The sequence below is a fragment of the Actinocatenispora thailandica genome, assembly GCF_016865425.1.
GTDB classification, from domain to species: domain Bacteria; phylum Actinomycetota; class Actinomycetes; order Mycobacteriales; family Micromonosporaceae; genus Actinocatenispora; species Actinocatenispora thailandica.
In genome coordinates this window covers 1,094,205-1,151,875 of the sequence record NZ_AP023355.1, presented here as the reverse complement: position 1 = coordinate 1,151,875, position 57,671 = coordinate 1,094,205, and the positions used below count along the sequence as shown (strand labels likewise).

The following is a 57,671-nucleotide window of genomic DNA, read 5'->3' as shown; positions in this document are numbered from 1 at the left end:
GCGGGTGGCCGGCTGGTCAACCCGGACCGGATGTGGCACTACACCGAGGGCATTCGCAACTGGGACCCGATCTGGCACCGGCACGGCATCCGGATCCTGCCCGGGCCGTCGTCGATGTGGTTCGACGCGACCGGCCGCCGGTTCGGCGCACCGAACTTCCCCGGCTTCGACACGCTCGCGACGCTCGCCGCGATCGGCGAGTCCGGGTACGACCACTCCTGGTTCGTGCTGACCCAGAAGATCATCGAGAAGGAGTTCGCGCTGTCGGGCTCCGAGCAGAACCCGGACCTGACCGGCAAGTCGATCCCGACGACGCTGTCCCGGGTGCTGCCCGGCGCGCCGGCCCCGGTCGAGGCGTTCAAGCGGCGCGGCGCGGACTTCGTGGTGGCCGACTCGCTGGCCAAGCTGGTCGACGGGATGAACCGGCTGACCGACGAGCCGCTGCTGTCGGTCGGCCCGCTGCACGATCAGATCGTGGCACGCGACCTGCAACTGGCGAACCCGTACTCGAAGGACGCGCAGGTGGCGGCGATCCACGTGGCCCGGCGGTACCGTGGGGACCGGCTGTCGCGGGTGGCCACGCCGCACCGGATCCTGGACCCGAAGGCGGGGCCGCTGATCGCGGTGCGGCTCAACATCCTGACCCGCAAGACGCTGGGCGGCCTGCAGACCGACCTGTCCGGCCGGGTGCTGCGCGCCGACGGCACCCCGCTGCCCGGCCTGTACGCGGCGGGTGAGGTCGCCGGTTTCGGTGGCGGCGGGATGCACGGTTACCGCTCGCTGGAGGGCACCTTCCTCGGCGGCTGCCTGTTCGGTGGCCGGGTCGCCGGCCGCGCCGCGGCCGACGCCACTGTCTGATCCCGCCGGCCGCCCGTCGGCTCCCCGGCGGCGGCACCCGACGGCGGCACCCGACGGCGCGGGAAATGCGGTGCCGCCGCCAGCGGGCGCATCGTAGAGTGCGCCGGTGCGGGGGCGACGGGCCCGCCGCCACGTCGCGAGCCGCGCTCGCTCCACTCCCACGCCTCCGAAGGGAGACGGCGCGCATGAGAGCAGCAGAGCGTCCGGCCGCGGTGGCCGCCGCGGTCGCGACGGCCACCGAGCTGGGCCTGCGGGTCGACGACCCGATCGTCCTGCAGGACTCGAACCGGCTGACCCTGCGGCTGCTGCCGTGCGACGTGCTGGCCCAGGTGGCGCCGGCGGCGCACCGGGCCGCACCGTTCGAGATCGAGCTCGCGCAGCGGCTCGCGGCGACCGGCAGCCCGGTCGCGGTTCCCGATCGCCGGGTGGAGCCGCGGGTGTACCCGCGGGACGGGTTCTCGGTCGCGCTGTGGACCTACTACGCCCCGGTGGGGCGGCCAGAGGCGGCACCGGCCGACTACGCCGCCGCGCTGCACCGGCTGCACGCCGGCATGCGGGGCCTCGACGTGGCCGCGCCGCACTTCACCGAGCGGGTCGAGCAGGCGCAACGGCTGGTGGCGAGCCCGGCGCAGGCGCCGGCACTCCCGGACGCCGACCGGGCCCTGCTGGTAGACACGCTGCGAAGCCTGCGACGGGCGGTCGGCGCGCGCGCGAGCAGCGAGCAACTGCTGCACGGCGAGCCGCACCCGGGCAACGTCCTGGTGACGCGGGACGGGATGCGGTTCGTCGACCTGGAGACGTGCTGCCGCGGACCGGTCGAGTTCGACCTCGCCCACGCGCCCGACGAGGTGGCCGAGCACTATCCCGATGTCGATCGCGACCTGCTGCGCGAGTGCCGGATCCTGACGTTGGCGATCGTCACGGCCTGGCGCTGGGACCGGGACGACCACCTCCCGGACGGGCGGCGGCTGGGCGTCGAGTGGCTGGACCGGCTCCGGACGGCGCTCGGGCGGCGCTCGGGCGGCGCGCGGACCCGCGCCCCTGACCCCGGCAGCGGGCGCCGACGCCCCGCGGCCGGCGTCCCCGCGGGCCGGGCGGCGGGTCCTCCCAGCCCGCCGCCCGGCCGGTCAGTAACGGATGCGCTGGATCTGGTCCAGATCGGGGGCGAACAGGTAGGCGGTGCGGGTGGCCGGGTCGAGCTGGATGCGCTGCTCGGTGACCGGGTCGTACGCGGTGCCGTAGCCGGTCCCGGCGATCACCCCGGTGATGGTGCGCACCGTGTTGCCGGTGGTCGTGTCGACCACGTCGATCTCGCCGGTGCCGTTGACGTCGTCGACCTTCGGGTACGGCGAGCCGTACGTCGGGGTGCCGGCCGGCTGCGGGAACACCACCAGCGCCAGGTGATGCGCCCCGTCGACGGCCATCGTGGTGCCGATCTCCCGACGCACCGCGGTCGCGGTGCCGGCCGCCAGCGAGGACTCGTCGACGCCGACGAGCGAGCTGGTGCCGGTGATGTTGAGACTGAACGAGTGGTAGCTGAGCAGGTACGCCGAGCCGCCGCGCTGGTCGGCCGCGAACGCGTACCCGCACGGGTCGCCGGTCGCGCCGGTGACCGTGCCGCGGTCCAGGTCGACCCGGGCCACGTCGTCGGCCGTGCCGAACCCGAAGCAGATGTAGCTCGCCTGGCTGTGCGCGAGCAGCACCGCACCGGTCGAGGCGTCCACGTCGATCATCGAGTACCAGCCGGAGACGCCGTCCGGGTCGGCCGGCACCGGGTCACCGAGCGCACCGGTATGCAGGTCCACCACGAGCACCGTGTCGGCCTGGTCCGCCTCGTGCCGGGCCAGCAGCGCGGCCCGGTGCCGGACCCGGTCGACCCGGCCGCCCAGCACCGAGTACCCGTCGGGTACCGGCACCGCGGCCACCCGGGTACCGGCGACCGGATCGTAGGTCTCCAGCCGGGTGTCGTGCGCGGTGACGTGCAGCGCGAGCGCGCGGTGCGCGTCGGCGTCGGCGCCGATCACCTCGTAGAAGCCGCCGCTGGTGTCGGTGGCCAGCGCGGCGCCGTACGCGCCGGTGTCCGGCCGGTACGGCAGCAGCGCCGCGCCGTGCGCCCCGGTTGTCGAGACGACGGAGTCGTCGCCGGCCATCCCGAAGCTGAGGATCTGTCCCTGGTCCGGCGCCACCCCCTCGATCGTGTCCACAGTGGACACCGGGGAGAACTGGCCGAGCACACCGGTCGAACCCCGGGCCGCCACCCGCACGGTGTACGACACGGCCGAGTCCAGGCCGAGCTTGCCGGTGTCCAGCCGGACCGTGCCGTGCGTCGCGCCGAGATCCTGGTACACCACCGAACCGGTGTCCACGCCGTTGCGGTCCCGGCGGGTCCCGTTCGGGTTGGAGAAGGTGTTCCGCAACCGGTACAGGGTCGGCCCGGGAGCGGAGATCTCCAGCACCGCGCCGGTCGCGCGCCGCACCCGACGCACGTCGTACGAGACGGACAGGGTCGGCGCCGAGGAGGGGACGCCCGCCCAGTGGCCCGGCTGCCCGCCGCTGCCGGCGAGCAGCGGCGCGGCCGGCCGCTGCGCCGCGGTCGAGCCGGCCACCCGGATCGGGGTGAACTCGCCGTAGACCGGCCGGCTGGGCACCGCGTCGTTCTGGACGATGCCGATGCCGTACAGGCCGCCACCGTCACCGAACGCGCCGGCCGGGACGGTGACCGTACCCTTCGTCGCGGTCAGCGGCAGCGACCACGCGGCGGTGAAGATCGGCGCGAGCACCGGGTTCCACCGGCCGGCGTGCGACACGACCAGCGTCGGGGTGTCCACCCGGCGCACGCCGGTCAGGTCGTAGCCGACCCGCACCGAGCGCCCGGCGGGCACCGAGGCCGGCGCGTGCGGCGCGGTCGCCTCCGCGTAGCCGCCGTCGGTCGCGCCGACGGTGAACGTGTGCGTCGTCGAGGCCAGCACGTGCCGGCCACGCAGCACGTCGTACCGGACGGACACGCTGCGGTCCGCGTCGGCGACGACCGGCAGGCCGGCGGCGCGCAGCAACTCGGCCGGGGTCAGCCGGATCGCCGGCGAACCGGACCGGAAGCGGGTGTGCCCGACGGTCAGCACGTAGTCCAGCCGACCGCGTGGCCGGCCGACGACATCGGCGCCGATGGTGATCGTGCCGGCCAGGTGCTCACCGGTGCCGTCCGGGCCGGCCAGGTCGATCCGGTCCGGGTCGGCCACCTCGGTGTACGCGCCGCCGAGGTTGCCCAGGGTGGCCCGCTGCGCCACCGACAGCCGCACGATCGACGGCCGGCGCGTGGCGGCGCCCAGTACCGACTCGACCGCGGCGGTGACGTCCAGCTGCGGCCCGACGTGCACGTCGGTGTCCAGCTGCGCCGGCGTCGGCACCGGCCGGCCGGTGCGCACCAGCAGCGACCGCACCTGGCGCGGCGTCAGGTGCCGGTGCGCCAGCCGCGCCGACTGCAGCACCACCGCCGCCGCGGCGGCGATCTCCGGCGCGGAGGCCGAGGTACCGCCGTTGTCGACGACCGAGATCGCCTGCGCGTCCCCGCCGTCGTCGTGCACGAACGAGGGGATCGCGTCACCGGGCGCGGACAGGTCGATCCGGGTGCCGAAGCCGGACGAGTAGTCGCCGGAGCCGGAGACGCGGGTCGCCGCGGTCACCCCGGTACGGGCCGAGGCCGCCCGGTCGCCCGGCCGGGCGGACAGTACGTCGTCGGTGGTGGTCGCGCCGGCGGCGATCACTCCCGAGTCGACCACCCTGGTCGGGGTGGTCGACTCGGCGTCGTCGTCGATGTCGGTCTGCGTGCGAGGATCACGCGTCAGGTCGGTCGGGGTGCTGCCACCGTCCGGGCCGACCGCGGCCGGGCTGAGCCCGACCCGGACGCCGTCGTTGGAGGACACGCACACCACCACGTGGTAGCGGTCCACGATCTCGGCCAGCGCGGCCCGCGCCACCGGATCGTCCTCCAGGTAGCGCCCGGCGAAACCGGCGCTGTCGGTGCCGAAACCGAGGCTCGCGGTGATCACGTCCGGGCGCGGCGACTGCCGGGCGGCGGCGAGCAGCGCGGTCACCACCTGGTCGATCGTCGGCGTGGTCGGGACGACCAGCCGGTACCGGGCACCCGGCGCGATGCCGAGCAGGTCGGTGACGCCGGTACCGGTGCGGCCGGGGCGCTGCGCGTCGTGCGGCAACGGTGCCATCACGCCGAAGTCCAGCAGCGCCTCGTCCAGCGTCGGATCCTCGTTCTCCACCGCACCGGCCGGGTCGGCGGTGCCGTCGGGACCGACCGCGTACGTCGGGATCAGCGGCATCGCGGGCAGGTCCAGGTACCGCTTGCCGTCGCGCAGCACGGTGGTCGCGCCGTGCTGCGCGGCGTAGCCGTCGGTCATCGACGCGTCGGTCAGGTCACCGATCGAGACGTTGGTGATCCGCGTCCCGGCGCCGGGCAGTTGACCGCGCGCGTGCAGGGCCGCGAACGCCCCGGTCGCGTCCACCCCGCCGGCGTTGAGGTAGCTCTGCAGCGACGAGGTGAGCCCGTAGTTCGCCGGCACCCCCGCGGCCGTCGTCGCGGGCGCCTTCGCCGCTTTCCCGGCCCAGCGCGGCATCGTGGCCGGCGCGGTGTGCATCGCCGACACGTACCGGTTCGGCTCGGCCAGCGCGACCCCGGGCGAGCCGGCGAGCTGCCGGGCCGCGGCGGTGGAGTCGTCGTGCGCCAGCGTGACCAGCACGGTACGGGCCAGCGTCGGGTCGGCCGCACCGGTGGCCACCGGCCGCAGGCTCGCGGCGTGCACCCGGCGCAGGGTCGCGTCCAGCGTGCCGTTCGAGGTGTCCGGCCGCAGCTCGCGACCGCGGATCCGGGCGCCCGTCGCCCGGGTACCGTCCGCGAGCACCACCAGTACCTGGTTGGGGACCACGGTGCGCGGGGTCGCCTTCGGCGCCGTCCAGGCAGCGCCGAGGGCGGGCCGGCCGGTGCGCTTCGGCGCCCGCTGGGTGAGCGCCCGGCGCGCACCCGCGGGCGGGTGGTCGGTCGGCGCCGCCGCGGCCGGCGTTCCGGCGGCGGCGAGGCCGAGCACCGCCGCGATCGCGACCGTACCGACGAGTGGGCGGCGTGCCATGGCGTGATCCTCTCTGCGGCACCGCACCGGGCCCGGCGCCGCCGCGGCGGGAGGCGGCCGGTACCGGCACGGAACCTGGATGGCGCGTGAGGGGGCGGCACGCCGGGGTCGGGCGATGGCGTACCGATGTCCCAACCTGGCAGAGGCGGCGCCGATGGCACAAGACGGCCAGCCTGACCAATAGTTGCCAGCTGGCCGATCCATGCCACATGATGCGGACCATGTTCGAGCCTGTCGGATTGTCCACACCGGACAGCCGGTTGTACGCGGCGCTCGTCGCCGCACCCGGCGCCCGCGGCGGCGAGCTGGCCGCCGAGGTCGGCCTGCCGGTGGCGGCGGTGACCCGCCGGCTGGCCCGGCTGATCGAGGCCGGGCTGGCCAGCCGGCTGCCCGGCCGCCCGGCCCGCTACCTGGCCGCCGCGCCGGACGTGGCGATCGCCGACCTGATCGGCCGGCGCGAGGACGAGCTGCGCGACGCCCGCGCCGACATGCACCGGCTGATGGACACCTACCGGCAGGCCGCCCGCTTCACCCACCCGGACCAGTCGGTGGAGGTACTCGTCGGCCGGGAGGCGATCGCGGCCCGGGTGGTCGAGCTGCACGCGACCGCCCGTGTGCAGGTCCGTGGCTTCGACAAGCCGCCGTACCTGATGCGTTCGGCCGGCGCCACCGGCGGCGAGCACCGCCGCATCCGGGAGGGCGTCCGCTACCGGGTGCTGTACGACCGCGGCGCGCTGACCTGGCCGGGCCGGCTGGCCGGCGACATCGCCGCCGGGCAGCGCGCCGGCGAGCAGGCCCGTTCCCGGCCCGCGCTGCCGCTGAAGATGATGCTGGTCGACGACCGAGTCGCGCTGGTACCGATCACCACCGCCGACCGCCCGCTCGACTCGATGTACCTGATCCACCGCTCGTCGCTGCTCGACGCGCTCGCCGCGCTGTTCGAGGCCGAGTGGGACCGCGGCACCCCGCTCGGCCCGGCGCCCGCGGCCGGCGAGCTGGACCCGCCCGACCCGGACAGCCGCCGGTTGCTGACGCTGTTGGTCAGCGGCGCCACCGATGCCGGCATCGCCCGCGCCCTGGGCATCAGCCCGCGCACCACCCAGCGCCGGCTGCGCGACCTGTTCGCCCAGCTCGGCGTCACCACCCGCTTCCAGGCCGGCGCCGCCGCCCAGTCCCGCGGCTGGCTCTAGGTGTTGTTCTGTCCTGTGAGGTTCGGGACGCGGCTGGCGGGTGGTTGGCCATGAGGACACGCCCTAGGTGTACTGACCACGGAGGTTGGTGACGGAAGCCACGGGTTGGTGTTCTTGCATGGGTGAGGGCCTTCCGGGTTCGGTGTGTAGCGACCAAGCAGACACGCCGAACGACCCAGGAAGGCCCTCGATGGTTCACGCTAACGCACCGGTGGCGCCGGCCTGAGCGGCGCACCGATGGGCGCCGGCCTGAGCGCCCCGGGCGCCGGTCCGGCCCGTGTGAGGGGGCCGGTCAGCCGGTTTCGACCAGCTGCGCCTGGTGCTCCGACGACCAGCCGGCAAGCCGGGCGAGCGGGCCGTTCGCGAAGGACCTGCCCAGCTCGGTGAGTTCGTAGCTGGCGACATCGCGCCGCGCCTCGCCGCTCCTGCGCCGAACCAGCTCGCGGGCCGTCAACCGCCGCAGCGACTCGGTCAGCGCCTTGTCGCTGACGCCGGCGATGCGCCCCAGCAACACGTTGCGACGCAGCGGCCCCGGGCGCAGGGCCAGCAGCACGACCGGGTCCCAGGTGTGGCGCAGCAACTCGACCCCGGCCCGCACGTGGCATTCCGACACGAAGGTTTCGCATCCGTTCTCGCGCATCGAACCAGTGTCCCACCGTGGGCCTACCGACTGGTAGGAACGCGGCTTCGTGCTGCGTCTCGTCGCCGCCGGCGCCAACCCACGCTTCGCGGTACCGGACGTCGACCCGTCGCCGCTCGCCCCACCGGCAGCCGCCGCGCAGCCGGTCCGCCCGCTACCGGACGGCACCGGGTCCGCGGCACCGGCGGGCGCCGCACAGCGGTGAGCCGCTCGGTGTCCGACCGGCCGGGCCACCGTCGGTGGTGACGCTCCTCGTCACCCCGTCGGTGCGGTGCGGCGGGTCAGCTGGGTGAGCGCGCGGCGGAGCTTGGTGTCTCGTCGCGACGCGGCGTGCTCCAGCAGCGCCACCTCGGCGACCAGGCCGACCCAGAGCCGCGCGGTCTGCTCCGGATCGGGCCAGCCGAGCGCGCGGAAGTCGTCCAGCACTTCCGCGGCGCTGGCGGTGTTGCGGGCCACGATCTCCTCGGCGATCTGCGGATCCGCGCGGGCCTCCAGCAGCAGCGCCCGCACCCCGCGACGTTCGAGACAGGTGTCGAGGTAGGTACCGGCGATCGCGTCGAGCCGGTCGGCGCCGGGTTCGAGACCGCGCATGGCCGCGCGCATCCGGTCGAACAGCCGGTCGTGGAACTCCCGGTGCAGCCCGATGACGTACGAGGAGCGGTCCCCGAAGTGGTGGAAGAAGGTGCCCTTCGACACGCCAGCCTCGTCGACCACGAGGTTGACGCTCAGGCCCATCAGGCCGGTCTGCTCGGCCAGCCGCAGGCCGGCGTCGACGAGGCGTTGGCGGGTCTCGGCGGCTGCCGCCTGCCGCTTGCCGGCGGGCGGCGCGCCGGCGTTCGCGTCGGGATCGGTTTCCTGGGACGGGCTGGCGCTCACCCGACCATGGTCGCAGGTCGGGTGTTCGGGAGGCCGCTCGCGTTCGCACCGCACATCTCGTAGCGTATGGTTTGACCGACCGGTCGGTCAATGAGATACGAGACATCAGGGAGCCCCTGTGCCGAGCCTTCAGACATCCGCGGGCCGGGTCGCCTACTCCGACACCGGAGCCGGCCCGCTCCTCGTGCTGCTGCACGCCACCCTGCACGACCGCCACGACTTCGACCCCGTCCTGCCCGCGCTCGCCACCCGACACCGGGTGATCGCCGTGGACTGGCCGGGTCACGGCGACTCGGATGCCGACGCGGGCGGCCGGCCGGTGACCGCACCGCTGCTGGCCGATGTCCTGGAGGAGGTCGTGCTCGCACAGGACCTGCGCGGCCTGCGGCTGATCGGCAACTCCGTCGGCGGATTCGCGGCCGCCCGGCTGGCGATCCGCCACCCCGACCGGGTCACCGGGCTGGTGCTCGTCGACAGCGGTGGGTTCGCCGGCCACGATCCGGTCAGCCGCACCCTGTTCCGGGCCATCGGTACCCCGGCGATCGCCAAGCGGCTGATGCCCCGGTTCGTCCCCGGTTACATGAAACCCCGCACCGCCAGCGACCGGGAGATCGTGGCGCGGACCGTCGCGCGGGCCCGCACCGGGGCGGGCGCGGCGCTGGCCGCCTCGATGTGGCGCAGTTTCGCGACCGCCGAGCACGACCTGCACGGCCAGGCCGACCGGCTCACCGCACCCACCATGATCGTCTGGGGCAGGAGAGACACCGCAGCCCCGCTCCGGGCGGGCCGCGCGACCCACCGGTACCTCCCGAACGCCACCATGGAGGTCCTGGACACCGGGCACGTCGTGTTCTCCTCCGACCCGCGGTCGTTCCTGCGGGTCGTCGAGCCCTTCCTGGCCGCACTGCCGGACGGTCCGGCGTCGGAGCATCCGTGATCCGCCACGCCAGCGCGTCCGCACTCCGGGACAGGATGCCCCGACACGTGGGGAGTCCGGAGGCGCGAGCACACGCCGGCCCGGGGGCCGCGACGGCGCGGCGGATCAGGAGGTCGTGGCGGCGCGATCAGCCACGCTGCGCAACACGCAGAACTCGTTGCCCTCGGGATCGGCCAGCACGGCCCAGCCCGTACCGTCGGGGTGGCGGCGGTCGGCGACCAGGCTGGCGCCGAGGTCGAGCAGCCGCGCGACCTCCTGGTCCCGGGTGGTGTCCGGGCGCAGGCACAGGTGCAGCCGGTTCTTCACCGTCTTGGCCTCCGGCACCTGGTTGAAATAGAGCGCCGGGCCGTCCGCCAGCACGACCTGGATCTCGTGGTCACCGGGCCGGTCGTCCGGACCGAGCGGGCGGCCGGTCACCTCGCTCCAGAAGGACGCCAGCCGGTAGGCGTCCGCACAGTCGATCGCCACGTTCTGCAACACCGAAACCATGACAGCAGCCTCCCCGATCCCACCCCCGAACACCAACCCCCGACCCACGGCCCACGCGGTTGATCATGGCGTTGTCTCGCTGGCAAGCGTGGCGCTCTCCAGACCGGACAACGCCATGATCGACCCGGGCGGGCGGGAACGGGGCGGCGGGATGGGGGTCAGGGGCGGACCGTGAAGGTGGCGGACAGCGGGAGGTGGGTGGCCGAGTCTCCGATGTGGACGGTGTAGGTGCCGGGTGTCAGCCGCCAGGCGTGCGCGTCCGACGACCACACCGAGGCGTCGGCCGCGGTCAGCCGCAGGCTGACCCGCTTGGTCCGGCCGGGCCGCAGCGACACCTTCGCGAACCCCTTCAGCTGCGCCGACGGTTCACCGGCCGCCTTCGGATCGGCAAGGTAGAGCTGCACCACCTGGGATCCGGACCGGTGTCCGGTGTTGGTCACCGACACGGTGGCGGTGACGTGGTCGTGCGCGTTCAGCGTGTGCCCGGACAGGTGCAGCCCCGACATCCGGAAGCTGGTGTACGACAGCCCGTAGCCGAACGGGAACGCCGGCGTCCGGTCCTGCGAGTCGTACCAGCGGTAGCCGACCCGCAACCCCTCCGAATAGGACACCTTGCCGCCGACGCCGGGCCACTGCGCCGCGGTGGCCGCCGGTACCTGGGACAGCGAGGTCGGAAACGTCACGGGCAGCTTGCCGGACGGGTCGGTGTCGCCGAACAGCAGCGCGGCGATCGCGTTGCCGGCGTCCTGCCCCGGGTACCAGGCCTCGAACACGCCCTTCACCTTGGACAGCCACGGCATGGTGACCGCGGAGCCGGTGTTGAGCACCACGATCGTGTTCGGGTTGGCGTCCGCGATCGCGTCGATCATCGCGTTCTGGGTGCCGGGCAGGTCGATGTCCTTCAGGTCGGAGCCCTCCGACTCGTAGTCGTTGGCGTACACGACCGCGACGTCGGAGTCCTTGGCCACCTGGACCGCCTGCGCCAGCGGGTCGGAGTCGGGCAGCGTCCAGCCGAGGTCGACCACCGCGTCGCCGGCCGCCTGGTAGTAGTCGACCTCGATCGAGACCGGCTTGCCGGCGGTCAGCGTCACCTGCGCGGTCTCGGTGTGCTCCGCCTGGTCGCGCCAGTTGTCGATGACCTGCTTTCCGTCGATCAGCAGCCGGCTGCCGTCGTCGGAGGTCAGCCCGAACGTGTAGCTGCCGGTCTGTGGCGGGGTCAGAGTGCCGGTCCACTTCGTGGAGAAGTCGTTCGCCGGCACCCCGGCGGGCCGGTTCGCATCGCCGAAGGTGAACGACACCTGCGGGTCGGTACGGGTTGCCACCGGGTCACCGGACATCGTCGTGTTGTCGTAGTACGCGCCGGTCAGCCCGTGCCCGCTGCCGTCGGCCGGGGTCAGGTACCGGCTGTCCACGGTGGGCAGCTTGCCGGAGCTGCCGAGGTTGCCCTGCGCGTACCGGACGTCGATGCCGGAGCCGGCCCGCGCCTTGATGCCCTGGTACGGGGTGACCGTGCCGGTACCGGCGACCCGGGCGCTGCCGCCGCCGGCGGTCATGGTGTCCGGGCCGGCGCCGTCCCCGATCACCGCGATCGAGCCGAGTTTCCTGTCGTCCAGCGGGAGCACGCCGTCGTTCTTGAGCAGGACGGTGCCGTCCTCGCTGATGCGCCGGGCGGTCGCGACGTGCTGGTCGGTGGACGCCGGTGCGGTCGGGGTGTCGGCCGACGGGTGGTCGAACAGCCCGAACCGGAACTCCTGCCGCAGGATCCGGCGCACCATGTCGTCCACCCGGGAGCGCGCCACCTGCCCGGCGGCCACCGCCTGCTCGAGCGCGGCGCCGAAGTAGCTGCCGCCCGGCATCTGCATGTCCATCCCCGCGTTCGCGGAGCCGACGGTGGAGTGCGTACCACCCCAGTCGGAGGTGATGAACCCGTCGAAGCCGAAGTCCTGCTTGAGGATCTGGTCGAGGTAGGCGTTCTCGCAGGCGAACGAGCCGTTGACCATCGAGTAGGAGCACATCGCGGAGGACGGTTTCGCCTCGTCGACGATGGTGCCGAACGCGGCGGCGTAGATCTCGTGCACCGACCGGTCGTCGATCTGCACGTCGTCGTTGGCCGAGTTGCGGTTGGTCTCCTGGTTGTACACCGCCCAGTGCTTGACCTGCGCCATCACGCCCTGCGACTGGATGCCCTCGATGTCGCCGGCGCCGATCTGGCCGGTCAGGTACGGGTCCTCGCTGTACGACTCGAACGAGCGGCCCCAGCGCGGGTCGCGGACGATGTTGACGGTGGGGCCGAGGTCGACGTCGACGCCCTTGGTCCGGTCCTCCGCACCGATCACCGACCCGTACCGCCGGGCCGCGTGCTGGTCGAAGGTGGCGGCGAGGGTGGTCGCGGACGGCAGCTGGGTGGTGTCGGCCATCCGTACCCCGGTCGGGCCGTCCTGCAGCTTCAGCGCCGGGATGCACAGCGCCGCGTTCCCCGGGACGTACCCGGTGTACGCGGAGCCACCGGTGCCGTGCACCATCGCGATCTCGTCGTCCAGCGACATCCTGGCCACGACCTGCTGCACCCGGGTGCCGATCGGCGCGGGTGAGCCGACCCAGGGGCAGTCGGGGTTCGCCGCGGCCTGCGCGTTGCCGGTCGCCGCGGCGACCGGCAGCGCCGCCGCGACCAGGCTGAACGCTGCGGCCAGGGCGAGTCTGGGACGTGTGGGTCGGTGCATCGGTCCTCCCGACGATTGCCAACTCGGCCGGGCTGCAGGGTGACCCGGGACGCGAAAGATGTCCGGCCTGGACGCCGGACATCTTTCGCGTTCGTTACATCGATGTCAACGGACCAATCCGTTGTGTCACATTATCAGGGCCTGAAGACACCGATACCGTCCGTTATCGCGCCCGACCCGATGCCGTACCCGGGTGGCGCCGGTGGCCGGGCAGTGCCCGGCCACCGGCTCACGGGTGCAGCCGGCGCAGCCGGGCGCGCATCGCGGTGGCGTCCACGAAGCGGGTGGCGATCGCCGCGATCGCGACCAGCGGTACCGCACCGGCCAGGAACAGGCCGACCTGCGGACCGAGATGCTGGTCGATCGCGCCGATCACCGGCCCGCCGAGCGCGGCCGAACCGGTGAACACCAGCAGGTACACGCCCATCGCGCGACCGCGCAGGTGCGGCTCGACCGACAGCTGGTAGGTCGAGTTCGCGGCGGTCACGAGCAGCAGCGTCGCCGCACCGAGGCCGGCCAGCACCACCCCGAACGCCCACTGCGCCGGCGTCAGGGCGGCGAGCATCGCCAGCGCGGCGACGACCGTACCGGTGGCGAGCAGGCTGCGCACCCCACCACCGGTGCGGCGGGCCGACACCAGCGCGCCGGCCACCGAACCGATCGCCACCACCGAGCTGAGCAGCCCGTACCCGCCGGCGCCGGAGACGAACACCGACTTCGCGTACACGCTGAGCGTCACCGCGAGGTTGCTGGTGAAGAACGTGAACGTGCCGACGAGCACCACGGTCCACAGCATCTGCGGCCGGCCACGAACCAGCCGCAGCACCTCGACCGTGCGGACCGGGGACGCGGTCGCCGGGCGGAGCAGGCGCACCATCTCGTGCCGGCGCATCACGAGCAGGCCGGCGATCGGCGCGGCGAACGAGCACGAATTGGCCAGGAACGACCAGCCGGGGCCGACCGCACCGATCAGTACGCCGGACACGGCCGGGCCGACCAGCGCGCCGAGCTGGAACACGGTCGAGTTGAGGCTGATCGCGTTGCGCAGCTGGCGGGCGGGCACGAGTTCGTTCACGAACGCCTGCCGGGTCGGGTTGTCCACCGCGGTGATCAGCCCGAGCACGAACGCGATCAGGTACACGTGCCACGCGGCGACGTGCCCGGTGAGCGTCAGCGCCGCGAGTACGGCGGCGGTCAGGCCCATGCCCGCCTGGGTGGCGAGCAGGATGGTGCGCTTGGCGAACCGGTCGGCGAGCGCGCCACCGGCGATGCCGAACAGGACGGTCGGCGCGGCCTGCAAGGCGGTGGTGACGCCCACCGCGGTGGCCGAACCGGTGATGCTCAACACCAACCAGTCCTGGGCGATGCGCTGCACCCAGCTGCCGGTGTTGGACACCACCTGCGCGCCGGCGAAGACGCGGAAGTTGAAGGTACGGAGGGATTCGAAGGTGCGGTGCCGTCTCGGCGCCGCGCCGGGTAAGTGGTCGTCGGTGGCCGTGCGCGCGATGCTCACAATCGTCCCGAGGCTCGAAAGCGGGTGGGTGTGCCCTCCATCCTTGCCACCCGCGTGCTCATAGCCAAATCCAATTGCTCCTATTAGTGTTATAGCGTCTCGCAATAAGGTGGTAGACGCTGTGTACAACCCGGAGCACCTCAGGAGCTTCCTCGCAGTCAGCGAATCGCTCAGCTTCACCCGCGCCGCGGCGACCCTGGGCATCCGGCAACCGACTGTCTCGCAACACATCCGCAAGCTGGAGGGCGAGGTCGGCCGGCCCCTGCTGGTGCGCGACACCCGCACCGTCGCGCTGACCGCGGACGGTGAGGCGATGGCCCGGTTCGCCCGCACGATCATCGCCGCGAACGAGGCGGCTGTGGGGCACTTCACCGGCTCCGAGCTGTCCGGCCGGCTGCGGTTCGGGGTGACCGACGACCTGGCCCTGACCCCGGTGCCCAAGATCCTCCGCGAGTTTCGCCGGCTGTACCCGCAGATCGTGCTGGAGCTCACGATCTCGCAGAGCCTGACGCTGCAACGCCGGGTCGAGTCCGGCCACCTCGACGCCGCGTTCGTCAAGTACCCGCCGGGCGAGGGCCACGGCCGCCTGGTGCGCCGGGACCCCCTGGTCTGGGTCGCCGTCGAGGACGCCCGGCTCGACCTGACCCGGCCGGTGCCGCTGATCGTCTACCACGCACCGAGCATCAGCCGGTCGCGTGGCGTGCAGGCGCTGGAACACGCCGGCATCCCGTACCGGATCTCGTGCACGGTGCGCGGGGTCAGCGGGGTGCTCGCCGCGGCGCGGGCCGGGCTCGGGGTGGCGATCTTCGCCCGCAGCCTGGTGCCGACCGACCTGGTCGAGGTGCCGGCCGACGTGGGCCTGCCGGAGCTGGGCGAGACCGACCTGGTGCTGCTGACCAACCCGCACTCGGCCAGCGACGCGGTCGAGGCCCTGACCTCGGCGATCCTGTCCCGCCGGGACCCGATCCGCAACATCGCGCACTGAGTGACGCCGCGCGCGCCGGTGCGGGTACCCGCTCGCTCCGGACGGGGCCGCAGCCGGCGCGCCGGGCACCCCGGCCGGCCCGGCCACCGTCCGATGTGGACTGATCGGGTGCCGGCCGGCCGGGTGCGGTCACGGCCAGTAGCGAGCCGCATGGGCCAGCGCGGGACCGGCCAGCAACTCGACGAGCCGCTCGAAGCACTCCACGGCGGCCGGAGCGCTCCAGTCCTCGGCGAGCAGCTCGCGGGGCAGCCCTGGGTCGCGGAACGGGAGCTGCCGCCACGCGTCGACCACCCGCAGGTAGCGCACGAAGGCGGTCCGCGGGTCGACGGCGGCTCCCGCCTCCCCCGCCGCGACCAGCGGTTCGTGCTCCCTGATGAACTCGCGGTAACTGTGGTCGATGCCGGCGAGGTCCCAGCTCTCGTAGAGCAGCGAGGTCAGGCTGCGGCTGCCGGCGTACGCCCCGACGAAGAGCGCGGCGTGCTCGTCCATCCCCAGCTCACCGATGGCCCCCTCCGCCGCGGCCCGCATCCGCGCCGGTGCCAGCCACATCGCGGTACCGACGTTGCCGAACCCCAGGTGCGCCAGGTGCGTTCGGAGCTGGTCGCGCTTGCGGCGCTCCGCCTCGGGAACGCTGAGGTGCACGATGCACCAGCCGTCGGACAGCTCCGCCGGCCGCCGGGAGTGCCAGATCACCTCGTCCCCCTCCGCGAGCACGGCGCTCGCCCGCTCGGTGAGCGCGTAGCCGCGCACCCCGTCCCGGCTCTGCGACTCCAGCCAGCCGCGCTGCTTCAGCCGAAAGACCGCGGTACGGACACCCGGCGCGTCCTGCCCGGCCTGGCGCATCAGCTCGACCACTCCCGCGATCGGCATCCAGTCGCCCATCCGCCGCACCACCGCGCCGAGGAAACTGACCAGCAGGGTGCGGGACACCCGCGTCCGGGAGGTGGTCGTCGGCGGGTCGCTGCGGCTCGTCACGACACCGATTGTGCCGTCCGTGGTCGCCATCGCAGATGCACGTCCTCGTTCCCGCCGCCCTCGCGCAGCAGCCGCAGCCGGGGCGGCACCTTGTCGGTCCGGGCGGCCGGCGGGCGGCGGCTGCCGGCCGCCCACTGCTCGGGCCACGGCGCGGCGGCGCCGGCGTACCCCTGCTCGGCGGCGGCGTGCAGGGTCCAGTTCGGGTCGTAGAGATGTGTCCGCCCCAGCGCGCACAGGTCGGCCCGGCCCGCGAGCAGGATCGAGTTGACGTCGTCGTAGCTGGAGATCGCGCCGACCGCGATGACCTTGGCGCCGGTGCCGGCCGCCGCCCGGTGCCGGATCTTGTCGGCGAAGGGCGTCTGGTACGAGCGCCCGAACGCCGGCCGTTCGTCCTTGCCGACCTGGCCGGACGAGACGTCGATCGCGGCTGCCCCGTGCTCGATGAAGGCAGCCGCGATCGCGACCGCGTCGTCGTCGGTGTTGCCGTCCGGCAGCCAGTCGGTGGCCGAGATGCGCACGGTCACCGGGATGCTGGCCGGCACCACGGCGCGGACCGCGTCGAACACCTCCAGCGGGTAGCGCAGCCGGTGCGCCAGCGGCCCGCCGTACTCGTCGGTGCGCCGGTTGGCCACCGGGGACAGGAACTCGCTGAGCAGGTAGCCGTGCGCCGCGTGCACCTCGATCAGATCGAACCCGGCGCCGACCGCGCGGCGAGCGGCGGCGGTGAACTCCGCCCTGATCCGGTCGAGGTCGGCCCGGGTGGCCTCGCGCGGCAGGTGGCAGCCCGCCCCGTACGGCACCGCGGACGGGCCGACGACCTCCCAGTTGCCGGTGTCCAGCGGCTCGTCCAGGCCTTCCCACATCAGCTTGGTCGACCCCTTGCGGCCGGAGTGCCCGAGCTGCGCACCGACCCGGGCCGTCGACCGCTGGTGCACGAAATCGGTGACGCGGCGCCAGGCGTCGCGCTGCTCGTCGGTCCACAGGCCGGTACAGCCGGGCGTGATCCGTCCCTCCGCCGAGGTGCAGATCATCTCGGTCATCACCAGCCCGGCGCCGCCGAGCGCCTTGGACCCCAGCTGGACCAGGTGGAAGTCGTTCGGCAGCCCGTCGGTCGCCGAGTACATGTCCATCGAGGAGACGACGACGCGGTTGCGCAGCCGCAGCTCGCCGATCGAGACCGGCTGGAACATCGGTGGCGTCACCTCGACGGATCCCTGCTGCCGGGCGAACTCCGCCGCCATCCGGTCGGCGAACTCGTGATCGCGGTCCCGCAGGTTCTCGAAGGTGATCCGGCGCGACCGGGTCAGCAGGTTGAAGACGAACTGCGCCGGCTCCTGTCCGGCGTACATTCCGATGTTCTCGAACCACTCCAGGGAGGCCTGCGCGGCCCGCTGCATCGACTCGACGACCGGCTTGCGTTCCTGCTGGTACGCGGCCAGCGCCTGTTCGATGCCCGGTTGCTCGTGCAGGCAGGCGGCGAGCGCGAGGGCGTCCTCCATCGCCAGCTTGGTACCGGAGCCGATCGAGAAGTGCGCCGTGTGCGCGGCGTCGCCGAGCAGCACGAGGTTGCCGTGATGCCACGAGTCGTTCCGCACCGTGGTGAAGTTCAGCCACCGGGAGTTGTTCGTCAGGATGCGGTGGCCGCGCAGCTCCTCGGCGAAGATCTCGCCGATCCGGGCGACCGCGTACTCGTCGGAGGCGCCCGGCGGGAGGTTCTCGTGCTCGGTGCGGTCGAACCCGGCGGCGCGCCACACGTCCTCGTGCATCTCGACGATGAACGTGGAACCGGCATCCGAGTACGGGTAACCATGGATCTGCATGGTGCCCCACTCGGTCTGCTTCACGAAGAACTGGAACGCCTCGAAGACCAGGTCGGTGCCGAGCCAGATGTACTTGTTCCGGCGCCGGTCCAGCCGCGGCCCGAAGACGTCCGCGTACCTGGCCCGTACGGTCGAGTTGACCCCGTCCGCAGCGACCACGAGGTCATGGTCGCGTCGCAGTTCGGCCACGTCCGGCGCAGCGGTCCGGTAGTGCACCGTGACCCCGAGCTCGGCGACCCGTCGCTGCAGGATCGCGAGCAGCTCCTTGCGCGACATGGCGGCGAAACCCTGCCCGCCGACGGTGAACTCGTGCCCGTGGAAACCGACGTCGATGTCGGTCCACCGCGCGAAGCGCCGCTCCATGGTGGCGTGCACGACCGGGTCGGCGCCCTCGATGGAGCCCAACGTCTCGTCGGAGAACACCACTCCGAAGCCGAACGTGTCGTCCGCGGCGTTGCGCTCCCACACGGTGATGTCGTGGCCGGGATCGAGACCCTTCAGCAGCGTCGCCAGGTACAGCCCGCCCGGTCCGCCGCCGACCACCGCGATCCTCATGACGTCGGCTCCGTCGCGGCGGCCTCCCGGCCGACGATCTCCCGCAGCCGGAAGTGCTGCAGCTTGCCGCTGGCGTTGCGGGGCAGCGCGTCGACGAACCGCACGTCCCGCGGGTACTTGTACGGCGCGAGGTGGCCCTTCACGAAGGCCTGCAACTCGGCGGCCTTCGCGGCGCCGGCGGTCGCCTCCGCGCGCAGCACCACGAACGCGCAGACGACGGAACCACGTTCGGCGTCCGGCTTGGCCACGACCGCGCACTCGACCACGTCCGGGTGTTCCTCCAGTACCGCCTCGACCTCCGGGCCGCCGATGTTGTAGCCGGACGACACGATCATGTTGTCGGTGCGCGCCTGGTACCAGAAGTAGCCGTCCTCGTCCCGGGTGAAGGTGTCACCGGTGACGTTCCAGCCGTTCACCACGTAGTTGCGCTGCCGGTCGTCGGCCAGATAGCGGCAGCCCACCGGGCCGATCACGCCGAGCCGGCCGGCGACGCCGGGGCCGAGCTCGTTGCCGTCCGGGTCCAGGATCGCGGCCCGGTAGCCGGGCACCGGCCGGCCGGTGGCGCCCTCCCGGATGTCGTCGCCCGCCGCGGTGATGAAGATGTGCAGCATCTCGGTCGCACCGATCCCGTCGATGATCTTCAGGCCGAGCCGCTGGTACACCTCGCGCCAGGTCTCCAGCGCGATGTGCTCGCCGGCGCTGACCGCGCTGCGCAACCCGCGCAACCGGTCCGCGTGGCCGGACTTCAGGATCTGCTTGTACGCGGTGGGAGCGGTCGCCAGCACCGTGACCCCGTGCGCGGCGACCAGCTCCGCCAGCTGCGGCGGTGTCGCCGTCTCGGTGAGGAACGCGCACGCCCCGGCCCGGAGGGTGAAGACCACGAGCATCCCGAGGCCGAACGTGAAGGCGAACGGCGCGGTGCACGAGACCAGGTCGTCCGGCTCCAGCCGGAGCGTCATCCGGCCGAACGTGTTGTCGATGGACAGGATGTCGCGATGGAAGTGCGTGGTGATCTTCGGGACGCCGGTGCTGCCGGAGGTGGGCCCGAAGAGGGCGACGTCGTCGGCGGCGGTGTCGACCGCGGTGAACTCGGCCGGCCGGCCGGCGATGCGCCGTGTGAGGTCGTCCGCGGTGTCCCCGCCGTAGACCAGCACCGTGAGGTTCGGCGCGGACGTGTCGCGCAGCTCGTGTACGGCGGCCGCGACGCGGTGATCGACCAGGGCGATGGTCGGGGCGGTCTTCTCGACGATCGGCGCGAGTTCGCGGGCACGCAACGCCGGCATGGTGGTGACGACGATGCCGCCGGCCTTGAGTACCGCCAGCCAGGCCGCCACCGTCCAGGGGTTGTTCGGCGCGTGCAGCATGACCCGATTGCCGGTGACCAGGCCGAGCTCGTCGGTGAGGTACCCGGCGAGCTGGTTGGTGCGCCGCGCCAGCTCGCCGTACGTCCAGACCACGCCGGTGGGGGTCCGCAGCGCGGGCCGGTCGGCCCCGTACCGGTCGATCGTCGCGTCGAGCAGCTCGACCGCCGCGTTCAGCCGCGGCGGGTACTGCAGGAGCTCGGTGGTGAACTCCAGGGTCGGCCACTGGTCCCGCGGCGGCAGGTGGTCGCGGGCGAAGGTGTCCGCGTACCCGGAGGGCGCGAAATCTGCCGGGTACCCGGAAGGTGCGAGGTCCGTCATGTCGTCGCTCCCGTCGGGGTGCGGATCATGCCCTCCTGGACGACCGTCGCCAGGTGGGTGCCGTCCGGGGTGAAGAAGCGCCCGAGGTTGAGGCCGCGGCCGTCGCTGGCGGAGAGCGCCTCCTGGGCGTAGAGCAGCCAGCCGTCGAGCGGCGCGGTGCGGTGGAACCACATCGAGTGGTCCAGGCTCGCCGTGACCAGGCCCTCGCGGGCCCAGGCGAGACCCAACGCGCGCAGCGTCGGCTCCAGGATCGTGTAGTCGCAGACGTAGCTGAGCGCGGCGGTGTCACGCTGTGCGTCGTCGAGCCCCGGCACCCCGCGAAGCCCGTCGAACGGCCGGACCCACACGGCCTGGTGCGGGACCCGTGCCCCGTCGACGGTGAGGTAGACCGGGCCGGGGACGTGGCGCATGTCGAAGCCGCGCCCGTGCTGCCAGTAGTCGCGCGAACGGTCGGTCATCGTGCCGCCGGCCCTGCCGGCGAGGTACTCGGCCGAGGTCGGCAGGCTGTCCGGGCCGGCGACGTTCGCCGGCGGGTCCGACTGGATCCGGCCGCCGGGGCCACCCGCGGCGAAGCTCGCGAGGCAGACGAAGATCGGCTTGCCGCCCTGGTAGCCGCGAACCTGCCGGGTGGCATAGCCGCGTCCGTCTCGCAGGATCTCGACCTCGTAGCGGACTTCCGCGCCGATCTCGGCGGGGCGCATGAAGTACGAGTGGGTCGAGTGCAGGTGCTTGCCCTCGACGGTGCGGATCGCGGCGACGACGGCCTGCGCGACCAGGTCCCCGCCGTACGCCTTGGGCCACGGGCACGGCTGGGTGACCGCGGTGTACGCCCGGTCGAAGTGCTCCGGCGCCACCTCGGTGAGGGTGACGGCCCGGGTGAAGATCGCGGAGGTGGCGTCCTCGGTCACGGGGGGCCGCGCCGGACGCGCGTCGTCGGTCACGGGCGGTCCGTCCAGTCGCGCAGTTCGTCGTCGCGCACCTGCGGCAGGTTGACCACGATGTTCTCCGGGGTGCGGGTGGTCATCCAGGTGAGCGGGTTGTTGCGGTCCAGGTTGCACTCGACGTGCGGCAGGTACGGCGGTACGAACACCCAGTCGCCCTCGGACATGTCGAGGTAGTCCTGGAACTTGTCGCCGAAGTAGATGCGGGCCCGGCCGGACAGCACGTAGCCGCCGGTCTCGGCGGCGCCGTGGTGGTGCGGGGTGGACCGGTAGCCGGCCAGGTTGTGCACCTTGCCGAACCAGATCCGGGTGGCCGGCGTGTGCTGGATGCTGACCCCGGAAACCCTGGTCGCGCCCTCGGACTGGCCGGTGAGGCCGGAGTCCGGTTCGTGCCCGGCGCGCGTGACGAACGGGACGACCAGCCCCGCGTCGTTGCGGTACCTCGAGTTGTCACCGATCTCGTGGTCGTCGGAGTTCGGGTGCATGCCTGGTCCTTCCGCCGGTGAGGTGGTTCCACGGGCGCGGTCCGCGTATTTCATTATCGGCACGTTCGTTGTGAACATGTCAATAGACAGTTAGCGTGGCTACCACGGGGCGGCGACGACAGCCCTTTGCCACCCCGGACCAGGCAAGGAGAACCGATGACGAACCCGCTGCGGCCGGTACCGGTGAACCCGGCCAGCCTGCCGGCACCCCGCGGCTACTCGCACGGGACGCTGAGCGGCAACACGCTGTACCTGGGCGGGCAGACCGCGCTGGACGCCGACATGAAGATCGTCCCGGGCGGGATCGTCGAGCAGTTCCGGCAGGCGTTCGGCAACGTGCTGACGACTCTTGCCGCGGCCGGCGGCGTGCCGGCGGACCTGGTCAGCGTCACGATCCACCTGACCGACATCCCCGACTACCAGGCGCACGGCCGGGAGATCGGCGCGGTGTGGCGGGAACTCGCCGGCCCGGTCTACCCGGCGATGGCCGGCCTCGGCACCACCGCGCTGTGGCAGCCGGAGGCGATGATCGAGATCCTCGGCGTCGCGGTGATTCCGGACGACCGGCTGGTCCGGCCGGCGGACTGACCGGAACCCGCAACGCGGCGAGCCGCCGACACACCGATGGCCGGCCCCGTAACCGGGACCGGCCATCGAACGTTCACCCGGAGGTCAGCCGACCCAGGCGTCGACGTAGCTGATCGCACCCGGCGGGTTCTCGATCTTCACGTCGTGCACCTTGCTCCCGGTGAGGCTCAGCTGCTTGAGGTAGTCCACCGGAATACTCGGCGCGTACTTCTTCATGATGTACTCGTCGAGCTTGCCCCAGTCCTTCGTGGCCTGGTTGGCCGGCTCCTGCTTGATCTTGTCGATCCGCTTGTTCACGTCGGGCGCGTTCAGGTACGAGGTGTCCTGGTTGCCCTGCGCCACGATGGTGCGGCCGTCGAACAGCGGCGGGATGACGGTCGAGCCGCTCGGCCAGTCCGCTCCCCAGTTGGTCGCGTACATGTCCCAGCCGTTGTTCTTGCGGTCGATCGCGGTGAAGAAGTTGTCCTTGTCCTCCGGCCGCAGCACGATCTTGAAGCCGGCCTTCTGCAGCGCGGTCTGCACCGTGGTGGCGAACTTCTGCCCGGCCTCGGTGTTCGCGAACGCGTAGACGAGCTTCGGCTGCTTGCCGGCCAGCAACTTCTTCGCCTTGGCGATGCCGTCCGGCGTGCCCGCGCCCGGGTAGGCGTCGTACTTGTTCCAGCCGGCGACGGTCGGCGACATCAGCGTGGTGGCCGGCGCCGCCTGCGACGTCCCGCCCGACACCTGCACCCACGCGTTGCGGTTGATCGCGTAGTTGAGCGCCTTGCGCACGTTGACGTCGGTGACCCGCTGGGTGTTGATGTCGATGCGCTCGGCGTACGGCAGGAAGTCGTTGAGCGTGCGGCCCTTCGCCGACGGATCGGCCAGCACCTTGCTGGTCAGCTCCGGGCTGACCCCGGGCTGGTCGACCACCGCGTACTGGTCGTTGCCGTGATCGGCCAGCACCCGGTTGGTCTGGTCGGTCGGGCTGACACCGATCTTCACGTCCAGCGTGTCGAAGTAGTCGTGCCGCACCGGGTCGCTCTTCGGATCCCAGTACTTGTTGCGCGCCAGCTTCAGCTCGGTGCCACGGTTGTAGCTCTCGATCTGGTACGGCCCGCAGGAGAACGGGTGCGTGTCGATCTTCTGCGGGTTCGAGTCCTGCGACTTCGGCAGCGGCGAGGTCGTACCCCAGGACGCCGCGTACGGGAACTCCGGCTGCGACGACTTGAGGTGGAAGGTGATCGTGTTGCCCTTCACCGTCACGCCCGGCGGCGTCGCCGCGCCACCGTTGTACGGCCCCTTGTACTTGCCGTTGTAGGTGCCCGGGCCGGCCAACCACTGCTGGATGTAGTGCGGCCCGTCGGCGAGGTTCGGCGAGAACGACCGGGCCACGCCGTAGGCCACGTCGGCCGCGGTGACCGGCGTGCCGTCCTGGTACTTCAGGCCCGACTTCAGGGTGTACTTCCAGGTCTTGCCGTCGTGGTCGACGTCGACACCGGTGTTGGTGGCGAGGTCGCCGACCAGGATGGACTTGCCGGTCTTCTGGTCGAACTTGAACGTCGTCAGGGTGCGGGTGACCAGCTGGTCGAGCGCCTGCGCGTCGGAGATGTAGATCCGCTGCGGGTCGAGGTGCTCGTAGTCACGCTCGTGGTAGGAGATGAGGGTGCCGCCCCGCTTGGCGCCCTTGATCGCCGCCGCCGGCCCCTTCGAGTCCGCGGGGTTCGTGCTGATCGAACCGGACGCCACCTTCGCGCTCGGCCCGCCGTTGTCGCCACCCTTGCCGGTGTTCTTGCTGCATGCCGTGGACATGCCGATCAGCGCGACGGCCACCGCGCCGACGGCCACAACCTTGCCTGTTCGCATCACACCACCTCGTCGAGGCTCCCCCTTGCAGGACAGGCACCATCCACCCGCCCCAATCGGGCTTGTCAGGAACGCTAGAAGCGGCACGTCAGCGACCGGTAACGACCGGATCACCAAAGCATCGACATCGGCTTGGAAACGATGATATTTACCCTGACTTTGCCTTTCTTGCACACGGCTAGCAGGAAACGCACGCCGGTGCGGGGCCCCGCGCGACGAACAGATGACAGAATTTGGAATCTGTCAGCATCCGGGGCAGGATGGCACTCGGCCAACACATCACCAGGAGGACATCGATGCGACTTCGTCGACTCGGTACACACGGGCCGTCGGTCTCGGCGATCGGCCTCGGCTGCATGGGCATGTCCGGCGCCTACGGGCCGGCCGACGACGCCGAGAGCGTCCGCACCGTGCACGCCGCGCTCGACGCCGGCATCACGCTGCTGGACACCGGCGACTTCTACGGCATGGGGCACAACGAACTCCTGCTGCGCGAGGCGCTGCGCGGCGGCCGCCGGGACGCCGCGACGCTCAGCGTGAAGTTCGGCGCCCAGCGCGGCCCGGACGGCGCCTGGCTGGGCTTCGACGGGCGGCCCGCCGCCGTCAAGGCCTCGCTGGCGTACTCGCTGCAGCGGCTCGGCACCGACCACATCGACATCTACCGGCCGGCGCGGCTCGACCCGGCGGTACCGATCGAGGACACCATCGGCGCGATCGCCGAGCTGGTCGACGCCGGGTACGTGCGGCACATCGGGCTCTCCGAGGTCGGGCCGGCGACACTGCGCCGCGCCGCCGCCGTGCACCCGATCGCCGACCTGCAGATCGAGTACTCGCTGCTGTTCCGCGGCATCGAGGAGCAGATCCTGCCCACCTGCCGCGAGCTGGGCATCGGCATCACCGCGTACGGTGTGCTGTCCCGCGGGCTGCTGTCCGGCCGCTGGCGTGCCGACCAGTCGCTGCCGGCGAACGACATGCGCGCGCACACCAGCCGGTTCCAGGGCGACAACCTGGCGCACAACCTGGCCCTGGTCGAGGCGCTGCGCACGATCGCGGCGCGACTCGGCCGCACCGTGCCGCAGCTGGCGACGGCCTGGGTCGCCGCACGCGGCGACGACGTCGTACCGCTGGTCGGGGCGCGGCGGGTGGACCGGATCGCCGAGGCCACCGGCGCGGCCGCACTCGACCTGGACGCCGACACGCTGGCCGAGATCGACGCCGCGGTCCCGGCGGACGCCGCCGCCGGCGAGCGGTACCCGACCGGCCGTACCCCGACACTGATCTGACCGTGGGCGGACCGCTGACCCGGGAACAGATCCTCACCGCCGCCGAGGACGTGCTCCGCCGGTATGGGCCGGACAAGGCGACGGTGGTCGACGTGGCACGGGCACTCGGGGTCAGCCACGCCAGCGTGTACCGGCACTTCCGGAGCAAGGCCGAACTGCGGGCCGCGGTGGCCCGGCGGTGGCTCACCCGGGTGCATGCCCCGGTCACCGCACTGCGCGATTCGACCCAGGCGGCACCGGACCGGTTGCGTACCTGGCTGCACACGTTGCTCGCGGTGAAGCGGCGCAAGGTGCTGGACGACCCGGAGCTGTTCGCGGCGTACCGGCGGCTGGCCGCCGAGTGGCAGGAGGCGCTGACCGCCACCCTGGACGGCCTGGTCGACGACATCGCCGCGATCGTCCGGGCCGGCGTGCGCGACGGCAGCTTCCGGCCGGTCGAGCCGACCGCCACGGCACGGGCGATCTTCACCGCGACGCTGGCGTTCCACCACCCGAGCCACGCCGCGTCCTGGTCCGATCCGGGTACCGAGGAACGACTCGACGCGGTGTGCGACCTGATCCTCGCCGGCCTGTCCGCCGACCGGCCCGGCCCCGCGGCACCGGCCGGTAGCGGCGACCGCGAGGCGGCACGGCCGGCAGTGGCGGACGCGGCGCCGGCCGCCAGCAGCGGACGGGGCGCCGGCCGCCAGCGGGGGCCTCGACCCCGGGCCGGCGGCCACCGGAGTGGTCAGGAGACGACGTCGGCCGGGTCGGGGCGCGGTTCGCGGGCGCGGCGGACCACCTCGTGCGTGAGCAGGTCCGCCGGGTCGACGACCGGCAGCGCCGGATCGGTCGCGCCGCCAGCGGCCAGCGCGAGCACGATCTCGGTACAGCCGGCGATCGCGGCCTCGGCGCCCGCGGCGCGCAGCCCGGCCAGCACCTCGACGAGGGCGGCCGCACCCGTCGCGTCCGCGGTCCCCGCCTTGACCGCGGTGATCGCCGCGGTCACCCGGGCCTGCTCGGCCGGTTCCGGCGCCAGCACGGTCAACCCGACCGCGACGCACGCGTCGTGGTAGAGCCTGCTCGCCACGGTCCCCTCGGTGGCGAGCAGCCCGACGGTCGCGCCAGCCGGCAGCGTCGCGGCCAGGTGCCGCGCGGTCACGTCGATGATGCTGACCAGTTCCAGGCCGGCCTCGGCGGCCAGCGGCGGGACGAACGCGTGCGCGGTGTTGCAGGCGACCGCGAGCAGCCGCACCCCCGCCGCCGCCAGCCCGGCCACGCCCGCGCGCAGCACCGGCGTCGGGTCCTCCCCGTCGCCGACCAGCGCCGCGGTACGGTCGGGCACCCGCGGGTCCGACCAGATCACCACCGGCAGGTGTTCCTGGTCCGTGGCGGCCGGGGTGGCCGCGACCAGCTTGCGGTAGAAGTCGACCGTGGCGGCCGGCCCCATCCCGCCGAGGATCCCGACCACCGGTGGCGACACCGTCATGCCCAACCTCCTACGACGAGGAACACCAGGTCACGTCCAGTCCGGTTCCCGGCCGGACGACAGCACGCCGACCACGATCCCGAAGGTACGCAACGCGGTGGCAGCGTCCGGCGCGTCGAACTCGACGGTGCGCTCGGCGACCACCCGGACGCCGGGGACGGACCCGGCCCGCACCGCCAGGTACGGGTAGTCGACGTCGACCTCGACGGTGTGCGGTGCCGGCGCCCCCGGGCCGGCGCCGGCGAGTGCCGCGGCCTGCTGCGCCGCGGTGGCGATGTCCGCGGCGGTCGCGGCCGGCGGCCGGCAGACCGCGCTGTGCCGGGACAGCGCCCGCTTGACCGCGACCGTACGGGCCCGTGGAGCCCAGTCGCTCGCCGCGGCGCACAGCACGTCGTCGCCGGTGACCAGCACGACCGGTACGCCTGCCTCGGCGGCGACCAGGGCGTTGAAGCCACCCTCGTCGACCTGCCGGCCGTCCACCCGGACGTCCAGGATGGTGTGCGACAGGCAGGTGTGTGCGAGCACGCCCGGCCGGCCGGCGCCCATGTGGTAGCCGATCATCGCGACCGCGTCCACGCCGCTGTCGATCAGTTCCATCATGCCCAGCGGCTTGTGCCGGCCGACGACCAGCTCGGCCCGCGGATCCAGCTCGGCCAGCGGCAGGTTCGCCATGCCGCAGTGCGAGTCGTTGACCACGATCTGGTCCGCGCCCGCCGCGGCGAACCCGGCCACCGCCGCGTTCACGTCCCCGACCAGCAACCGCAACGCCTGGTGGTACCGGGCGGTGCCGGCGATGACGTCGTCCGGCAGCACGGTGCCGGTGGCGCCCTCCATGTCGGCCGAGATCAGGATCCGCATGCGGCCGACTCTACGGTCCACCGGACGCCTGGCTGTGCACGGATCGGGTCCGCGCCGCCGCCCGGCGAGTCCGGGCGGGGTGCGGTCGACCGCCGGTCACGTCCACCAGGGTGCGGCGCCGTTGATCAGCCGGTCGTGCCCGACGAAGGTGAACAGGCTGGTACCGGGCGGCAGCGGCTGCGGATCCTTGAGGAAGCGGTGCCGGCCGACACCGTGGTCGGCGGCCGGGTCCGACAGGTACGCACGCTCGAAGCCGGACTCGTCGAACCGGTCGCAGATCCACGGCACCGGATCCGGCTGCTCCCGGTGCCGGGTCCAGACCACCGACCCGCCGGTGTTGCACAGCTGGGTGCAGTGCTCGACGAGCCGGGCGACGCCGGGCAGCGTCAGGTTGCCGAGGATCCCGCAGAGCAGCACCAGATCGGCCGGTACCGCCGGAAGGTAGTGGGTGGCGTCGGCGGCGTCGCCGGCGATCGCCTGCACGCCGGGCAGGCCGGCGCGTTCGGCGGCGGCGCGGGCCGCGAGCACGTTGCGCTCGTCCAGCTCGACCAGCACGGCCTGGACGTCGGCGGCGCGCGGATGGCCGGCCAGGGCGCCGATCAGGTCGCGGCCCTGCCCGGCGCAGAGGCTGATCGCCCGGAGCGGACCCGGCGGTGCGTCGTCGAGCGCCGCGGCGATCTGCTCGCGTACCGCCGCGAGGCGGCGGGCGAGCTTGGAGCCGGGGTGTCGTAGAGCTCGTGCCAGGTGAACCAGTCGCGGTCAAACACCTCACAAGGCTACAAAGATCGATTCAGATGGTGAACACCGCAGAAATTCAAATAGTGATCACAACACGACAACAGGTCATGTTGACATTCGGGCTCATCGCGGAAACGGGTCCGACCTCGGCGCCGGCGCGGGCCGACGCGGGCAGCGCGCGGGCCGACGCGGGCAGCGCGCGGGCCGACGCGGGCCGCCGAGCGCGGGCCGACGCGGGCCGCCGAGCGCGGGCCGACGCGGGCAGCGCGCGGGTCAGCTCGGGGAGAGCGCGAGGCCGACGGCGCCGGGGCCGAGGTGGACGGCGAGCGTCGCCGAGGACGGTGTCACGATCGGTTCCGGAATCGCCGGGTACCGCCGGGCGAGCAGCCGCGCGGTCTCGGCAGCGCGGTCCGGCGCGTCGATGTGCTCGATCGCCGCCTGCACCCGCCGGCCGCCGTTCCCGCGGCCGACCAGCTCGACCAGCTGGGACAGCGCCCGCCGGGTGCCGCGTGCCCGGGTCACCGGGACGATCTGCCCGCCGTCGACGCCGAGCAGCGGCTTGATCGACAGCGCGGTACCGAGAAACGCCGCCGCCGGGCCGATCCGGCCGCCGCGCCGCAGGTAGTCCAGGGTGTCGACGTAGACCAGCTGGTTGATGTGCGCGCGCTGCCCGGCGGCGAGCGCGAGCACGTCGCCGGGCGCGTGGCCGGCGGCGGCGGCCCGGGCGGCGGCCAGCGCCGCGAAGCCGAGACTCATGCCGGTCGTCTGCGAGTCGACCACCCGTACCGGCACGCTGGACCGGTCCGCCGCCGACTGCGCCGCCGCGCAGGTCCGGGACAGCCGGGCGGAGATGTGGATCGAGATGATCGCCTCGGCGCCGGCCTCCGCCGCCTCCTGGTAGGCCCAGAAGAACGCCGACGACGACGGCTCGGCGGTGGCCACCGGGACGTCACCGCGCAGCGCCGCGAGCAGCCCCGCCCGGTCGAGCCGGTCCTCGTTCGTGACCTGGTCGCCGATCTTGACCTGGAGCGGCACCACCCGGATACCGAACCGCGCGGCGACGTCGCCGGGCAGCGACGCGGTGGAGTCGGTGACGATCGCGAGGCGCTGACGCATGACCCGCAGATTAGCGAGTAAATGGTGCAAAACCAATCGGTTGAGCCCGCTGCGACTCACCGTAAGTAGCCGCATCCGGTCCGCCGACCGCGCCGTACCCACCCGGACACGCCTGGCGACGGAGCGGGTGTCGCAATCCCGGCCACGCTAGGGTCTGGTGCGAGTCCTCGCCGACCTGCATACCGGGCCCCCAGGTCGGCACGGCGTCCAGACACGGGGGTGTGCTCGGTGCGGTTGACGATCCTGGGCGGCGGCGGCTTCCGGGTACCGCTGGTCTACCGCGCACTGCTCGCCGACCGCACCGAGCCGCGCATCACCGAGGTCGTCCTGTACGACGTGGACGAGCCGCGGCTTTCCGCGATCGGCCAGGTGCTGCGCCAGCTCGCCGACGGCGTCCCGGACGCCCCCGGGTACGGATCAGTGCCGAGCTCACCGACGCCCTCACCGGCGCCGACGTGGTGTTCTGCGCGATGCGGGTCGGCGGCCTCGCCGGCCGCGCCGCGGACGAGCGGATCGCGCTGGACGCCGGCCTGCTCGGGCAGGAGACGACCGGACCCGGCGGCATCGCGTACGGGCTGCGCACCGTGCCGGTGGCGATCCGGGTCGCCGAACTGATCGTCGAGCTGTGCCCGCGGGCCTGGGTGGTCAACTTCACCAACCCGGCCGGCATGGTCACCGAGGCGATGCAGCGCATCCTCGGCGACCGGGTGATCGGGGTGTGCGACTCGCCGGCCGGGCTGTGCCGGCGCGCCGCCCGGGCACTGTCGGTCGCCCCGGACCGGGTCGCGTACGACTACGTCGGGTTGAACCACCTGGGCTGGCTGCGCGCCGTCCGGCAGCAGGGCCGCGACCTGCTGCCGGAACTGCTCGCCGACGACGCGGCGCTGGCCGGCTTCGAGGAGGGCCGGCTGTTCGGCGCGGACTGGATCCGGGCGATCGGTGCGCTGCCCAACGAGTACCTCTACTACTACTACTTCACCGCCGAGGCGATCACCGCGATGGCCGACGGGGACACCCGCGGCGAGTTCGTGGCCAGGCAGCAGCAGGCGTTCTACCGCGCCGCGGCGGCCGAACCCGGGCAGGCGTTGGCGCTGTGGGAACGTACCCGGGCCGAGCGCGACGCGACCTACCTCGCCGAGGCGCGGGACGCCGACCGCGATCAGTCCGATGTGGACGAGGGCGGCTACGAGGCGGTCGCGCTGGCGCTGCTCGCCGCGCTGCGCCACGGCGCACCGACGACGCTGATCCTCAACGTACGCAACGGATCGACGCTGCCGACGCTGCCCGCCGACGCGGTCGTCGAGGTGTCCTGCGCGGTGGACTCCGCGGGCGCCCGACCGCTCGCCGTCGCACCGCTGAGCACCCACCAGCTCGGTCTGGTCGCCGCGGTCAAGGCGGTCGAGCGCGCCACCGTCGACGCCGCGGTGTCCGGCAGTGCCAGCACCGCGGTCCTGGCGCTCGCGCTGCACCCGCTGGTGGACTCGGTCGGTACCGCCCGGCGGTTGCTCGCCGCCTACCGCAACGCCATCCCCGAACTGGCCGCCGTGCTGCGCTGAGCCCGGCCCGGTCGGCGCCGGACCCGTGCTCGGTGCGCGTGGCGCTGTGTTCCCGCCGGCACCGCCGGCCGAGCCGCTATCCGGTGGGGCCGGCGGGGGTCCATCCGGGCGCCTGGGAGCGCAGCCGGTAGCGGGACGGGTCGTGCGGGTCGAGGTCCTCGCCGCAGTGCGCGCAGCGGGCGACGACGTGCAGCGGATGCCCGCAGTCGTGTTCGACCACCATCGGCGGCTCCTCGACGAGCCAGTGGTCGCCCCAGATCCGCAGCGCGTTGAGCACCGGTACGAGATCGCGGCCGGCGTCGGTCAGCCGGTACTCGAAGCGGGGTGGATGTTCCTGGTACGCGCGGCGGGTCAGCACCCCGGCGGCCTCCAGCGCGCGCAACCGGGCGGTGAGCACGTCGCGCGGGGCGCCGGTGTTGCGGGCGAGCTGGCCGAACCGGCGGTTGCCCAGGTTGATCTCACGGATCGCGAGCAGCGCCCAGCGCTCCCCCACCACCTGCAGCGCGGCAGCGATCGAGCAGGGTCGGCCGGGCATCTCGGTCGCCGGGCGCCGCGCGGGCGCCGCGCTCCCGGTGCCGGGCGCGGGACGAGCGGCGTGCTGGTTGGTGTCGGTACCCATCGCGGTCAAGGTTTGCATATCAAACCGACTCCGGCTACCGTCCCAGTCAGTTGGGAATTCAAACTCACCCGGGAGTCCACATGCCCGAGGCACTGATCGTCGACGCGGTACGCAGCCCGATCGGCCGCGGCCGGCCCACCGGCGCGCTGCACGACGTCCACCCGGTCGACCTGCTCGCGCACAGCCTGCGGGCCCTCGCCGACCGCACCGAGCTCGATCCGGCCGTGCTCGACGACGTCATCGGCGGCACCGTCACCCAGGCCGGCGACCAGGCGCTCAACCTCACCCGCAGCGCGGTGCTCGCCGCCGGCTTCCCGGAATCCGTGCCCGCCACCACCGTCGACCGGCAGTGCGGCAGCAGCCTGCAGGCGCTGCACTTCGCCGCGCAGGGCGTCCAGGCCGGCGCCTACCAGGTGGCGATCGCCGCGGGGGTCGAGTCGATGGGCCGGGTGCCGATGGGTTCCGCGGTCCTGCCAGGCAGCAACCCGTTCGGGCCGACACTGGCCGAACGGTACCCGGAAGGGCTGGTGCCCCAAGGCATCTCGGCCGAGCTGATCGCCGCCCGGTGGGACATCGGCCGGACCGAGATGGACGAGTTCAGCCTCGCCTCGCACCAGAAGGCCGCCGCCGCGGCGAAGGACGGCGCGTTCGACGCGGAACTCGCACCCATCGCCGGCCTCGACCGGGACGAGGGGGTACGCCTGGACACCAGCCTCGCGGCGCTCGCGGCACTGCGCCCGGCGTACCACGACGCGGCGATGGCGGCCCGCTTCCCGCAACTGCGCTGGCAGGTCACCGCCGGCAACACCAGCCAGATCAGCGACGGCAGCGCCGCCGTGCTGGTCGCCTCGCCCGACGCCGCCCGCCGGTACGGGCTGCGCCCGCTCGCCCGGGTGCACAGCGCCGCCGTCGCCGCCGACGACCCGCTGTACATGCTGACCGCGATCGTGCCCGCCACCGAGAAGGTGCTGCACCGCGCCGGGCTGCGCCTCGACGACATCGACCTGTTCGAGGTCAACGAGGCGTTCGCGTCGGTGGTACTGGCCTGGGCCCGGCGCACCGGCGCCGATCCGAACCGGGTCAACGTCAACGGCGGCGCCATCGCGCTCGGCCACCCGCTCGGCGCGACCGGCGCCCGCATCACCAGCACCCTGGTACACGCGCTGCACCAGCGCGGCGCCCGCTACGGCCTGCAGGTCATCTGCGAGGCCGGCGGCCAGGCCAACGCCACCATCCTGGAACGCCTCACCGGCTGAACCCGGTCCCACCAGGCACCCGGGGCGCGGACCAGCTGCCCGCGACGACCGCGCGCGTCGGCGAGGCCGGTCCCGATCGGCCGGCACCCGCGAGTGCCCGCGGGCGGGCACGATTCGGTCGCCGCCGCACATCCGCTGTCCGCACCATCGATATCGGCCGAACGCATCTTTTCCGTCCGAGACCACCCGCTTACGCTGAGCCAGTGTTCCTGGCCGTCGAGGCCGGCGGATGTCCTCGGAGGTAGCGCATGTCGGACGGTGAGGTCTTCGCGGTCACGGTCCCGGAGGAGCTGGGCGAGCACCTTTTCGCCGAGGGCTTCGAGGAGGCGTTCGTCTGGCGCGGGCCCGGTCCCGACACCGTCTCGGGCACCCTGGAGTTCGTCGGCTCCGCGGTCTCGCTGGGGGCGAACGCGGTCGCGGTCCTCGTCGGGGTGGCGCAGTTGCGCGCGCTCGCCGCCTCGGCACGGGCCTGGCTGCGGCGGCGGCGCGCCGCCGGGGCCGACTCGGTGCGGCTGGAGCTCGCGGTCCGGCGCGGACCGACCGTCGCGCGGTACCTCGTCGAGGTCACCGGCGAGCCGGACGACGCCGAGGTACGGCGGTTCACGGAGGCGGTGGCCGGCATGCTGTCGCCGGCCGGGGACCGGCGACCTTGACCGAGCACGCCGCCGAGCCCGCCCCGGCGCCGACCCAGCACGGCGTCGGGCACGCCACGACCGTTGCCGGCGCGGGGGTCGCGGCCCACCCGCACGAACTGGCCGCCGTGTTGCGCAACCCCACGCCGGCGGCGCTGCACGTGCTCGACCATGCGGCGCTGCTGTCGGCGTTCAAGGCGGGGCCGGTCCACTGGGGCGTCGGGCCGCTGGCGGCGGCGCTGCTGCTGGTGCCGCCCGGGGAACACGCCTGCGTCACCGAGGCGCTGGGCATCCTCGACCTGGACAGCCGGACGGTCTTCGACGCCCTGCACGGCGAGCATCTCGACTACGACTCCGCGTCGTACGAGCGGCTCGCGGCGAGGTTCGCGCCGGACCGCGGGGCCGCGGCGGCGTCGGTCCGCGAGGTGTGCGCCGCCGCGGCGGCGATGCGCGACCGTACCGGCGACACCGCGGTCAACACCGCGCACCTGTTTCTCGGCCTGCTGCACGTCGTGGCCGACACCGACGAACACGGCCTGGACGGCTACTTCCGCGACTGCGGCATCACCGTCGACCTGATGGTCTCGGCCGCGGTGGCGGCGCGGGCCCGCACCGGCGACCCCGACCGGCGGGGCGGCAACGGGTACGGGATCGCCGGCGGCCGTCGCGGTCCGGCGCCCCGGCCCAGCGAGCGGTTCGGGGTGTCGGCGTCGTCCGCGCCGACCACTCTCCGGGCGAAGGTCCGGCGCCGCCGGCAACGGGCCACCGCGCCGACGCTGGCCGACATCGGCACCGCGTGGCGCGGGTACACGGTGCGGCGGTGGACGGTGCTCGCGGTCATCGGGCAGTTGATCGCGCTGTCGTCGCTGGCGTGGGCGATCACGGCGATCGTCGCCGGTGCGCCGTGGTGGCTGTTTCCGTTCGCGCTCGTCGCCGGGCGCGGGTACGGGTTCAGCGCCCGCGCGCAGTGCACGACGGCGATCGCCTCGGCGGTCGCGGCGACCGTGGTGTTCGTGCTGTGCGGCGCGTGGATCCTGGTTCTCACCACGGGAGCGACGGTGGCCGTCTCCGTCGGCCTGCTCGGCTACCCGCTCGACTGGCGGCGCGGCGACACCGGCGATCCGGGCTACGGCCTGGACCGGATGGTGCGCGACCAGGTGGTCTCCAGATCGTCGGTGGCGTGGCTGCTGCGGTGGGATCGCCGTGCCCGCGGGTGACCCGCGCGGCTCCGACGAGGCGGCGCTCGCCTGGCTGCGGGAGCGGTCGGCGACCGCGCTGGACGAGGACGAGGTCGTCACGCTGGCCGACCTGGCGTTCGCGCTGGTCCGCGGCGACCATCCGCGGCTGGCGGCGGCCGGGATGCTCGGCGATGCGGTCGCCGGGCAGCGGGAGGTCCGCCGGCACCGCACCACCCCGGACCGCATCGGCGACGTGCACGCCGACCGGGCGCGGATCATCGGATCGTGGGTGGTGTGGCAGCCGTTGGTCTGCCGGATCGTCACGGGACTGCTCACCGCCCTGATCGCCGCGGCGTTCGGGCTGCCGTTCGCGTCGAGCCTGCTGCTGGGCGGAGCGAGCGCAACGCTCGCGGCGTCCACCCAGCTGCCGGCGCGGCGCGCCGTGCTGTGGGGGCCCTGGCTGCTCGGCATCCCCTGCGCCGCACTGGCTCTGTGGTTCGCGCGCGGGCAGTGGTGGCTGGGGGTACTGCTGCTTCCGGCCGCGTGGACCGCGCACCACGCGGTGACCGCCTTCGCGGTGTTCTTCGCGCAGGGTCGTCGACACCTGTTCGGGTTCGTCCCCTTCGCTGTCCGGCTGCGTCTCGGGCTGCGCGGACGGTGGAAGGTCCTCGCCACGGGCCTGGACAAGGCCGTCACCGACGACGTGTACCGGGCGGACCGGTTCCTCGACGTGGTCGCTCCGACCGCACCGCCCGTACTCGTGCCGGTGATCGCCGCGGCTCGCGCGGTCGCCGCCTGCCGCCGGGGTGAGACGGACCTCGCGCTGCGTCTCGTCGGGCGGGTCCTGGGCGGGCTGAACGGGCTGCCACCGCGCTGCGCGGGATGGGTGCTGTTGCAGGCCTCCGACGTGCTGGTCACCTGTGGCCGGGTCGCCGAGGCCGAGACCGCGATCGAGCGTGCCCTCGCGGGCCTGCACCCGCGCCGCGACGACGACTGGTACGACCAGGCGCTCGGCCGGCGGGTCATGCTGCACCTCGGCGCGGACGGCGGGCAGGCATCGGTCCTGCGCGACGTGCACCGGCTGCGGCTGCGCGCGGTACGACGCGCCGACGTCGGCCTGCTCAACGTCACGGAGACGTGGCTGCTGCGGATGGCCCTGCTCGCCGGCGACACCGACGGAACGCTGCGGGTGGCGCGGGCGATGCTGCCGTGGTCCCGCGCGCACACCGAACTCGGCGTCACCAGCGAGCAGCTCGCCGCGCGTCAGGTGCTGCTGGCACAGATCCTGCTCGCCGGCGCGGACCGCGATCGGGCCGTGGACCTCGCGTTCGCCGCGCTCGACGCGCTGCGCGGTACCCATCAGCCGCTCGCCGAGGCCGCCGCGCGGGTCACCATCGCCCGCGGCCTGACCGGCACCGACCCCGCCGACGCGCTCGCCCACGTACTCGCCGCTCTCCGCACCGTCCAGGACGTCCGGTACCGGCTCCCGTCGGCGGCGTGGCGGGGCAGCTGGGCCGCACTGCACGCCGCCGCGTACGCGCTCGCCCTGGACCTGGCCTACTCGGTGGCCGACGTGCTGCTCGTGGTGGAGTTGCTGGAGGCGGTCAAGAGCCAGTCCGTACCGCTGCCCCGGGACGCGCGCAGCGCCGAACGGGTCGCGGTGCTGGACGCGCTGCTCAACACCCCGGTACTCGCCGGTGATCGGGACGCCTCCGAGGCGGGCGGGGCGGCCGACCCGCTGCACTACGTGCCCGCTGTCACGGTGGCGCGGGCGTGCTGGTCGACCAGCGGCGACGGCCACCCGGTCGACCTGTCGCCGGCCCTCGACGCCATCGCACCGCAGTCCTGGTACTGGTCGGGGATCGTCGTGGACGGGCGGTATTACTACGCCGTCCGTGACCCCGGCCGGGGCTGGTACGTCAACCGGAAGGACGGCGCCGCGGTGCTGCCCGCGCTGGACGCGCTGCTCGACGCGCTGCCGGTGCCGCGGCCCGGGGAGTCCGACTCCGCGGCGGGGCACCGGGCCGGGGCCGGGCCGCTCGGCCGCGACCGTACCGGCGCCGGCCGCGAGCTGACGGTGCTGCGGGCCGCGGCGGAAGCGCTGCTGCCGCCGGTGTTACGGGACGCGCTGGCGGGCGCCCGGCCGGACGCGCCGGTCCGGCTCCTGGTCGGTCTCGGCGGGGAGCTGGCGGCGCTGCCCGTCGCGGGCTGGCCGCTCGGCCCGGCCGCCGACGCACCCCGGCTGGTGGAGCACGCGGTGGTCAGCTACACGCCGTCGATCGCGCTTCTCGCCGCCGTCCCGCGGCAGCCGTCGGCCTGCCGGCGCTACCCCATCGAGCTGGCCCTGCTCGGCCCCGACCAGGACGACCGCACCGCGGCCGGAAACCGCCTCCGGCACGCCCTCACGCCACCCGGTTCGGCCCGCCGCCAGCACGCCGGCGCCCTCGACAAGCACCGGCTGCGCGAGCTGCTGATCGAGGCGCGGGACGCCGGCTCCGCCGGGCACACCCTGTACGTGGCCGGGCACGTGGTGCGCTCGGAGCTGCCCGCCGACCCCGGTGGCGGCGGGCTGGCGCTGGCCGGCGGGGACCGCCTCACCCTGCGCGATCTGACCGCCAGATCGGGCGACGGACCGGCGTACCCGATGCCGGCTCGGGTGCTGCTCGCCGGCTGCGGCAGCATCGGCGTCGAATCGACGGGTCCCGCGGGCCAGCGGCAGTTGTCCGAGTGGCTGGGCCTTGCCGCGGGCGTGATCGCGGCCGGCGCCGAGGACGTCGTGTGCACCCTGCACCCGATCCCGGAGCTGCCCGAAACGGCCGAGTTCGACCTGTCGGTCGCCGACCTGCTCGTGCTGCCGGACGACCCGGCGGCCGCACTGCGGACCGTGCAGCTGCGGCAGCTGGCACGGTGGCGCTCCGGTGACCGGCCCGTACCGCTCGTCTGGCAGGCGTACGCGCACGTGCACGGCGCCGGGCCGGCCGCCACCGAGGGGTGAGGGGCCGGGTCAGCCGTCCGGCTGGTCGGTGATCCGGCCGATCGCGTCGGCCAGCTGTTCGCGGTGCTCGTCGAGGACGGCGTGGGTGAGCCCGGCGCCGGCGGCCCCGGCGAGCCGGTCGGTGGCCACCCGCAGTACCGCGCTGAGCGCCGCGGCGCGCACCTGCACGCCGAGGCTGTCCACGGGTTCGCCGAGACGATCGGCCAGCACCTCGGCGAGGGTGGTCTCGGCGCGTTCTCGCAGCATCAGGTAGGTCGCGCGCAGCGCCGGCTCCTGCCCGGTCATCCGGACGACCTGCAGCACCGCGTCGAGGTCGGTGGCGGGGGCCGAACCGAGCATCGGGGTGTACGTCGCGCGCAGGTGTTCGGCGAGGGCGATCTCGGCTGGCCAGGCGCGGACGGCGGCCTGGAAGGCGTCGACCATGGTGGTCAGCAGCGGTTCGGCGCAACTGTCCTTGGTGCGGAAGTGGCGCCACAGGGTGCGTTCGGAGATCCCGGCGGCCCGGGCGATCTGTTCGCCGGTGGTGGCGGCGACGCCCTGCGCGGCGAACAGCCGTACCGCGTGCCGGGAGATGGCCAGGCGTTGCCGCTGGCGTTGCCGGTCGCTGACCGGCGGCCGGCCTCGTCGCGGCGTCCCGTCTTCGCCGGTCACGCTCGTCACCTCCGTACCGGTCCGGTCGGCATCCAGCGATGGAAGCACGTGGCGGGCTCCGATGCCGGCCGGCCGAATTGTTGTCAGGCAATGCCAATAAACAGTATGGTCGACTTGCCCGATATGACCGGAGGAGTGCCCATGAGCGTCGCCGCCGAACCCGTCCAGTTACCCATCGCCCGGCCCAACGTGCTCGACCTCGCCCCGCTGTACGAGGTGCTGCGCCGGGAAGCTCCGATCACGGCGGCCATCACGCCCGCCGGCGACCCCGCGTGGTTGGTCACCCGCTTCGCCGAGGTGCGCGACCTGCTCGGCGACAAGCGGCTCGGCCGCTCCCACCCGCAGCCGGAACGCGCCGCGCGGATCACCACCGCCGCGATCCAGAACGGCCCGTCGGGCAACCACGACACCGAGCAGGCCGACCACGCCCGGATGCGCCGGCTGCTCACACCCGCCTTCTCCGCCAAGCGGATGCGACTGCTGGGCGACCACGTCCAGCGCCTCGTCGACGGGTACCTCGACCAGCTCGTCGCCGACCACGCGGCAGCGCCCGACCGGGTCGTCGACCTGCGCGACGGGCTGGCGTTCCCGCTCCCGGTCGCCGTCATCTGCCGGCTGCTCGGGGTACCCGAAGCGGACCGGGAACGCTTCCACGGGCTGTCCGAACGGATGGCCAACTACGCCATCGGCGACGACGCCGAGCGGGCCCGGGCCGAGTTCAGCGCGTACATGACCGGCCTGGTCGAGGCCAAGCGCGCGGAGCCGGGCGAGGACGTGATCACCGACCTGGTCCGCGCCCAGAGCGCGGACGAGTCCTTCGACTACGCCGAGATGGTGCGGCTGTGCGTCGGACTGCTGTTCGCCGGGCACGAGACCACCGTCAACCGGATCGGCCTCGGCGTGCTGTTCCTGGGCACCCACCCCGACCAGTGGCGGGCGCTGACCGCCGATCCGGACGGGCGGGTCAACGTGACGGTCGAGGAGATCATGCGGCTGGGTGCGCCTGGCGAGCTCGGCCTGCTGCGGTACGCGCACACCGACCTCGACGTCGCGGGCACCACGATCCGGCGCGGCGACGCGGTGATCCTGTCGATCAACGCGGCCAACCGGGACGCCACCGTCTACGCCGACGCGGAGACCTTCGACCCCGACCGCGCGGAGCGTACCCACCTCGGGTTCGGGCACGGCGCGCACTTCTGCATCGGCGCCAGCCTGGCCCGAACCGAACTGCGCATCGTGTTCGCCACCCTGGCCCGCCGGCTGCCCGGCCTCCGGCTCGCGTGCGGTCTGGACGACCTGACGGTCTCCCCCACCCTGACCGGCAGCCTCGCCGCCCTTCCGGTGACCTGGTGACCCCGCGCCGGGGGGCCACCCCGGCGCACTGCCCTGCCGACCACCCGCAGCGAGGAGAAGACCGTGCAAGTGTCCGTCGACCAGGAAGCCTGCGTCTCGTCCGGCCAGTGCGCGCTGACCGCCGACGACGTGTTCGACCAGCGTGACTCGGACGGCGTGGTGGAACTGCTGGACGCCGACCCGCCGCAGGGCCGGTGGCGAGACGTCCGGGACGCCGCCGCGCACTGCCCGGCGATGGCGATCACCGTGCGGGAGTGACGGCTCGTACCGCCGGCACGGTGCCGGCGCGTGCCTCGGGTTGCTCCGGAAGGCGGTCGGGCTGGCGGAACGCGCCCGCGCCCGACCGCCGACCTCTAGCGTGGTGATCATCACTGACTGCGAACCGCGCGTCGGAGGTACCCGGCATGCAACCGATCCCCGCGTCCGAGCCGCTCCAGCTGACCGGCCGGCTCGACCCGCCGCCCAACCGCTGGCTGTGGCTGCTGAAGTGGCTGCTGGCGATCCCGCACTACATCGTGCTGTTCTTCCTGTGGATCGCGGTCTGGGTGGTCACGATCATCGCGTTCTTCGCCATCCTGTTCACCGCGCGCTATCCGCGGCCGCTGTTCGAGTTCACCGTCGGCGTGCTGCGCTGGAGCTGGCGGGTGGGCTACTACTCCTACTCGGTGCTGGGCACCGACCGGTACCCGCCGTTCACGCTCGCCGAGCGGGAGGACTACCCGGCCACCCTGTCGGTGGCCTACCCGGAGCGGCTGTCCCGCGGGCTGGTGCTGGTGAAGTGGTGGCTGCTGGCGATCCCGCACTACCTGCTCGGCGGCGCGATCGCCGGCAGCAGCTACGGCGGGTACCGGTGGGCCGAGGACACCGCCGGCCGCTACGGCACCGCCAGCCTGGTCGGGCTGCTCGTCCTGTACGTCGGCCTCACCCTGCTGTTCGCCGGCCGGTACCCGCGCGGCATCTACGACCTGCTGATGGGCATCCAGCGCTGGGGCTACCGGGTCGGCTGCTACGTGTCGCTGCTGACCGACCGGTACCCGCCGTTCCGGCTCGACCAGGGCGGCGACGAGCCCGCCAGGACGCCGGGCCACCCGGGAGTGGCCGCATAGCTCGGCCCGTGCCAGCCGCAGCCCGTCGGGCTGCGCACGGGCGGCGGGCAGCCGGCGTCGGAGCGTCGACGGGATCGTGAGACTGTCACCGTGGCGTCGTATTGTGCGGGGCGTCGTTGTACCGGGGGGCAGGCGGGGGCGTTCGTGGCGGGTAGGGGTGCCGAGCAGTTGCTGCACGAGTTCAGCAGCAACGCCGAGGCGGACGTGACCATGTCGCTGCTGCGGTCCGGCGACGCGCTGCTGCACCTGGCGTTGATGGCGGCGCACCTGGGCGACGGTCAGGTGGTGGACGGGGCGGCCCTGGCCACGGCCATCGACCGCGACCTGCCGCGGCTGGTCCGGTCGGCACCGCTGTCCGGCGACGGCCCCGGGTTGGCGTTCGCCGACGCCGACGCGCTGTTGACCCGCTGGACGAAGAAGGGCTGGGCGCACCGCACCGTCGACCCCGAGTCGCGCTCCGAGCGGTACCAGCTGACCGCCGGCGCGGCGCAGGCGGTGCGGCAGATGCGCAACCTGCGTCGGCACACCTCCACCGCGACCGAGTCGGCGCTGGCGATGGTGATGGCCGGGGTGCACCAGATCGCGACGGAGGCCAACCCCGACCTCGAGGCGCGTCGGGCAGAGCTCGACGAGCAGATCGGTGCGCTGCGCGCCAGGCGGGCCGAGCTGGAGCGCGGCGTCGCGCCGGCGGTGGCGCATGCCGAGCTGGTGGAGCGGATCTCGGCGTTGATGCACCTGGTGGAGCGGATCCCGGCCGACATCGCCCGGTACGGCGAACGCATGCAGGCCAACACGATGGCGCTGATCCGGCAGAGCCTGTCGGACGACGCCGCGGAGTTCGCCGAGTCGCTGCAACGGATGTTCGACGGGCACGACGTGATCGCGGAGTCGCCCGAGGGGCAGGCGTTCCGGGCGTTCGCGACGTTGATCGGGACACCCTCGCAGCGCTCCCGGTTGGAGACCGACATCGCCGACGTGCTGCTGCGCGTCGAGGGACTGCCGGCGGAGGTCACCGAGGCGTTGGACGGGTTCATCGACGCGATGTGGCAGCGGGTGCGCGAGGTCGAGCAGGCCCGCGCGATGGCGTTCCGCCGCATCAGCACCTTCGTGCGCGGCGGCGACATCGCGCACTACCGCAGCATGCGCACCCGGGTGGTGGAGGCGCAGACCGCGGCGGCCGAGGCGTTCGCGGTGACCCACGGCGGTCGCGACATCGGCTTCGCCGTACCGACGAGCGGGGTGGACGCCACGTCGGTGGGACGGCTGCGACTGCACGAGGGGCCGCCGGAACGACCCGATCCGCTGGTCGACGACGCGGGGTTCGCGATCGACCCGGCGACCCTGATCGGCGCCGAGTCGATCGACTGGTCGGCGCTGCGGCAGGCGGTGAACGCGGCGATCGAGGCGCACCACGGCATCGCGACGCTGCCGGACGTGCTGGAACTGCTGGCGGAGCCGCGTACCGGTGACATCGTCGGGCTGTGGTCGCTCGCGGCCCGGTTCGGCAAGGCCGACCTGCGGACCCGGGTCACCGTGGTGGCGCACACCGCGCAGGGGCTGCGCCCGATCACGTTGCCCTACCTGCTGTTCGGTGACGAGCTACCCGACCCGGCCGAACGCAGCGGCCCACCACGCCCGCGGCCCGGCCAGGGCAGCCTGCTCACGGAGGTGCCGGCCGGTGCCTGAGGAATCCGAGGCCTTCGACCCGGCGCTGTTCGCCGAAACACCGTCGCCGCCGTTGGACCCGACCGAGGTCTTCGCCGCCGAAGCGGCTGCCGCACCGGTCGGCGCGCACCTGGAACGCGACCACGAACCACGCTTCGACGGCGACACCAGCGCGCTGCCGCCCGAGGTCTGCTGGACGCTGCAGGAACTGGTCGCCGCGCCGCACCTGACCGACAAGGCGAAGAAGCACTGGGCGATCGTCCTGCAGTACGAGCAGGTGCTGCGCAGCCGGCTGGCGGAGCTGGGGCTGCTGCTGGAGGTCAACCGGGAACACCGGTACGCGTTCACCCGGCAGGCCGACGACCCGAGCCCGCACAGCCGCGCCATCCTGCGCACCCGCACCCTGAGCCTCGCCGCCAGCGCGCTCGCACTGCACCTCTACCAGCAGTACCTGGTGGCGCCGGACGATCCGGTGGTGTCGACCACCGACATGATCGACCACATGTTCGCGTACAAGCGGGCCACCGACACCGACGCCGCCGCGTTCGACAAGAAGATCCGCACCGCGATCAAGTCGCTGGACGACGCGTCGATCATTCAGCCGATCCGCGGCACCGACCGCTACCTCATCCTGCCGGTGATCACCGCGATCCTGACCGCGGACCGGGTCGAGGCGCTGACCGACACCTACACCGCGATCGCCCGCGGCGACATCGGCGCGGCCACCGAGGAGGACGACGATGAGTGACCGGGCTCGGACCATCCACCTCGGTCAGGTGCGGCTGACCCGGCTGCAGGTGATCAACTGGGCGACCTTCAGCGGCTACAAGGACTTCCCGATCGACGAGCGGGGCGTGCTGTTCACCGGCCCGTCCGGTTCCGGGAAGTCGTCGCTGATGGACGCGCACTCGCTGGTGCTGCTGCCGACCCACGACCAGCGGTTCAACGCCTCGGCCGACCTGAGCGCGCGCGGTGCCAAGCAGGCCACCCGCAGCGTCGCCGACTACGTGCGCGGTGCCTGGTCGGAGACCAACGACGACCACGCCCAGGCCCGCACCCGCTACCTGCGCGGCGGCAAGCCGACGTGGTCGGCCGTGGCGGCCAGCTACGACGACGGGCTCGGTACGGTCACCACCGCGGTGGTGGTCAAGTGGTTCACCGGCGCGGAGACCGACAACGCGTCGCTCAAGTCGCTGTTCCACCTGTACGAGGGGGCGTTCGAGCTCACCGCGCTGACCGGCTGGGCCGACCGCGGCTTCGACACCCGGTGGCTGCGCGCCACGTTCGCCTGCACGCACTGCGACGGGCCGGTCAGGTTCTCCCGCGAGCTGTCCCGCCGCATCGGGCTGGCCAACTCCAGCATGGCACTGTCGTTGCTGGGCAAGGCGAAGGCGATGAAGAACGTCGGCGACCTGAACCTGTTCATCCGGGAGAACATGCTCGACGAACCGGAGACGTTCACCGCCGCCACCGACATGCTCGACACCTTCACCCCGCTCAACGACGCGTACGAGACGGCCCGGCGCGCGCACGCCCAGGAGAAGGCGCTGCACGACCTTCCCGACGCCTGGCAGCGCTACCAGCAGTCCGAACAGCGCCAGACGATGGCCGACGAGCTGCTCGGCGCCTCGCTCGACCACTACGTGCGGGCCATCCAGGTGCGGGCCGCGCAGACCGCGCTGGACGAGATCGACGGCACGGTCGAACGGCTCGACGCCGAGCTGTCGGCGGCGAACACCGAGGTCGAGCAGGCGTCCGAGCGCTACCAGTCGCTGGAGGCGCAGCTGCGCCGGGACGGATCGATCCTCAGCGAGCTGCAGACCCAGCTGCGCGGTGCGCAGAGCGAAGCACAGGCCCGCCGGCGCGCGTACCAGAGCTTCACGGGCCTGGTCGACCAGGTGGAGCAGCCGGTGCCGACCAACCGGCAGGAGTTCGACGAGTTCCACACCCGGCTGGGCAGCCTGGTGTCCACCGCCGCCCGCGAACGCACCCAGCTCGCCGGCCGGCGGCACGCGGTGTTCGCCGCGGCCGCGGCCGCTCGCGACCGGCACAGGGGCAAGGAGTCCGAACTGGCGGCGCTGCGCTCGGCGCGGTCGCTGATCCCGCCTCGCCAGCGCGAGCGCCGCGAGCTGATCGCGCACGGGGCGCAGATTCCCGTCGAGGACCTGGCGTTCGCCGCGGAGCTGATCGACGTCGCCGACGGCGCGGAACGGTGGCGGCCGGCGGCGGAGAAGGTGCTGCGCGGTTTCGGACTGCGGCTGCTGGTGCCGGCCCGGCACCAGCAGGCGGTGATGCGGTTCGTCGACGAGCACGACATGCGCGGCGTCGTCGAGTACAGCGTCGTCGGCCCCGTCACCGCCGCTGCGCCGCGGCCGGCGGCCGACACGCTGGCCGGCAAGCTGACCGTCGACACCGACCATCCCAGCGGCGGATGGCTGGCGGCGCAGCTCGCCAAGCGGTTCCAGCACGTGTGCGTCGAGTCGGCCCGGGAGCTGGAACCGCACCCGGTCGCGGTCACCGTGCACGGCACGGTCAAGCAGCCCGGCAACGTCTTCCGCAAGGACGACCGACCCGAGCTGACCAGCCGCTCCTCGTACATTCTGGGCGCCAACACGGCCGCCAAGATCGCCGCGATCGAGGACGAGCTGGCGACCCTCGACGAGCGCCGCCGGGTCACGCAGGCCGAAGCCGACCAGCTGGACGGGCGGTGGGCGGCGCTGGAGCGCATCGGCCGCTGCGGAGCCCAGCTGGCCGACCACACCGACTGGGACCAGCTCGACCACGCCAGCGCCGGACACCGGGTCGACGAGCTGACCGACCGGCTGACCGAGGTGCGTGCGAACGACGCCAACCTGCAGCTGCTGGAGAAGCGCCGCGACGAGGCCAAGCAGCGGTGGGAGGACCTGGTCGACCAGCGCGCCGCCCTCAAGAGCCAGCTGTCCGGGCACAACGCCCGCCAGCAGGCGCTGATCGAGATCCTCGACGCCGAGGCCGGCCGTCCGCACGAGCTCGACGCCACCAGCCGCGGCTACCTCGACGAGGCGCTCGCCGCGACCGAGATCGTGCTCGACCCGGAGAACGTCAACCCGGCCAGGACCGCGCTGCGCCGCGAGCTGCAGAACCGGCGGGAGGCGGCCAACGCCGAGCGGATGCACGCCCGTACCCGGGTCAAGAGCGCAGTCGACCGGTTCTGCGAGCAGTGGCCCGACTCCGCCCCGGACACCAGCGGCGACGTCGACGCCTGCGGAGCGGACTTCGCCGCGCTGCACGCCGACATCAGGCAACGCAGGCTGCCCCAGGCGATGGACCGGTTCCAGCAGATGATCAGCGAAGACATGGTGCCGTCGATCAGCGTGCTGCAACGTGCCATCGAGAACGCCACCGACGACATCCGGCGCCGCGTCGACATGGTCAACAACGGGCTGCGCCGGGTCGAGTTCAACACCGGCCGGTACCTGCAGATCGCCTACAAGGCCGCTCGATCCGCCGACGTGCGCGAGTTCCGCACCATGGTCGACACGCTGCTCAGCCAGGCGCCGGGCGCCCGCGGCAACGCGACCAAGCTGCTCGCCCAGTTCCAGCGGGTGCAGAAGCTGATGGCACAGTTCACCGCCGACACCGCCGAAGCCCGTGCCTGGCGCCGCAACGTGCTGGACGTGCGCACCAGCTACAGCTTCTACGGCCAGGAGGTCGACGAGGACGGGGAGATCCATTACACGTACCGCAACACCTCGTCCAACTCCGGCGGCGAGCAGGAGAAGCTCGTCGCGTTCTGTCTGGCCGCCGCGCTCAGCTACAACCTGGCCGACCCGGACGGCGACGGGCTGCCCACGTTCGCCCCGCTGATGCTCGACGAGGCGTTCAGCAAGTCCGACGAGGAGTTCTCCCGGCAGGCGCTCGCCGCGTTCGACGACTTCGGCTTCCAGCTGGTGATCGCGGCACCGATCCGGATGGCCGGCATCCTCGAACCGTTCATCGGCCAGGCCATCCTGGTCGACAAGCGGCTGCTGCCGCACGGCGCCCAGTCGGACGCCGCCACCGCCACCTTCGGCGAGCTGATCACCCGCGCCGAACGCCCCGACGACCGCCGCGCCACCGCCTGACCTGCTCACCCCGCACGAGGTCCGGCTGCCGCCGTCCGACCGGTTCCGCTCCGTGTCCGCCGCCGCGCGGCCGTGCTCGGTCGGGCGCCGTCGGCCCAGGTTCGTTGCCGCCTACCGCCGCAGTCCACCGGCCGGCTGCCGCAGTCTGGCGCCCGGTCCACCGGGGTACCGGCGGGTGCCGGTCGCGCCGCAGCCGCCCACGCCCGGGTCAGCGGTCGTCGCCGGCGCCGCCGAGGACACCGCGGCGTTGCCGGCTGGCGAGCTTCGCCAGGTTGCCCGCGGCGATCTCGTCCAACGACAGGTCGAGGTAGTCGGCGAGCACCGCGAGGTACCAGAGCACGTCGCCGAGTTCCTTGGCGATGTCGGCCCGGTCGATGCGCGCCTCGTCGCTGGCTGCGTCGCGGACCCATTTCTTGAACTTCTCCGCGACCTCCCCGGACTCCCCGACCAGTCCGAGCACCAGGTGCAGCAGTTCGTTCTTCTTGTCGCGGGGAGCCGCGGTACGCAGCGCGCCACGCTGATACTCGTCCAGGTCCATGGCCGCCCAGTATGGCCGACCCGCCGGGCCCGACCGGCTCGGCCCGTCAGTCGAGGCGGAAGATCTCCGGGAGCAGGCCGGGACCGTCGTCGTCGACGCGGTGTTCGAGCAGCTCCGCCATCCGGTCCTGCCAGCGGGTGTTGACCTCGGTGTCGGCCATCGCCGCCAGCGCCGCCTCCGGATCGTCGGCCTCGAAGTACCCGAACGCCTGCCGGCCGCACAGGTGGATCGAGTAGTTGCGGAAGCCGGCCTTCCGCAGCGCCGCCCGCATCTCGGGCCAGACCTCCCGGTGCGCCGCCACGTACTGCTCGACCCTGCCTGGCCTGATGGTCAGCACGAACGCGCCCCGCGCCATGCGATCACCTCCGTCGGTGCCGGAACCGTACCGGGCTACCGGGCTACCGGGCTACCGGTCTGCCGGTGGGCGGCTGCGGTCGCGGTACTTCAGGAGTCCCTCGATGCCGAGCAGGAACGTCTCCCCGATCGGCTTCGGATCGGTCAGGCAGCCGGCGGCCATCGCGCCGTCGCGCAGCATCACGAAGTGCCGGGCGGCGGGCTCCGGGGTGGCCTCGCCGGTGGCGGCGAGCAGTTCGGTGACCGTGGCCAGGAACCACTGCCGGTGCCGGAGCACCGCCTGGTGGACCGGGTGCGCCGGGTCGGGGTACTCGGCGGCGGCGTTGAGGAACGCGCAGCCCCGGAAGCCCTGGCTCTGGATGTCCTCGGCGATGTGTCTGCCGACGGCCCGCACGATGTCCTCGGGTGCGGCGTGCTGGGACCGGGCGGCCGCCGTGCGCGCGCGGATCGCCTCGTCGGCCTGGGTCAGGTACGCGACGACCAGGTCGTCCTTGCTCGGAAAGTGCCGGTAGAGGGTGGCGCGGGTGACCTTCGCGACGGCGATGACGCGGTCGACGCCGACGGCGTGGATGCCTTCGGCGTAGAAGAGTTCGGTCGCCGTGTTGAGCAGTCGGGCTCGCGCCTCGGACATCTGCCGTCCCTCCCTCGTCGCGCCGCGTCGAGCCTAGCAGACAGAACGATCGGTCTTGACAAGGTCGACGGCAGCTCGCATCATCAGGGAGACCGATCGTTCTGTCTCTCTCGTCGTCACCTCCCGGAGGAACTCCGATGTCCACGTCCATCGACACCGACGCCGCGGTGAGCGCCGCCAGCGGCAGCAACGGGCTGCGCAACCTCTACTACGTCCGGTTCGGGTTCGCCATCGTCTGGGCCGGCCTGATCGTGCTCGTCGCGTCGACGCTCGACCCGGCGAGCATCGGCCTGCTGGTGATCTACCCGCTGTTCGACGCCGCCGCCGCGGTGATCGACTTCCGGACCGCGGGAGGCACCCGACCCCGCAACCCGCTGTACGTCAACATCGCGCTCAGCGTCGCCACCTTCCTCGGACTGGCCGCCGCGGCGACCTCGGGCATCCCGAACGTGCTGCGGGTGTGGGGCGCCTGGGCGATCACCGCGGGCGTCGTGCAGCTCGTCGTCGCGATCCTGCGGTACCGGCTCGGTGGCCAGTGGGCGATGATCCTCAGCGGCGCGATCTCCACCGTCGCCGGCGCCGGCTTCGTCCTGCAGGCCGGCGGGAGCAACGCGTCGCTGACCAACATCGCCGGGTACGCCACGCTCGGCGGCGTCTTCTTCCTGGTCTCGGCGATCCGCCTGCACCGCCGGGCCCACTGATGCGCGGGTGTGACCTGGGCGGCGGAGGTTTGACTTCGGTCCGCCGATGAGCTTAGGCTCGCCTAAAGTCGCTGAGTGTCCGCCGGCCCACGGAAGGTGGGTATGTCGATCGTCTTCACCCGCCCGCGGGCCCGCCGGGCCACCGCGCCCGGGACCGTCGGCGGCCGGCCCGGTGCCCGGCTCGCCGACATCCGCCCCGGAACCAGCTGCCGGATCGTCGACATCGACCACCGGGTCGAACCGGCCGCCGCGCGCCGCCTGATGGATCTCGGGTTCGTCCCCGGCGTCACGGTCACGGTGCTGCGCAAGGCACCGCTGGGCGATCCGGTCGTCCTGCAGGTGGCCGACTACGAAGTGGCGCTGCGCCGGACGCAGACCAGCGGCATCCTCGTCGCCTCGTGAGTTCGCACTGCGGCCCCACGAACCAGACCGTCACCGGCAGCGCCCGGCTGGCGCTCGTCGGCAGCCCGAACTCCGGCAAGACCACCCTGTTCAACGCGCTGACCGGGCTGCGCACCAAGACCGGTAACTACCCGGGCGTCACCGTCGCCCGGTTCGAGGGGAAGGTCCGCCTCGACGGCCACGACCTCGTCGTCGAGGACCTGCCCGGCACCTACAGCCTGGACCCGATCAGCCCGGACGAGCAGGTCGTGGCCGACGTGCTGGACCCCGAACACGACGGCATCAGCACCCCGGACGGGATCCTCGTCACCCTCGACGCCACCGCGCTGCGGCGGTCGCTGGGGCTGCTCACCCAGGTACTGCGGACCCGGCTGCCGGTCTGCGTGGTCCTCACGTTCTCCGACGAGCTGGCCCGCCGCGGCGGCAGCCTGGACGTGGACGCGTTGCAGCGCGCGCTCGGCGTCCCGGTGGTCGCCGTCACCAGCGGTTCGCGTACCGATCTCGGCCGGTTGCGGCGGCTGCTGCCCGACGCGGCCAGCTGGCAGCGGCCGGTACTGCCACCGCCGACCGACCGGGCGCAGGCCCAGGCCTGGGTGGAGTCGCTGCTGGACAGCGCGCACTACCGGGTGCCGCACGCCGACCGGCGCACCCGGCGGATCGACGCCGTACTGCTGCATCCGCTCTGGGGCACGCTGATCTTCTTCGCGACGATGTTCGCGTTCTTCCAGATCATCTTCACCGTCGCCACCCCGCTGCAGGACGGCGTGCAGGCGTTCTTCACCTGGCTGGGCAACCTGGTCACCGGGCACGTGCACAACCCGCTGCTGTCCGGTTTCCTGGGCAACGCGCTGATCGGCGGCGTCGGCAGCGTCCTGGTGTTCCTGCCGCAGATCGCGCTGCTGTTCGTGATGATCTCGCTGCTGGAGGGCAGCGGGTACCTGTCCAGGGCGGCGTTCCTGATGGACCGGCTGATGGCCAAGGCCGGCCTGGAGGGTCGCGCGTTCGTCGCGCTGCTGTCCTCGCTGGCGTGCGCCATCCCGGGCATCATGGCCACCCGCGCGCTGCCGTCCGCCCGGGACCGGTTCGCCACCATGATGGGCGCGCCGCTGATGACCTGCTCGGCGCGGCTGACCGTCTACGTACTGCTGATCGGCCTGCTGGTCAGCCCGGGCACCAGGCTGGGTCCGTTCGGCGCGCAGGGTCTGGTGATGTTCGCGCTCTACCTGTTCGGCGCGCTGTCCGCGATGGGTACCGCCTGGGTGTTCAAGCGGTTCAGCAGCCGCGGCGCCGCGCTGCTGCCGTTCTACATGGAGATGCCCTCCTACCGGCTGCCCAAGCTGCGTACCGTTGCCGTCTCGGTCTGGGACTCCTGCAAGGGATTCCTGCGCAAGGTCGGCCGGATCATCCTGCTGGTGACGGTCGTGCTGTGGCTGCTGCTGAACCTCCCGCTGCGCAGCGACGCGCAGTTGACCGCCGCCGGGGTCGACCCGGGCAACCATGCCGCCGCCTCGGCGTACGTGATCGACCACAGCTACGCGGCGACGGTGGGCCACGCCGTGGAACCGGTCTTCGCCCCGCTCGGTTTCGACTGGCGGGTCGACATCGGGGTGCTGGCGTCGCTGTCGGCGCGGGAGGTGTTCGTCGCCACCCTCGGCCAGGTCGCCGCAGCGGAGAACCCGGACGAGCCGACGAAGGCGCTGCGGGACATGACCTACACCGATGGCCCGCACCAGGGGCAGCGGCTGTTCACCCCGGCCACCACCGCGGCGCTGCTGGTCTTCTTCCTGTACGCGTTGCAGTGCATGTCCACCATCGGCGTGATGCGCCGGGAGACCGGTACCTGGAAGTGGCCGGCGGTGGCCTTCGGCTACATGTTCGCGCTCGCCTGGATCATGGCCTTCCTGACCCACACCGTCGTCGCGGCGCTGACATGACGGTTCTCGTACCGATGCATCCGGAGGCCACCGGCGACCCGCAGACGGTCCGGTGGGTGATCCCGGCCGGGACGCTGCCGGTCGCCGGGCCGATGGCGGCGCTGCCGGACGAGCTCGACGGGTTGGCGGCCGCGGGAGTGGTCGACTGCGTCGAGGTCGAGAGCCGGGCCGTGCTGGTACGGCTGGCCGACGGGCACCGGTGGGACGCCGACGGCCCGGCGGTACGGGCGGGGCTCAGCGCCGCGCTGCAACAGCCGGAACGGTGGCGGCCGGTACACCGGGGCAGCGACGAGGAGTTGCTCCGCGGCGCCCTGCAGGACGTGCTGGACGGCCCGGCCGGCGACTACGTCCGGTCGCACGGCGGGCAGATCACGATCACCTCGACCCGGGACTGCCGGGCCGAGGTGTCGATGACCGGTACCTGCGCGCACTGCCCGGCGGTCGATCTGACCCTGCACTCGCGGCTGGAATCGGAGCTGCGGCAGCGGTTCCCCCGGCTGGTCGAGCTGCGCGCCGTGGACGGCTCGGGTTCGACACGGCACGGCGGCCGGCCGACCTGGCTCACCCTGCGCCGCCGGCGCGGCTGAACCCGCCCTGGCACCCGCCCGCCGGTGAACCCGGCCGCCGCGCCGGGACTCGACCACCGGCTGCCCGCGACGCCGGCCCGCGGCGGCGGCCCGGCGCTGCGGGCCGCCGCCGGGCACCGTCCTCAGGCGGGCCGGACGGTGAGCCGGCGCAACCGCGGGTCACCGTGCCGCCAGCCGGGCACCGCGACGGCGACATAGCGCGCGGTGCGGTCCAGCCCGGCGCGGCGCTGGCCGGCACGCAGCCGGGCCGCCTCCCGGTACGACAGGCCGTCGGTGCTGGTCGACACGGTGACGGCGGGCGAGTGCCGGGACGTCCAGTCCAGTTCGATCGCGTCGAGCGGCTGGTCGCTGCCCAGGTCGACGACCATCCGCCCGGCGCGGCCCGGCGTCCACGCCGTCGACTCGTGGCCGTCCACGGCAGCGGCCGGGTCGGTCATCCCGTCGGGCAGCGGGCTGGTCGGGAACGTCACCCGACCCAGCGCCAGGTCGTCGATCGGGTACGGCGGGACCGAGTGGAAGACGACGTCCCGGCGGTGGCCGCCCGCTACGACGACCCGGTCGCCACCGGTGCGGCTGCGTACCCGGACCGGGCCGGACGGCCCGTGCAGCCGCAGCCGGTGCGCGTCGACCACCTCGACGACCAGGCCGGCCGGTAGCCGGCGCCGGCCGACCGGTTCGATGGTGAACCACGGCGCGAGCACCGCGGCGCTGCCGGCGGCGAGGTCCGCCTGGTAGGCGGTGCCGTCCGCGGTGGTGGTCTGGGTCCCGGCGAACACCGGCACGGTCTCGCCCTGCGGGGGAATCGTGACGGTGCCGGCCAGCGGTGCGGCGGTCAGGTTGAACAGGCTGAGGTGCCCTTCGGCGAGGCTCGCCAGCAACCCGTCGGCGTCGGTGGACGGCGCGGGCTTGGCCGCCGCCGCCCGGGTAGCCGCGGCGTCGAGCCCCGGGTGCCCCTCGACCAGCAGTGGCGCGGCGGCACCGTCGGCGAGCGTGATCACGTTGCCCTGCACGGTGATCGGGTGCTTGGAGCCGCGGACCACCAGCCCGGCACGGCCGTCCACGTTGAGCCAGCCGCCGGTGCTGGACAGGTCGGGATTCGGATAGCTCGCCACATCGGTCCAGCTCGCGCCGTCCGCGGACACCTGCACCCGGTAGGCGCGGCCGGCCGCCGCCTCCCAGTAGACCTTCACCCGGTCGAACGTCGTCGTCGCGCCGAGGTCGACCGCCAGCCAGCTGTCGGACCGCGGCCGGTCGGCCCGGGACACCGCCCAGCGGGTGCCGTCGTCGCCGTCGGTGGCGTACCTGGCGTCGTGGCCGCGGTCGGCCGACGACGCGCTGGTCGCCTGGCCCAGCGCCAGGTTCGCGCCGTCGCCGTCCCGCACCTGGAACTCGATGACCGAGTAGCCGTAGGTCGGATCCGGTGTCACGCCGAGCATCCGCACCCAGCGGGCGCTGGTGGCGGCGAACCGGACGGTGTCCACCCGGGCCGCGCCGGACGAGTTCTCGGCTGCCGGCACCGTGACGCCACCCTCGGCGGCGGTGTAGGTGCGGTCGCCGTCCAGGCCGGGTACGCCCGGCATCGTCAGGTTGTACACCTCCAGGTGCCCCTCGCCGGCGGCGACGCCGCTCGACGCGTACACCACCGAGCCGCCGGGCAGCGAGGCGAACCCGGCGCGGCCGGCGTCGAAGCCGAGCACCACCGCGCTGGCGTCGAAACCGTCCCGCGAGCGGGTGTACGCGGCGACCGACCGGCCGCGGACCGTGGCGCCGGTGGCGGGCAGGAACATCGGTGTCTTGCCGCTGAGCGTGAACAGCCAGTCGTCGTGTCCCGGCTGCCAGCAGAACTTGGCGAAGCCCGGCTTGCTGACCGCGCCCGCCCATGCCGCCGGCGACTGGTGCGCGACGAGGCCCGGCCCGGTACCGAAGTCGAGCACGCCGGACGCGTCGGCGAACACCTCCGCGGCCGACATCGGCTGCACCGGGCCGTGTTCCCGGGCCCGCCACTCGTGCAGCAGGTAGCTGATCGCGACCTCGGCGCGGGCCTCCGGCTCGTACTTCGGTTGGCCGGAGAACTTCGTGATCCGGTACTCCGGCGGGTACGCCTGGTAGGCGTCCAGCCGGGCGGCCAGCGCCTGCTCGGCCCACGCCGCGCGCCGGTCGCCGAGCACCTGGGCGAGGAACGCGATCGGGATGACGTCCCGGCCGTACAGGTGTTCCCGGTCGGCGACCATCGGCATCAGCGGCTCGCCGGCGTCGCTCATCACCGCGAGGATGCTGCGCCACAACCGATCCCCGTTCGGCTGCTCGGCAAGTACCGCCGGCATCGGCTGGCCGGCGGCGATGAAGTGGATGCCGTTGCGCCCGGAGGTGCGCCACAGCTCGCACTGGTAGTGCGGGCCGAACGAGCCGTGGTTCTCGACCAGGAACGTGTCGTACAGGTTGTGCGCGGTGTTGCTCGACACCCGCGCGCCGTCGACCATCGCCGGGTTCGCGTGGTCGGCCGCCGGGTGCCCGGTCTCGTTGCGGCTCCACCGCGCGTACCAGTCGCGCCAGCCCGGCGCGTTCCCGGCCTGCGGCGCCCAGGCCATCGCGGGCGCGATCGACTGCGCGTAGACCCCCATCTCCTCCAGCTTGGTGTCGCCGACCCAGCCGCCGGCCAACCCGTTGGGCGTCCAGGATCCGGACAGCGGGTCGTTGCCGCTGCCCAGCGACACGGTGTAGTCGGCCTGCCGGGTCGCGATCAGGTCGAGGTTGGTCCGGGTCGACGCGTCCAGGTCGTCCCAGAGCAGCCGCCCGGCCAGCTGGAAGTACAGCTGGAAGGTGGTGTCCCAGAACAGCTTCTGGCCCCACTCGGTGCCGCCGAGCAGCCGGTTCGAGGCGGCGAAGTGCGACAGCGTGGCGACGGTGTGTTGCTTCAGCGTGGCGGCGTCGATGCCGGCGAGGTCCGCGTCGTAGCCGTCCCGGGTCAGCAGCACCGCGTTGCCGAGCACGACGGCGAACGAGAAGTCCTTCGCCACGTAGTGCCCGGCGCTCTCGTCCCACTGCGTCTCGGCCCACCGAGTGTGCCGGAGCAGTACCCGATGGTAGGTCCGGGCGACCTCGTCGGCGGCCAGCCCCGCGGTCGTGGTGGCGGCGGCGGGTTCGGTTGCAACGTAAGGCAATGCCGCGGCGAGTGCACCGGCCGCGCCGGCCGTCTGCAGGAGCCGGCGGCGGCTCAGGCCGGACTTCGCTGTCAACGTTGTCATATCGGGATCCTCACACATCCGGCGCGCCCGGTCGAGCCCGTACCGCACCGCGCCGGTCGGTCACGACAGGTGGCCACGCCACTACCGGGCCTGCCGTCGGTCACCACCGGCACCGACCGAGCTGCAGGGTGCAACCAGCGCGGCGGCTTGCGGCCAGCGCTGACAATGAGAGGCCGCAGGCTGCGGATGTAGGCTTTCTCGGCTGTCTGGGTATGGCTGACCCGCAGACCACCACACGGCGTCGACCAGGGCGCCGTGGCTGACGGAGGAGAAAAGCGAGCGTGACTACCATCCCGCCGACCGGCCCCGAGGGCCCGGGCGGTCCCTACGACGGAGGAATGTCGCAGCCCCCGTACGGGCAGGGCCCGGGCGGTCCCGGCATGCCGCCGCCACCGCCCGGCATGGGCGCTCCGCCCGCCGACACCAGCGGCAACGTGCTCAACCTGCTGTCGATGATCGCGGGCATCGTGTCGATCGTCCTGTGCTGCCTGTGGGCCGGGGTCTGGGGCGGTGTTCCGGCCATCGTGCTCGGCATCCTCGGCCGCAAGAAGGCCGAGAACGGGCAGGCCAGCAACAAGACGATGGGCACCGTCGGCCTGATCCTCGGCATCATCGGGGTGGCGTTCTTCCTGGTCCAGATCATCCTGGCGGTGTCCGGCGTCAGCACGGACTGGGTGAAGCAGATGCAGAACCAGACCTGAGCGCCCGGGTGGGGAGGCGACCCCTCCCCACCCGGCGCCACGCGGCAGGCCCGGAGTGGCGCGGTTCGCCGACTCCGCCGCGCGCCGGGGTCCATGATGGTCAGCGGGGCCTTCGAGGCAGGCCCTGAACGCAGCGGACCGACCTCCGCCGCCACGTTCCTCTCACGGTACGACCTTCTGGCAGTCAGGAAGAGGGCTCATGGCCGAGCAGCGGACCATCGTCATCACCGGGGCCAGCGACGGGATCGGCGCCGCCGCCGCCCGGCAACTCACCGCGCAGGGTCACGACGTCGTCTTGGTCGGGCGCTCACCGGACAAGACCGAGCGGCTCGCCGAGGAGCTGGGGCGTCCCTACCACCTGGCCGACTTCGTCGAGTTCGACCAGGTGCGCCGGCTGGCGCGGGAGCTGCTCGACGCCTACCCGCGGATCGACGTGCTGGCCAACAACGCCGGCGGCATGTTCCGCCCGCAGACCAGCCCGGACGGCTTCGACTACACCCTGCAGATCAACCACCTGTCGCCGTTCCTGCTCACCACGCTGTTGCTGGACCGGCTGATCGCCTCGAACGCCGCTGTCGTGCAGACCTCCAGCGCGATGGCCCGGGGCGGCCGCATCGACGTCGCCGAGTTCGGCACCGCGGGCAGGCGCGGCGAGGCCCGAACGTACAGCGACAGCAAGCTGGCCAACATCCTGTTCAGCAACGAACTGCACCGCCGCTACCACGAGCAGGGCCTGTCCGCCGCCGCGTTCCACCCCGGCGCGGTCGCGAGCAACTTCGGTGCCGGCGCCTCGGCGCTGGTGCGCTACAGCTACCAGCTGCCGCTGATGAAGCTGTTCCTGGTCAGCCCGGACAAGGGCGGTGCCCGGCTCACCTTCCTCGCCGCCGGCACGCCCGGCGAGACCTGGCAGTCCGGTGCGTACTACGTGCAGAGCCGGCCCGCCAAACCGGTCAACAGCCAGGCTGCGGACCCCGGGCTGGCCCGCGCCCTCTGGGAACGCACCGAGGAGCTGATCCCCACCCCGTGAACCTCCGGGAGTACCTGCCGGCATCGCGATTCGGCCGGTGAGCGCCACCGACAGCGTGCCGCGGCACCGGTTGCTGCGTCGCGGCTTCGTGCTGGAGTACGTCACGCTCGGCTGGAACGTGCTCGGCATCGTGATCCTGGCGGTCGCCGCGATCCGGGCCCGGTCCGTCGCGCTGGCCGGCTTCGGGCTCGACTCGCTGATCGAGATCGGCGCCTCGGTCGTGGTGGTGTGGGAGCTGTCCGGCGCCGGTGCGACCCGGCAGCGCCGCGGGCTGCGGCTGATCGGGGCGGCGTTCACCGCGCTGGCGGCGTACCTGGCGGTGCAGTCCACCGTGGTGCTGGCCGAGGGGTTCCGGCCGGGGCATTCGCCGGCCGGGATCGGGTGGACCGCGGTCACCGCGGCGGTGATGTTCGCGCTGGCCGCCGGCAAGGCCCGGACCGGTGCGGCGCTGGGCAACCCGGTGCTGGCCACCGAGGGCCGGGTGACCCTGGTCGACGGCATCCTGGCCGTCGCGGTACTGACCGCGCTGCTGCTCAACGCGACGCTCGGCTGGTGGTGGGCGGACCCGCTCGCCGGGTACGTGCTGGCGGGCTACGCCGCCCGCGAGGTGCGCACGATCTGGCTGGACACCCGGGCCGAGCACGACGACGTCGGCGCGCGCTGAACCGCAACGCCCGGGCGGGTCAGCGGGCCGCGCGCCGGAGACGTTCGTCCGGCGGGAGCGTCGTGGCACCGGCCGC

General features: G+C 73.1%; 47 protein-coding genes and 1 pseudogene (1 of these 48 only partly in view). 26 read left to right on the top strand and 22 right to left on the bottom strand.

What is annotated here, in order from left to right; genetic code table 11:
• Positions 1–858, top strand: partial view of an FAD-binding dehydrogenase gene (locus tag Athai_RS05090; protein WP_203960396.1) — the 3' portion only. 813 nt of this gene lie to the left of the window's left edge; 858 of the gene's 1,671 nt are visible here — the last part of the coding sequence; its start codon lies beyond the left edge, outside the window; its stop codon occupies positions 856–858.
• Positions 859–1,985: 1,127 nt separating this feature from the next.
• Here the strand turns inward: Athai_RS05090 and Athai_RS05085 are convergent.
• Complete coding sequence (locus Athai_RS05085) at positions 1,986–5,993, bottom strand: S8 family serine peptidase (protein ID WP_203960395.1); 4,008 nt, start codon at positions 5,991–5,993, stop codon at positions 1,986–1,988.
• Between the two features lie 221 nt (positions 5,994–6,214).
• Between Athai_RS05085 and Athai_RS05080 the strand changes: the two genes are divergently transcribed.
• Positions 6,215–7,183, top strand: a complete 969-nt coding sequence (locus Athai_RS05080) for a helix-turn-helix transcriptional regulator (RefSeq protein ID WP_203960394.1) — start codon at positions 6,215–6,217, stop codon at positions 7,181–7,183.
• A 292-nt stretch (positions 7,184–7,475) separates the two neighbouring features.
• Here the strand turns inward: Athai_RS05080 and Athai_RS05075 are convergent, their stop codons facing one another.
• Positions 7,476–7,823 (bottom strand): winged helix-turn-helix transcriptional regulator, encoded by a 348-nt coding sequence (locus Athai_RS05075; RefSeq protein ID WP_203960393.1) that lies wholly within the window; start codon positions 7,821–7,823, stop codon positions 7,476–7,478.
• Positions 7,824–7,872: 49 nt separating this feature from the next.
• Between Athai_RS05075 and Athai_RS05070 the strand changes: the two genes are divergently transcribed.
• Positions 7,873–8,028: a hypothetical protein gene (locus Athai_RS05070; RefSeq protein ID WP_203960392.1), complete on the top strand. Its 156-nt coding sequence runs from the start codon at positions 7,873–7,875 to the stop codon at positions 8,026–8,028.
• A gap of 50 nt (positions 8,029–8,078) precedes the next feature.
• Here Athai_RS05070 and Athai_RS05065 read toward each other — a convergent pair whose 3' ends face one another.
• Positions 8,079–8,699, bottom strand: coding sequence for a TetR/AcrR family transcriptional regulator (locus tag Athai_RS05065; RefSeq protein ID WP_203960391.1), 621 nt, complete (start codon positions 8,697–8,699; stop codon positions 8,079–8,081).
• A gap of 118 nt (positions 8,700–8,817) precedes the next feature.
• Here Athai_RS05065 and Athai_RS05060 point away from each other — a divergent pair, with 118 nt between their 5' ends.
• The gene (locus Athai_RS05060; RefSeq protein ID WP_203960390.1) at positions 8,818–9,636 is read left to right on the top strand and encodes an alpha/beta fold hydrolase; all 819 of its coding nucleotides are present in this window, start codon (positions 8,818–8,820) and stop codon (positions 9,634–9,636) included.
• A gap of 105 nt (positions 9,637–9,741) precedes the next feature.
• On the opposite strand, the gene Athai_RS05055 is transcribed toward Athai_RS05060, so the two are convergent.
• The 3 genes from Athai_RS05055 to Athai_RS05045 all read right to left on the bottom strand — a co-directional run bounded on the left by Athai_RS05055 (position 9,742) and on the right by Athai_RS05045 (position 14,358).
• Positions 9,742–10,125, bottom strand: a complete 384-nt coding sequence (locus Athai_RS05055) for a VOC family protein (RefSeq protein WP_203960389.1) — start codon at positions 10,123–10,125, stop codon at positions 9,742–9,744.
• A 158-nt stretch (positions 10,126–10,283) separates the two neighbouring features.
• The gene (locus tag Athai_RS05050) at positions 10,284–12,845 is read right to left on the bottom strand and encodes a glycoside hydrolase family 3 C-terminal domain-containing protein (RefSeq protein WP_203960388.1); all 2,562 of its coding nucleotides are present in this window, start codon (positions 12,843–12,845) and stop codon (positions 10,284–10,286) included.
• A 229-nt stretch (positions 12,846–13,074) separates the two neighbouring features.
• Entirely contained in the window at positions 13,075–14,358 is a 1,284-nt protein-coding gene (locus Athai_RS05045; protein ID WP_203960387.1) for an MFS transporter, read from the bottom strand.
• A 121-nt stretch (positions 14,359–14,479) separates the two neighbouring features.
• On the opposite strand from Athai_RS05045, the gene Athai_RS05040 reads away from it, so the two are divergent.
• Complete coding sequence (locus tag Athai_RS05040) at positions 14,480–15,343, top strand: LysR substrate-binding domain-containing protein (protein WP_203960386.1); 864 nt, start codon at positions 14,480–14,482, stop codon at positions 15,341–15,343.
• A 129-nt stretch (positions 15,344–15,472) separates the two neighbouring features.
• Here the strand turns inward: Athai_RS05040 and Athai_RS05035 are convergent, their stop codons facing one another.
• The 5 genes from Athai_RS05035 to Athai_RS05015 are packed head-to-tail and all read right to left on the bottom strand — an operon-like array spanning position 15,473 to position 21,801.
• A complete protein-coding gene (locus Athai_RS05035; protein WP_203960385.1) occupies positions 15,473–16,318 on the bottom strand; it encodes a PaaX family transcriptional regulator in 846 nt (281 codons plus the stop codon).
• Positions 16,315–18,693: a bifunctional salicylyl-CoA 5-hydroxylase/oxidoreductase gene (locus Athai_RS05030; RefSeq protein ID WP_203960384.1), complete on the bottom strand. Its 2,379-nt coding sequence runs from the start codon at positions 18,691–18,693 to the stop codon at positions 16,315–16,317. The genes Athai_RS05035 and Athai_RS05030 overlap by 4 nt, the downstream gene beginning before the upstream one ends.
• Complete coding sequence (locus tag Athai_RS05025) at positions 18,690–20,375, bottom strand: AMP-binding protein (protein WP_203960383.1); 1,686 nt, start codon at positions 20,373–20,375, stop codon at positions 18,690–18,692. Before Athai_RS05025 ends, Athai_RS05030 begins: the two co-directional genes overlap by 4 nt.
• Positions 20,372–21,316: an acyl-CoA thioesterase gene (locus Athai_RS05020; protein WP_239156732.1), complete on the bottom strand. Its 945-nt coding sequence runs from the start codon at positions 21,314–21,316 to the stop codon at positions 20,372–20,374. Before Athai_RS05020 ends, Athai_RS05025 begins: the two co-directional genes overlap by 4 nt.
• Positions 21,313–21,801, bottom strand: a complete 489-nt coding sequence (locus Athai_RS05015; protein ID WP_203960382.1) for a cupin domain-containing protein — start codon at positions 21,799–21,801, stop codon at positions 21,313–21,315. Before Athai_RS05015 ends, Athai_RS05020 begins: the two co-directional genes overlap by 4 nt.
• A 156-nt stretch (positions 21,802–21,957) precedes the next feature.
• On the opposite strand from Athai_RS05015, the gene Athai_RS05010 reads away from it, so the two are divergent.
• Entirely contained in the window at positions 21,958–22,389 is a 432-nt protein-coding gene (locus tag Athai_RS05010) for a RidA family protein (RefSeq protein ID WP_239156731.1), read from the top strand.
• An 84-nt stretch (positions 22,390–22,473) separates the two neighbouring features.
• Here Athai_RS05010 and Athai_RS05005 read toward each other — a convergent pair whose 3' ends face one another.
• Positions 22,474–24,234: an ABC transporter substrate-binding protein gene (locus Athai_RS05005; protein ID WP_203960381.1), complete on the bottom strand. Its 1,761-nt coding sequence runs from the start codon at positions 24,232–24,234 to the stop codon at positions 22,474–22,476.
• A gap of 296 nt (positions 24,235–24,530) precedes the next feature.
• On the opposite strand from Athai_RS05005, the gene Athai_RS05000 reads away from it, so the two are divergent.
• Together Athai_RS05000 and Athai_RS04995 are read left to right on the top strand one after the other, a co-directional pair.
• Positions 24,531–25,517, top strand: a complete 987-nt coding sequence (locus Athai_RS05000) for an aldo/keto reductase (protein WP_203960380.1) — start codon at positions 24,531–24,533, stop codon at positions 25,515–25,517.
• A gap of 2 nt (positions 25,518–25,519) precedes the next feature.
• Positions 25,520–26,056 (top strand): annotated as a pseudogene (locus Athai_RS04995) (TetR/AcrR family transcriptional regulator); the annotation flags it as partial.
• 188 nt (positions 26,057–26,244) lie between these two features.
• Here Athai_RS04995 and cuyB read toward each other — a convergent pair.
• The 4 genes from cuyB to Athai_RS04975 all read right to left on the bottom strand — a co-directional run bounded on the left by cuyB (position 26,245) and on the right by Athai_RS04975 (position 29,697).
• Entirely contained in the window at positions 26,245–26,985 is a 741-nt protein-coding gene (gene cuyB, locus Athai_RS04990) for a cysteate racemase (RefSeq protein ID WP_203960379.1), read from the bottom strand.
• Positions 26,986–27,015: 30 nt separating this feature from the next.
• The gene (locus Athai_RS04985) at positions 27,016–27,843 is read right to left on the bottom strand and encodes a M55 family metallopeptidase (RefSeq protein ID WP_203960378.1); all 828 of its coding nucleotides are present in this window, start codon (positions 27,841–27,843) and stop codon (positions 27,016–27,018) included.
• 96 nt (positions 27,844–27,939) lie between these two features.
• On the bottom strand, positions 27,940–28,398 hold the full coding sequence (locus tag Athai_RS04980; protein ID WP_239156730.1) for a hypothetical protein: 459 nt from the start codon (positions 28,396–28,398) through the stop codon (positions 27,940–27,942).
• Positions 28,399–28,854: 456 nt separating this feature from the next.
• Positions 28,855–29,697 carry a DegV family protein gene (locus Athai_RS04975; RefSeq protein ID WP_203960377.1) on the bottom strand — a complete coding sequence of 281 codons (843 nt, stop codon included), beginning with the start codon at positions 29,695–29,697 and terminating at the stop codon, positions 28,855–28,857.
• Between the two features lie 470 nt (positions 29,698–30,167).
• Between Athai_RS04975 and Athai_RS04970 the strand changes: the two genes are divergently transcribed.
• Entirely contained in the window at positions 30,168–31,253 is a 1,086-nt protein-coding gene (locus tag Athai_RS04970) for a family 4 glycosyl hydrolase (RefSeq protein ID WP_239156729.1), read from the top strand.
• Between the two features lie 76 nt (positions 31,254–31,329).
• On the opposite strand, the gene Athai_RS04965 is transcribed toward Athai_RS04970, so the two are convergent.
• Positions 31,330–31,872: a winged helix-turn-helix transcriptional regulator gene (locus Athai_RS04965; RefSeq protein ID WP_239156728.1), complete on the bottom strand. Its 543-nt coding sequence runs from the start codon at positions 31,870–31,872 to the stop codon at positions 31,330–31,332.
• Positions 31,873–31,952: 80 nt separating this feature from the next.
• Between Athai_RS04965 and Athai_RS04960 the strand changes: the two genes are divergently transcribed.
• The 4 genes from Athai_RS04960 (at position 31,953) to Athai_RS04945 (ending at position 37,933) form a co-directional block, all read left to right on the top strand.
• The gene (locus tag Athai_RS04960) at positions 31,953–33,128 is read left to right on the top strand and encodes an acetyl-CoA C-acyltransferase (RefSeq protein ID WP_203960376.1); all 1,176 of its coding nucleotides are present in this window, start codon (positions 31,953–31,955) and stop codon (positions 33,126–33,128) included.
• Between the two features lie 248 nt (positions 33,129–33,376).
• Complete coding sequence (locus Athai_RS04955) at positions 33,377–33,781, top strand: hypothetical protein (RefSeq protein ID WP_203960375.1); 405 nt, start codon at positions 33,377–33,379, stop codon at positions 33,779–33,781.
• Complete coding sequence (locus Athai_RS04950; protein WP_203960374.1) at positions 33,778–34,977, top strand: hypothetical protein; 1,200 nt, start codon at positions 33,778–33,780, stop codon at positions 34,975–34,977. Before Athai_RS04955 ends, Athai_RS04950 begins: the two co-directional genes overlap by 4 nt.
• On the top strand, positions 34,964–37,933 hold the full coding sequence (locus Athai_RS04945) for a CHAT domain-containing protein (protein ID WP_203960373.1): 2,970 nt from the start codon (positions 34,964–34,966) through the stop codon (positions 37,931–37,933). The genes Athai_RS04950 and Athai_RS04945 overlap by 14 nt, the downstream gene beginning before the upstream one ends.
• A 9-nt stretch (positions 37,934–37,942) precedes the next feature.
• On the opposite strand, the gene Athai_RS04940 is transcribed toward Athai_RS04945, so the two are convergent.
• Positions 37,943–38,584, bottom strand: coding sequence for a TetR/AcrR family transcriptional regulator (locus Athai_RS04940; protein WP_203960372.1), 642 nt, complete (start codon positions 38,582–38,584; stop codon positions 37,943–37,945).
• A gap of 141 nt (positions 38,585–38,725) precedes the next feature.
• On the opposite strand from Athai_RS04940, the gene Athai_RS04935 reads away from it, so the two are divergent.
• The 6 genes from Athai_RS04935 to Athai_RS04910 all read left to right on the top strand — a co-directional run bounded on the left by Athai_RS04935 (position 38,726) and on the right by Athai_RS04910 (position 46,811).
• Positions 38,726–39,937 carry a cytochrome P450 gene (locus Athai_RS04935; RefSeq protein WP_203960371.1) on the top strand — a complete coding sequence of 404 codons (1,212 nt, stop codon included), beginning with the start codon at positions 38,726–38,728 and terminating at the stop codon, positions 39,935–39,937.
• Between the two features lie 63 nt (positions 39,938–40,000).
• Positions 40,001–40,195, top strand: coding sequence for a ferredoxin (locus tag Athai_RS04930; RefSeq protein WP_203960370.1), 195 nt, complete (start codon positions 40,001–40,003; stop codon positions 40,193–40,195).
• A gap of 146 nt (positions 40,196–40,341) precedes the next feature.
• Positions 40,342–41,043, top strand: coding sequence for a DUF4389 domain-containing protein (locus Athai_RS04925; RefSeq protein ID WP_203960369.1), 702 nt, complete (start codon positions 40,342–40,344; stop codon positions 41,041–41,043).
• A gap of 144 nt (positions 41,044–41,187) precedes the next feature.
• On the top strand, positions 41,188–42,729 hold the full coding sequence (locus tag Athai_RS04920) for a DUF3375 family protein (RefSeq protein ID WP_203960368.1): 1,542 nt from the start codon (positions 41,188–41,190) through the stop codon (positions 42,727–42,729).
• Positions 42,722–43,456 (top strand): DUF4194 domain-containing protein, encoded by a 735-nt coding sequence (locus Athai_RS04915; RefSeq protein WP_203960367.1) that lies wholly within the window; start codon positions 42,722–42,724, stop codon positions 43,454–43,456. The genes Athai_RS04920 and Athai_RS04915 overlap by 8 nt, the downstream gene beginning before the upstream one ends.
• Positions 43,449–46,811 (top strand): ATP-binding protein, encoded by a 3,363-nt coding sequence (locus Athai_RS04910; protein WP_203960366.1) that lies wholly within the window; start codon positions 43,449–43,451, stop codon positions 46,809–46,811. The genes Athai_RS04915 and Athai_RS04910 overlap by 8 nt, the downstream gene beginning before the upstream one ends.
• Positions 46,812–47,019: 208 nt before the next feature.
• Here the strand turns inward: Athai_RS04910 and Athai_RS04905 are convergent, their stop codons facing one another.
• The 3 genes from Athai_RS04905 to Athai_RS04895 are packed head-to-tail and all read right to left on the bottom strand — an operon-like array spanning position 47,020 to position 48,334.
• The gene (locus Athai_RS04905; RefSeq protein WP_203960365.1) at positions 47,020–47,349 is read right to left on the bottom strand and encodes a nucleoside triphosphate pyrophosphohydrolase family protein; all 330 of its coding nucleotides are present in this window, start codon (positions 47,347–47,349) and stop codon (positions 47,020–47,022) included.
• A 46-nt stretch (positions 47,350–47,395) separates the two neighbouring features.
• Entirely contained in the window at positions 47,396–47,704 is a 309-nt protein-coding gene (locus tag Athai_RS04900) for an L-rhamnose mutarotase (protein WP_203960364.1), read from the bottom strand.
• Positions 47,705–47,755: 51 nt separating this feature from the next.
• A complete protein-coding gene (locus Athai_RS04895; protein ID WP_203960363.1) occupies positions 47,756–48,334 on the bottom strand; it encodes a TetR/AcrR family transcriptional regulator in 579 nt (192 codons plus the stop codon).
• Positions 48,335–48,471: 137 nt separating this feature from the next.
• Between Athai_RS04895 and Athai_RS04890 the strand changes: the two genes are divergently transcribed.
• From Athai_RS04890 to Athai_RS04875, 4 genes are all read left to right on the top strand, one after another.
• Positions 48,472–49,035 (top strand): hypothetical protein, encoded by a 564-nt coding sequence (locus tag Athai_RS04890; protein WP_203960362.1) that lies wholly within the window; start codon positions 48,472–48,474, stop codon positions 49,033–49,035.
• Positions 49,036–49,137: 102 nt separating this feature from the next.
• The gene (locus Athai_RS04885) at positions 49,138–49,437 is read left to right on the top strand and encodes a FeoA family protein (protein ID WP_203960361.1); all 300 of its coding nucleotides are present in this window, start codon (positions 49,138–49,140) and stop codon (positions 49,435–49,437) included.
• Positions 49,434–51,371, top strand: a complete 1,938-nt coding sequence (gene feoB, locus Athai_RS04880; protein WP_203960360.1) for a ferrous iron transporter B — start codon at positions 49,434–49,436, stop codon at positions 51,369–51,371. The genes Athai_RS04885 and feoB overlap by 4 nt, the downstream gene beginning before the upstream one ends.
• Positions 51,368–51,958, top strand: coding sequence for a NifU family protein (locus tag Athai_RS04875; RefSeq protein WP_203960359.1), 591 nt, complete (start codon positions 51,368–51,370; stop codon positions 51,956–51,958). Before feoB ends, Athai_RS04875 begins: the two co-directional genes overlap by 4 nt.
• A 122-nt stretch (positions 51,959–52,080) precedes the next feature.
• Here Athai_RS04875 and Athai_RS04870 read toward each other — a convergent pair whose 3' ends face one another.
• Positions 52,081–55,203 carry a discoidin domain-containing protein gene (locus tag Athai_RS04870; protein WP_203960358.1) on the bottom strand — a complete coding sequence of 1,041 codons (3,123 nt, stop codon included), beginning with the start codon at positions 55,201–55,203 and terminating at the stop codon, positions 52,081–52,083.
• A gap of 338 nt (positions 55,204–55,541) precedes the next feature.
• Here Athai_RS04870 and Athai_RS04865 point away from each other — a divergent pair, with 338 nt between their 5' ends.
• The 3 genes from Athai_RS04865 to Athai_RS04855 all read left to right on the top strand — a co-directional run bounded on the left by Athai_RS04865 (position 55,542) and on the right by Athai_RS04855 (position 57,595).
• A complete protein-coding gene (locus Athai_RS04865; protein ID WP_203960357.1) occupies positions 55,542–55,904 on the top strand; it encodes a DUF4190 domain-containing protein in 363 nt (120 codons plus the stop codon).
• Between the two features lie 199 nt (positions 55,905–56,103).
• A complete protein-coding gene (locus tag Athai_RS04860; protein ID WP_203960356.1) occupies positions 56,104–56,931 on the top strand; it encodes an SDR family NAD(P)-dependent oxidoreductase in 828 nt (275 codons plus the stop codon).
• Between the two features lie 37 nt (positions 56,932–56,968).
• Positions 56,969–57,595, top strand: a complete 627-nt coding sequence (locus Athai_RS04855) for a cation diffusion facilitator family transporter (RefSeq protein WP_203960355.1) — start codon at positions 56,969–56,971, stop codon at positions 57,593–57,595.
• Positions 57,596–57,671: the final 76 nt, after the last annotated feature.

Coding starts and splice junctions, on each gene's coding strand:
- Athai_RS05085 (WP_203960395.1), bottom strand. CDS start 5,993: ATGGCACGCCGCCCACTCGTCGGTACGGTCGCGATCGCGGCGGTGCTC.
- Athai_RS05080 (WP_203960394.1), top strand. CDS start 6,215: ATGTTCGAGCCTGTCGGATTGTCCACACCGGACAGCCGGTTGTACGCG.
- Athai_RS05075 (WP_203960393.1), bottom strand. CDS start 7,823: ATGCGCGAGAACGGATGCGAAACCTTCGTGTCGGAATGCCACGTGCGG.
- Athai_RS05055 (WP_203960389.1), bottom strand. CDS start 10,125: ATGGTTTCGGTGTTGCAGAACGTGGCGATCGACTGTGCGGACGCCTAC.
- Athai_RS05050 (WP_203960388.1), bottom strand. CDS start 12,845: ATGCACCGACCCACACGTCCCAGACTCGCCCTGGCCGCAGCGTTCAGC.
- Athai_RS05030 (WP_203960384.1), bottom strand. CDS start 18,693: ATGAGGATCGCGGTGGTCGGCGGCGGACCGGGCGGGCTGTACCTGGCG.
- Athai_RS05025 (WP_203960383.1), bottom strand. CDS start 20,375: ATGACGGACCTCGCACCTTCCGGGTACCCGGCAGATTTCGCGCCCTCC.
- Athai_RS05015 (WP_203960382.1), bottom strand. CDS start 21,801: ATGCACCCGAACTCCGACGACCACGAGATCGGTGACAACTCGAGGTAC.
- Athai_RS05010 (WP_239156731.1), top strand. CDS start 21,958: ATGACGAACCCGCTGCGGCCGGTACCGGTGAACCCGGCCAGCCTGCCG.
- Athai_RS05005 (WP_203960381.1), bottom strand. CDS start 24,234: ATGCGAACAGGCAAGGTTGTGGCCGTCGGCGCGGTGGCCGTCGCGCTG.
- Athai_RS05000 (WP_203960380.1), top strand. CDS start 24,531: ATGCGACTTCGTCGACTCGGTACACACGGGCCGTCGGTCTCGGCGATC.
- cuyB (WP_203960379.1), bottom strand. CDS start 26,985: ATGACGGTGTCGCCACCGGTGGTCGGGATCCTCGGCGGGATGGGGCCG.
- Athai_RS04985 (WP_203960378.1), bottom strand. CDS start 27,843: ATGCGGATCCTGATCTCGGCCGACATGGAGGGCGCCACCGGCACCGTG.
- Athai_RS04975 (WP_203960377.1), bottom strand. CDS start 29,697: ATGCGTCAGCGCCTCGCGATCGTCACCGACTCCACCGCGTCGCTGCCC.
- Athai_RS04970 (WP_239156729.1), top strand. CDS start 30,168: ATGCGGGTCGGCGGCCTCGCCGGCCGCGCCGCGGACGAGCGGATCGCG.
- Athai_RS04965 (WP_239156728.1), bottom strand. CDS start 31,872: ATGGGTACCGACACCAACCAGCACGCCGCTCGTCCCGCGCCCGGCACC.
- Athai_RS04960 (WP_203960376.1), top strand. CDS start 31,953: ATGCCCGAGGCACTGATCGTCGACGCGGTACGCAGCCCGATCGGCCGC.
- Athai_RS04955 (WP_203960375.1), top strand. CDS start 33,377: ATGTCGGACGGTGAGGTCTTCGCGGTCACGGTCCCGGAGGAGCTGGGC.
- Athai_RS04935 (WP_203960371.1), top strand. CDS start 38,726: ATGAGCGTCGCCGCCGAACCCGTCCAGTTACCCATCGCCCGGCCCAAC.
- Athai_RS04925 (WP_203960369.1), top strand. CDS start 40,342: ATGCAACCGATCCCCGCGTCCGAGCCGCTCCAGCTGACCGGCCGGCTC.
- Athai_RS04910 (WP_203960366.1), top strand. CDS start 43,449: ATGAGTGACCGGGCTCGGACCATCCACCTCGGTCAGGTGCGGCTGACC.
- Athai_RS04905 (WP_203960365.1), bottom strand. CDS start 47,349: ATGGACCTGGACGAGTATCAGCGTGGCGCGCTGCGTACCGCGGCTCCC.
- Athai_RS04900 (WP_203960364.1), bottom strand. CDS start 47,704: ATGGCGCGGGGCGCGTTCGTGCTGACCATCAGGCCAGGCAGGGTCGAG.
- Athai_RS04895 (WP_203960363.1), bottom strand. CDS start 48,334: ATGTCCGAGGCGCGAGCCCGACTGCTCAACACGGCGACCGAACTCTTC.
- Athai_RS04890 (WP_203960362.1), top strand. CDS start 48,472: ATGTCCACGTCCATCGACACCGACGCCGCGGTGAGCGCCGCCAGCGGC.
- Athai_RS04885 (WP_203960361.1), top strand. CDS start 49,138: ATGTCGATCGTCTTCACCCGCCCGCGGGCCCGCCGGGCCACCGCGCCC.
- Athai_RS04875 (WP_203960359.1), top strand. CDS start 51,368: ATGACGGTTCTCGTACCGATGCATCCGGAGGCCACCGGCGACCCGCAG.
- Athai_RS04870 (WP_203960358.1), bottom strand. CDS start 55,203: ATGACAACGTTGACAGCGAAGTCCGGCCTGAGCCGCCGCCGGCTCCTG.
- Athai_RS04865 (WP_203960357.1), top strand. CDS start 55,542: ATGTCGCAGCCCCCGTACGGGCAGGGCCCGGGCGGTCCCGGCATGCCG.
- Athai_RS04860 (WP_203960356.1), top strand. CDS start 56,104: ATGGCCGAGCAGCGGACCATCGTCATCACCGGGGCCAGCGACGGGATC.